Origin of the sequence: Peribacillus sp. YIM B13482 (assembly GCF_042787975.1) — a bacterium.
Lineage (GTDB): Bacteria > Bacillota > Bacilli > Bacillales > DSM-1321 > Peribacillus > Peribacillus simplex_A.
In genome coordinates this window covers 1-51,093 of the sequence record NZ_JBHZPF010000035.1, presented here as the reverse complement: position 1 = coordinate 51,093, position 51,093 = coordinate 1, and the positions used below count along the sequence as shown (strand labels likewise).

Below are 51,093 nucleotides of genomic sequence, written 5' to 3'. Positions count from 1 at the left end.
GGCAAAAATTCAAAGGGAATCTCAAAAAGGGGTTCGGAATTTTTTAATTCCGAACCCCTTTTGTCTACAAACTGAGGCGTTTCTACAAAAGTAGAACGCCTTTTTATTATTAACATTAACGAGGATTCAATAATTCTTACAGCGATAAAGAGTTGATTATCGGCATTAATTAGGTAATGATTGAAATAGTAAAGAATGGAAAAAGGGACTTGGGGGGAGGGGATTTGGATGGAAAAAGCATTTCCGCTTATTGAAACACGCCGATTGATTTTAAGGAAAGTTACAATAGAGGATGCTGGAGATATGTTTACATACCTATCTGATACAGATGTCGTGAAGCCAATGGGGTTGTATCCATGCCAATCAGAAAATGAAGTATGGGATGAAATTAAGTGGTACGAATCTATATTCAAAGAAGGTACAGGAATTAGATGGGGAATTACATTAAAAGAATCCGGTAAGGTTATAGGCAGTTGTGGTTTCCTGAATATGGTCACCAAACATCATCGAGCTGAAATTGGATATGAATTAAATAAAGATCATTGGGGAAAAGGCATTGCAAGTGAAGCATTGGAAGCCGTTGTAAAGTATGGTTATCGTCACTTTCACCTGGAAAGGATAGAAGCTTTAATTGAACCTGCTAATAGCCCATCCTATAAACTAGTGGAAAAACAAGGATTTAGAAGAGAAGGAATGCTGAGGCATTATGAATATACTTGTGGCAAATTCGATGATTTATATATGTACTCACTTATAAAAGAAGATCTTAATGACATTTTCTTATTACAGTGTGAAGACCGCTAAAAAGCGGTCTTTTTCTATAGCTGAAAATTCATAAACACAACATCTATGTACATGAAGTCTTAGTTTGCTTACTTGATTGAATAATCTCTTTCAACCTTGCAAATTCGGGTTGTGTATGACGAGTACCAATCTTTCATTCCTTTTTCTTGTGCTTTTTTGTGGGCAGCATTTTCTTTCCAAAGCTTAATGGCATCTAGGGATTTCCAATAGGATACTGTAATTCCTACTCCGTTTTGATCTCTTACGCTTTCGACTCCTAAATAGCCATCTTGTTGGGCGGCAAGTTCGTCCATGAAATCAGCGGTTGAATTGTAGCTTGTAGCATCTCTATCGTTTCTTTGAGAAGTGAAAATACAAGCGTAATAGGGTGGTTCAGGTGTATTTGCAAGAAACATGGAATGGCGCCTCCCTCTATCTTAATATTCAAAATAATATCACATAGGGAAGAACGTGGATAGGGGCTATTCCACAATATAGAAAACTGATTGTAAAATTGAAAATCGGTCCAGGAAAGAAAATATTTACAGACAGCCTGTGCAAGGTGAAGTGGGGCCTTGATCTCTGGCCAAGAAACTAATAAAAGCCTAAAAAGTTTTCGGAAGCTCTTAATTTCCTTAATAAGCCTGTTCAGCGGAAGGTTTTTTCTCCTGATGCACGAATATATTACATTTAAGGTTTTTACAAAAAAAGGAGATGGTTTCTGTGTGCGGGATTTGTCAGTAAACATAAAGAAAGAGATGTATTTTTACCGAAACAACGCGATATTCATTTGAAAAAGGCATTAAAGGATCTATCAGCAGATCCTGATGTTTTAGCTATTTACCTAGCCGGTTCATTAGCAAAAGGAAACTATGATCATTACTCTGATATAGATTTGCACACCATTGTTATTTCAGAAAGGAAAGCAGAATTTTTAAAGGAAAAAGGGATAGAGCCAATAACTGGGGAAATGTTTCATTTCACGAAGACTACAATCCTTCTTCACCGTATGTCGTAACTCATTATGATACCTTTGTGAAAGTGGATAGCTGGTATCACTCACCTGAGGAAATGGTACCTTCCATCTGGTTAAAAGAGGTTGAAGTCATTTATGATCCCTTTCATATTATGGGACATGTTATTGAGGAATCAGCAAAGCAAGTGTATAAACCTTCACCAGATGAAGTTGAACATTGGAGAGGAAAGCTGCTTGCTTTTGTCCATGAAACCTACAGAGCCGTTATGAGGAGAGAAATGTTATATGCACTATCCAATCTTGATAGGATACGGTGGCTGATTGTGTCTGGGTGGTATATGGAAATGGGAGAACATATAGATGGGCCCTATGGAGTTTGGTCGAAAATTGAGGGCAAAATAAGTAAATTAGATGAAAAACAATTATCCCTTTTAGAAAGTTGGAGTTGTGGACGTAATTCAAATGAAATTATTAAAACGTTGAGAGGTATGATCCCAGAATTCCTTAGACTAAATAAATATCTTTGTACTCAAGTGGGTGTCGAAATAAATGAAGATCATATCAAAAGAATAATAGATATGGTTATCTGATACCATTTACAAAAGGTGATGGGACACTCGTTGTTCATGTAAAATGTATAATCACTTTTGGAGGGATGACTAAGTGGCAGAATTGGTATATCATGTAGCGGTTTCACTGGACAATTTCATTGCCGACCAAGCTCTTTTGGATGGGAATATCGATCAAACACTTTTCTTATTTGAAGGTGATCATGTCCCAGACTTTTTATCCGATATCCAGCAATATGAAGCAGTGTTGATGGGAAGAAAAACGTATGAATTTGGATTTCAATTCGGAGCTAAACCGGGTGAACCAGGCTATAAGGGTTTGAAACATTATATTTTCTCGAACTCCCTTCAGTTTGAATCGAACGAGGAAGTAGAACTTATAAAAGGAAACGCCGTAGCTTTTATTGAAGACCTAAGGCAGAAAAGTGACGGTAAGTTATGGCTTTGCGGGGGCGGCGAATTGGCTGGAACGTTGTTGAAACATAAACTCATAGATCAATTGGTGCTGAAAGTGAATCCAATCATCATCGGTGAAGGTATCCCTCTTTTTGGCAGTGTTAAGCCAGGTCTGAAATTAGATTTAGTTGAAATGAAACAATATCAAAACGGAGTGATTAAATCCGCGTATAATATTATTTATACATAGGAATTAGGGACGGGCAGCTAAATAAGAACTTCATTCCCTAATTAGGGATGTTTTATTTCATGGTGGGGGTTGCGTTGGAGCAGCCCTTTTCTTTTGTAATAATTAAAGTTTACTAGTGAAGTGACTTTTTAATTCCCTGGTTATTGAAGATGAATTCTCCTCAAAATGAACAAATGATGGCTTATCTTAAGTGAAAAGCGAAAATATTCAATGAAAATTAATGAGAAGTTTATTTTTAAATCATATCCTTTCAATATAACTTGAAAGGAGAATACTATGAAAAGATTATTTAAAGTATTAAAGAATATATTTTTTATATTCATTGCCGTTATGGCTCCAAAGGTTATTTGATAACATTTTTCAAAACGCATTAAAGCACTCGAAGGCTGACAAACTTGAGATAACCATTGAAAAAAATGTGGTGATTATCAAGGATAATGGAATTGGTTTTGTTATCGATAGTAAAAGTAGAGGGCTTGGTTTAAAAATAATTGAGGACATAGCAAGGATCCTGCAAATAAAATATAATTTACAATCAAATGAAAGAGGAACTTTATTTTGTTTTACAGTCGAAAAAACGATTTAAATCTCACTTAGCTCGTTATTTTGCGGCGTGATGCAAGATTATTTCATGCTGGGCTTTTTGTCAAGTTTCCGTAAATATTATTCTTTTCAGATAGTTTACCGAATGCAACATAGTTATCTAGCACTTACTTATATAAAACGATACAAAAAGGTTGCTATAGACCCACCCATTTTTAAGTTGATATTATATTCATGTACTTAATTGTGGGGGGAAGTTGAATGGAAGAACAAAAATATAATGACCTCAAATTAGGCGAACGTGGTGCAATCATTAGTATCATTGCTTATATTTGTCTATCAATCATGAAATTGGCTATAGGATACATAAGTGACTCAGCTGCATTAAAGGCGGATGGTTTGAACAACACCACTGATATTATCGCCTCGATTGCTGTACTGATCGGATTAAGGCTGGCTCAAAGACCCCCCGATAAAGATCATGGTTATGGCCATTGGAAAAGTGAAACGATTGCTTCGATGGTTGCTTCATTTATTATGTTTGCTGTTGGTTTACAAGTTTTAATAGATGCAGTTGCTTCCATGCTAAAAGGTGGAAAAGAATCACCTGACATTATGGCAGGGTATGTAGGCGTTTTATCAGCAATAGCTATGTATTTTGTATATCGGTATAATAAAAAGCTTGCTATTAAGATTAACAGTAAAGCCGTTCTGGCAGCGTCAAAAGATAATATTTCCGATGCTTGGGTAAGTATCGGAACAGCTATAGGGATTTTCGGCTCCCAATTAAAAATGCCTTGGCTGGATTCCCTAACTGCCATCATTGTTGGACTATTAATATGCAAAACAGCCTGGGATATATTCATTCAAGCCTCCCATGAACTTTCTGACGGATTTGATGAAAATAAAATTCAACTTTATAAGGATGTAATTACAAATCTGAATGGAGTCAAGGGGATAAAAGAAATTAAAGGGAGGAATTACGGGAATAATGAAGTGATTGATGTTGTGATCCTTGTCAATTCTACGTTGGATATTAAAGAAGCTCATGATATTGCGACCCATGTAGAAAAAGTGATGATGAAGAATCATGGAGTATACGATGTTCATGTGCATGTAGAACCTAATTAATGAACTCTTTTTTTTTTGAGCATTAAGAAAAGCGGGTATATATTAGCTTTACAAACATATAATAATGTGCAATCATTAATTTATTACATTGGAAGGAAAAGGTACCTTATACAATGAAGCAGTAATCTTATCTAATAAACAGTAAATCTAAATCTATTTCAATGGGTGTAAACGGTTAGGTATGTTCAATGCAAGTGTGCGTCACTTTGTGTGCTTACCGATTTTATTGGTGAGTTCTAAGTGAGCGTCAATTTTTCATTTGAACAAGAATCTTTTTAGATACCCATGTGAGATTTTTAATGATTATGTTTAGAGATGGGATTCGTCTGTTCGTTTATAGGTACTAATTCATATACAAATACTTTTTCTGGTATCGAAATCAGGAGAGGTATATTTGGTTTATGTATATTAATTTAGTAACAGGCGATCTCTCTCTAGAAAAAATAGAGGGGGATTTTTCATGTTATTTTTAAAGGCGAATGATTTAAAGAAAAGCTACGGGAACCGTGAAGTTATTTCCGTTGATTCACTTCATCTATACAGTCATGACCGTGTTGGTTTAGTTGGTAGAAATGGAGAAGGCAAAACGACTCTGCTTTCTATATTAGCAGGCGTTAATGAACCAGATTCCGGTCATATAGAAAGCTATGGAACAGTCAGCTATATCCCACAGATAGAGGAAAATGAACAAGAAATAAGCGGAGTATTAACGAGTATATGGAAACTGCCAGATGAGGATCAAGAAATGATAAGCGGCGGCGAACGGACTCGAAGAAAAATCGCCGCTGCCCTGACCTCCAATGCGGATGTATTGATTGCGGATGAACCTACTAGCCATTTAGATGTATTCGGAATTGAACAATTGGAAAAGGATTTAAAGTCTTTTAATGGCGCTATATTGCTTACTTCACATGATAAGGCATTCTTAAATCATCTTTGTACAACAATATGGGAAGTTGAGCAAGGCAAGGTTACTGTATATGAAGGGAATTACGAAGCGTATACAAAGCAGAAGCAAGCAAAAACAGAAAAAGAAAAGAAGGAATTTGAAGAGTATACTCGCGAAAAGAATAGATTGAAACAGGCTGCACAAAACCTGCAAGGCAAATCTGATTCAATTAGGAAAGCCCCTAAACGAATGGGCAATTCAGAAGCAAGGCTGCATAAACGCAGCGCTGGGAAACAAAAAGCGAAACTGAACCGTTCTGCTGAAGCGATTGAAACTCGGATCGAAAAATTAGCAAAAAAAGAAAAACCGCGGGAAGATCCTCCTATCATTTTTGATATTTCAGAATTTCCATCACTGCACAGCAAAAGGGTCATTCGATTTAATGGCTGTTCCCTGAAGGTCGGTTCTAGAATGCTGAAACAACATATTTATGGCGATGTTCCCCTGGCATGCAGACTCGCCATCAATGGTCAAAATGGTTCAGGAAAATCGACATTACTGAAAAAGATAGTGAAACGTCACACAGATATATATGTCGCGAAGCCGGCAAAGATAGGATTTTTTGCACAACAACAAGAAAATTTGAATGAAAGTAAAACGGTACTTGAAAATATTTTGGAGGATAGTCCCTACAATCAAGCCTTCATTCGTACATTATTATCACGATTGGCTTTTAAAGAAAATGACGTTCACAAACAAGTATCACTCTTAAGCGGTGGGGAAAGAGTCAGGGCCTCGCTGGCAAAAGTTTTTTTGGGAAACTATAATGTATTGGTTTTGGATGAACCTACAAATTACCTGGATATAAATACGAAAGAGGCTTTAATCGAAGTGTTAAAAGCATATCCAGGAACAATCGTTTTTGTGAGTCATGATCGTTCATTGATCCAATCACTTGCAACGCATGTACTTTCACTCGAGGATGAACCTCTGAGAGTAAGAACTGTCAACCAGGAATCAACAAAATTGGATAAGGGCATGGATGGCCATCAAGTTAAACAGGATGAACTTCTTATGATTGAAGTGCAAATCATCGATACACTTGGGAAACTTTCAAGGGTTATGAATGAAGAGGAAAAGGAGGAATTGGATAGGGAATTCCTACAGCTTTTAAGTAAGAAAAAGCAGCTTGAAGGTTAAGTGTTAAGTGCAATCATAAAAGGCTCTTCTCCATCGAGAGGGGCCTTTTAATGGATAAAAAAATGTTTATAGTAAAGAATTAGTTTCTCAGAACATCGTATGAACATATTCCCTCTATTATCAAGTTAACTTATATGCTTAAAATAGAATTCTATAAAAATAAATTAGTAGTCATTAATAAAAAAGTGGATGATAAATGTTGAAATTAACCAGGAACATTAAGGAGGGACTTATTTTGATTGGAATTCAAATTGAAAAAATAAATGAAAATTTGATCATTAAATGGCAGTTTTCCAAAGTGACAATCCCAATCTCGGACATCATGGCAATAACTAACGATGATACCTATGGGGGAGAAGGGAAAAGTGCGATTAGAATATTTTAGCTTCTCTTTTAATAAACTTTTTAATTAACTTTAAAGAGCCTTTGTTACGGTAAGTACAAAGGCTCTTACTTTTTAGCATTAAAAATTAAAAACGACTTTATTACCGAGATGCATTAATCAAACTATTCTGCTTCTGAAGTATACCCTCTTCTCCACTGCTATGGGTGGATTTAGTAACCTATTTCTTCTTTTTTATGCAAAGTAGACCAAGAATTAAAGCCAATTGTTCCAATTATATCTTTGGCATCTTTACTTTCAATCCCTCAGCGAATGCGTCTTTTTTTCATTATAGTTTTTTTGAAAGAAAATCTATCAATCTCTCTGCTTGTCTATATTCTGTAATGTTTCTTGCTCATAAAAACGTGTTACATCTTCGTTAGAAATGCAAGTAAAATACCTTCTGCATCCTCTTTTGTCATTTCTCTTAGTAATAGTCTTTCTGTGCTAATTTTGGGAAAACATTTTATCTTCTTTCCCTCTTTTTAATAATTAACTATTCTTCTTTAACGGATGAAATATAATCCACATCCTTTTTAGATTAGTGGTATCAGTATGTCAAAGTTTCATAGATTTCTTGCACCAGAACCTCTACTCCTATTTTTTTTGTCTAAACCACACACATAAACATTTGTCCTGCGCAAATAGGTCAGACCTTTTGAACGGGAACTTGAATTTCAAAGGTAACCTCGTTTGGTTTATCTGTGATCGTAATATCAACATGCATAATTTGCAGCGCATCGCCGGTAATTTGATAACCACCTTCATCAAGATAATCCATTATTTTACTCAAGCTTTCACTTCGGTTCCATAATAATTCCCCATTATAACGGATACACGCAAACAACCCAGCCTGAATGATTCTTTGGTGCTGCTTTGGTATTTTTTCTTTATTTTTTGCCACAACAAAAATGACTGATGGTTCTTCAAAACGTTTAGATTTAAGATCTGCTTCCTGGATGAGAATTCCTAGTCTGTTACTGGCCAGAATTGGTGACTTCTCAGCAAGCATATTTTCTAGCCTTATAACTCCATAACAGAGCTCTAAATTATTATTGATTTTTTCATTCAATGTAATTAATTTCCTGGCTCCTATTTTGTGGAACATGACTGTTTGTAGTTCCTTTTCTCTTGATATTTGATCTAAATATTCAATTTTTTTCTGGATATTTTCTTCCAAGTCAGTTAATTCATTTAGCTTTGAAACAAGATCTGCGTGTTTGACTTTAAGAATGTCTAAAGACTTACTGAAATTACGTTCATTGAAATAATCCTTTATTTCGTCCGTACTCATTCCAAGTTGCCGTAATTCTTTAATGGTTCCTAAAACCTCGTACTGGAAAATAGAATAGTAGCGATATCCCGAATGTGAATCGATATATTGCGGCTTGAATAAGTTAATCCGATCATAATGGCGCAAGGTCTCCGTAGTCATCCCTCGTAACTTTGCCATCTCACCAATAGTTAATTTTTCTTTCAGTTTAATCGCCCCCTTAAAAAATATAATACAGGTGTTGACCTTTGTGTTACAACAACCTTTATAATCAAAATACACAATAATTCAAATCTTCTGAGTATTCTTTATAAATGTGGGGGAGCTGATTATGAAACGGAAAAAACTTGCTAGAACACTTACTTTGTCACAGGTTGTTTTTTTAGGGATTGCTTGGAATAACCCCATGGTATTTTTTAATACCTATGGAATAGCTACCGTAACCTCACATGGTGTAATTACGGGTGCGTATAGTATTGCATTTCTAGCAATATTTTTTACAGCACTCAGCTATGGAAAGATGGCAAAAGCATACCCTATCTCAGGTTCAGCTTATACATTTACTCAAAAATCTATTAATCCTAAAGTTGGGTTTATTGTTGGTTGGACAATTATGCTTGATTATATGTTAACACCTATGGTGACGTGTTTGATGTCCACTGTCTTTTTAAGTGCAGTGTTTCCAGGGATTCCACATTATGTGTGGATTATTCTTTTAACTTCTATCATAGTTGTACCGAGCATTCTAGGGGTAAAGACATCAGCATCTGCAAGTAAAATTTTCGTTATTGCTCAAATCATTTTCGTTAGTCTTTTCTGGATATTAACCGTCAAAAATTTATTAGATGGAGTAGGGACAGGCACTCTTTTCTCGAGTAAACCATTATTCAATTCAGAGGTTCCCTTGTCAGTAATCTTAGCAGGATCCTCAATTCTTTGTTTTAGTTTTCTTGGTTTTGACTCACTTACTACCTTGTCAGAGGAAACAATCAATCCTGAAAAAACCATCCCAAGAGCTATTATCATAATGTTGCTGTTAATAGGGGTTTTGTATATTGGCTCTTCCTACTTAGCACAATTGGTCTTTCCGGGTTTTTCATTTGAAAACACTGATTCAGCAGCCATGGAAATCGCTATACTTGTAGGAGGAAACCTATTCAAATCATTATTTATTACTGCGGTAATTATTGGTAACTTTTCTTCAGGAGTTGCTTCAATTACAAGCGCATCACGTGTGTTATATGCAATGGGCCGGGATTCAGTATTGCCTGAAAATCTATTTGGTTATATTCATCCCAAATTTAAAACACCGTCACACGGTATTATCGTGATAGGAATAATTTCTTTACTAGGCGTCGTGTTAACTTTGGAGCAAGTTATCAAGTTTATCAATTTTGGAGGGCTCATTGCTTTTGCATCTGTTAATCTATCTGTCATCGCCCATTATTTTATAAAAAATCAGAAACGATCTTTTAACGATTGCATAAGGTATTTATTTTTACCGTCCATGGGCGCAGTATTTACTATGTGGTTATGGTCACATTTAGAAATAGAGGCATTGATTCTTGGAGGCATTTGGGTGATATGTGGCTTAGCATATCTTCTTTATATGACAAACTTTTTTCGCAAGCCTCTTCCTGAGTTTCATTTTGATGAAGAGATCATTCCTCAAGAGGTAGAAGATGTGAATGAAAAAATTCTTTCCCAAAAGGTAGAAGACTTTTAATCAGTTTCTTACACTGAAGTAAGTAAATGTATCTAAAGGAGGTGTAATATTTTGAAAATAAAGAAAAATGAAAGCGCTACCTATTTTTAAAGCGAGATCGTTAAAGTAAGAATAACGAACAGGAGGTTTTTTCAAATTGTTGAAGCTGAAAAAGTTTATAAACGGTGAGTGGATGGATTCTTTGAGTAAAGAAAAGAGTAATGTTGTTAACCCCGCAAACGGTAAGATCATTGCGGAGTCTCCCAACGGAAATGCAGAAGATGCCCGGATGGCCATTGATGCGGCTCGAACCGCCTTTGATTCCGGCATTTGGTCAGACCTGCCGGCTTCGGAGCGGGCTACCTATTTATTTAAAATAGCAAAGAAAATTGAAGAACATGCATCTGAGCTTAGCCAACTTGAAACAGCCAATACCGGAAAACCTCTTAAAGAGTCAGAGTTTGACATTGCTGACGCAGCGGATTGTTTTCGCTACTATGCCGGTTTAGTCACAAAACCGGATGGCCAAACGTATCCTGTTTCTGGTCCTGTACAGGCTATGGCTGTTCGAGAGCCGGTAGGGGTATGTGGACTGATCGCTCCGTGGAATTTTCCTTTACTGACGGGAGCTTGGAAAATAGCCCCTGCCCTTGCTGCAGGAAATACGATTGTATTTAAAACATCCGAGGTCACTCCGATTACGACTACTAAATTATTTGAGATTATCGAAGAAGTTGGCATACCAGATGGCGTTGCCAATCTAGTTATGGGTGGTGGTGCAACAGTAGGAAATGAACTAGCGGAAAGCGATAAAGTTGATATGGTTTCGTTTACTGGCAGTACCTCAACGGGCAGAAGCATCATGAAAGCAGCAGCTGGAAATATTAAAAACATTGCACTCGAATTAGGCGGCAAGTCACCTAACATCGTTTTTGCCGACGCAGACTTTGAGACAGCCGTAGATTATGCTTTATATGGCATTTTTGTCAACGCCGGCCAAATTTGTAATGCAGGATCGCGTTTGCTGCTGGAAGAGAGCATTCACGACAAGTTTATCGATAGACTGTCAGAGAAAGCAAAAAAGATCCGGGTCGGCCCAGGTGATCAACCGTCTACACAAATGGGTGCCCTTGTCAGTGAAGCACATATGAATAAGGTACTCCAATATATTCAACTTGGCATAGAAGAAGGGGCGACATTAGCCTGCGGAGGCAAGCGTATAACAAGCAATGGACTTGAAATGGGCTATTTTGTTGAGCCGACGATATTTGTTGATACCAAACCGGACATGAGAATTGTTCAGGAAGAAATATTCGGGCCAGTACTTACCGTGCAAAAATTTAAAGATGAAGCGGAAGCCATCCAACTTGCCAATGATACTCCATACGGCCTCGCAGCAGGTGTATTTTCACAAGACGGTGCGAAGGCTTTAAGCGTGACTAAGAAAATAAGAGCCGGAATTACGTGGATTAATGCTTATAACCTAGCCTACAATGAAGCACCGTGGGGAGGCTACAAACAGAGCGGAATTGGCCGTGGATTAGGAACTTTTGGTTTAGATGAGTTTAGTGAGGTAAAACAAATCAACATTAATTTAGAAGTGGAGCCAACAAAGTGGTTTGATCATTAAAAATGGAGAAGTAGATATAAAAGAGGAAAAGAGAGTGAGTCACTTACTATTACACTGTTTGAAAAATTGAAAGGGGATATTAATGATGATCTGGGATTTTAATTTCAATCTACCTACATCTATAGAGTTCGGGAACGGAAAAGTTAAAAATATTGGGAAAAGAGCAAAAGAGCTAGGAGGAAAAAAGGCACTTCTTATTACCGATAAAGGACTGGCGCAAACTGGAATTTTACAAAAGGTTACCGATTCGTTAGACCAAGAAAGTGTCAATTATATTGTTTTTGATGAAATTACTCCTAATCCAAAAGATGTAGATTGCCATAGAGCCTATCAACAATTTAAAGACGAGGAAATAGATCTTTTGATAGGTCTTGGCGGCGGAAGTTCGATGGATACAGCAAAAGCAATTGGTACACTTTTAACCCATGGAGGAGAGCTTAGGGATCGTTACGGTTTAAATTTACTAGAGCGAGAAATAACTCCCCTTATTTGTATCCCTACAACTTCAGGTACCGGAAGTGAGGTTACAACAGGTTCTGTCATTACAGATACAGTTACAAAACAGAAAGAGGCTATACTTGACATTAAATTGGCTCCAAAACTAGCAATTTTGGACCCTGAATTAACTCTAACTCTGCCTAAATCTATTACTGCTGCTACCGGAATGGATGCACTTACACATGCTATCGAAGCTTATACCAGCAATATTGCTGAACCCATTTCCGATGCTCTCAGCCTTTATGCAATTGAATTAATTGCTAAGTACCTTCCGTTAGCTGTAGAAAATGGGACCGACTTAGAGGCAAGGAAAAATATGCTTGTAGCCAGTTTAATTGCAGGTATGGCATTTGATAACGCGGATCTTGGTGCTGTACATGCTATGGCTGAACCACTCGGCGGTCTTTATGATACTCCACATGGGGTAGCGAATTCTATCTTTCTTCCTCATGTTTTTGAATTTAATATTCCTTCAAACCTGGAAAAGCATGCAATTGTAGCTGAAAAACTTGGAGCAAATAAAGAAGGGAAAACAATAGAAGAAACTGCCTATGATGGTGTTGTATTGTTAAAAGAGCTTGCACGTAAAATTGGCATTCCTGATTTTCGAGATTTAAGTAATGTCAATCCCGAAGATTTCCCATTCCTCGCTGAAGGGGCATCCGTTCATTTGTGTACACAGGCTAATTCACGAAAAGTGACACCTGCAGATTATTTGGAATTATTTCAAAAGACTTATGAGGCGAAAAACACAACATTAATTTAAAAATTTAACTAGATTAATGTTGATCTAGAATTTTTGAATCGGCGGCCGGCTTGATGGGAGTTTTAATTGGGCGGCCGCCATGGTTTACAGAAAACATGCGTATGCCCACTTGCTGCGGGTACATAATTAGCTATTTATGGATATGAGATTGCTATAAAGTAAGAATAACGAACTGGAGGTTTTTCAAATTGCATAAGTTGAAAATGTTTATAAACGGTGAGTGGATGGATTCTTCAAGTAAACAGAAGAAAAATATTGTAAATCCGGCAAACGGCAAGATCATTGCAGAGGCTCCCAATGGAAATGCAGAAGATGCCAAGATGGCTATTGATGCAGCACGACTAGCATTTGATTCTGGGATTTGGTCGGACTTACCGGCTTCGGAACGGGCTTCCTATTTATATAAAATAGCGGAGAAGATTGAAGAAAATGTATCTGAGCTTAGCCAACTTGAAACAGCCAATACCGGAAAACCTCTTAAAGAGTCAGAGTTTGACATTGCTGACGCAGCGGATTGTTTTCGCTACTATGCCGGTTTAGTCACAAAACCGGATGGCCAAACGTATCCTGTTTCTGGTCCTGTACAGGCTATGGTTGTTCGAGAGCCGGTAGGGGTATGTGGACTGATCGCTCCGTGGAATTTTCCTTTACTGACGGGAGCTTGGAAAATAGCCCCTGCACTTGCTGCAGGAAATGCGGTCGTGTTTAAACCAGCCGGGATAACTCCGGTTACCACTACCAAATTGTTCGAGATTATCAAAGAAGTTGGCATTCCAGATGGCGTTGCCAATCTCGTGATGGGCGGTGGGGGAACCGTAGGAAATGAAATAGCGGAAAGCGATAAAGTCGATATGGTTTCATTCACTGGCAGCACCTCAACGGGGAGAAGCATCATGAAAACAGCTGCTGGAAATATTAAGAACATTGCCCTCGAACTAGGCGGCAAGTCGCCTAACATCGTTTTCGCCGACGCAGACTTTGAGACAGCAGTGGATTATGCTTTATATGGGATTTTTGTAAATGCAGGTCAAGTTTGTAATGCAGGATCGCGTTTGCTGCTTGAAGAGAGCATTCACGACAAGTTTATCAATAGACTGATAGAGAAAGCGAAAAAGATCCAAGTCGGTCCTGGTGATCATCCTTCTACAGAAATGGGTGCCCTTGTCAGTGAAGCACATATGAATGAGGTACTCCAATATATTCAACATGGCATAGAAGAAGGGGCGACATTAGCCTGCGGCGGCAAGCGTATAACAAGCAATGGGCTTGAAAAGGGCTATTTTGTTGAGCCGACAATATTTGTTAATACCAAACCGGACATGAGAATTGTTCAGGAAGAAATATTTGGGCCAGTACTGACTGTACAAAAGTTTAAAGATGAAGCGGAAGCCATCCAGCTTGCCAATGATACCCCATATGGCCTCGCAGCAGGTGTATTTTCCCAAGACGGTGCAAAGGCTTTAAGAGTGATTAAGAAAATAAGAGCCGGAATTACATGGATTAATGCCTATAATTTAGCCTACAATGAAGCCCCGTGGGGAGGCTATAAGCAGAGCGGAATTGGCCGCGGATTAGGAACTTTTGGTTTAGATGAGTTTAGTGAGGTAAAACAAATCAACATTAATTTAGAAGTGGAGCCAACCAAGTGGTTTGATCATTAAAAATGGAGAAGTAAAGATAATTGAGTAAAAGAGAGTGCTTACATCGAGAAATTTTTGACTTTTTTTAATAGAGGAAGCATTTTTTTGAATTACCATTATTTCAAATATTATATCTAAAGATGGCCTGGAACAGAAAGAAATCTGTGTCGGTTCCTGGTAGTCATTATTGACAACACAATTCCGTTTTGTCTAGTTTTATAGGTTGGCATGAAGCTTGCATATATATTAGGAGAACATTAGGAGACATTAGGAGAACGTAATACAAGTGGGAGGCAAAGTTCATGTCGAATAATAAAAAACAACATCTTAATTTACCTTTTACCGGAATCTGTACTTTCGGGAAATATCCCGTATGTCCTGATCTAGACCAGTTAGATGCAGATGTAGCTGTCATTGGAGTTCCAAATGATATGGGAACACAATGGAAGTCAGGAGCAAGAATGGGTCCAAGAGGAATTCGTGAAGGCTCTACATTATATAGTTTCGGGTTAGATGGCGCCTATGATATTGAAAATGATATCATGTATCTTGGCCCGAAATGGAAAGTAGTTGATTGCGGCGATGTAGACATGGTACATGGGGATATGATGCAATCCCATGATAATACGGAAGAAGCCATTCGAAAAATCGTTTCAAAAGGTGCAATGCCGGTTGTTTTAGGTGGAGATCATTCCATTACAATACCAGTAGGAAGGGGCTTGGGAGAACTCGGGCCATTTCATGTGATCCAGATTGATGCGCATTTAGACTGGGCAGATCACCGTTCAGGAATGCGGGTTGGACATGGAAGCTGCATCCGCCGCTTATCTGAAATGAATCATGTTCAAAAGATTTTCCAATTGGGCATTCGTGGAATCAGCAGCAGTAAAAAAGAAGATGTCGATGCTTCCAGAGAATACGGAAGTGTCATCTTGTCTCCACGTCAAATGAGAAAGATGGGATTTGAACAGGTGCTGGAACTTATTCCAGCAGGTGAAAAATATTATATTACCATGGACATTGATGGCCTCGATCCATCGATCGCCCCTGCGACAGGCACGCCTTCTCCTGGAGGCCTGCTTTATGATGAAGTCAACGAAATACTCCATGGAATTGCAAAAAGAGGAGAAGTAATCGGTTTTGATATGGTAGAAGTAGCTCCTCCTTACGATCATGCGGGAATAACTGGACAAGTGGCAGCACGTCTCTCATTAGACTTGCTTAGTTATGTTTTAAAAGAAAAAGAGAAAAACCAGGATACAATCAGCGATCAGCAAGAGCTGAACTTCATAAAAAAGCATTAGTCTATTAAATTTGAAGGCGTTTGCTGATATAAAGTGATTTTCCTTCGTTTTATCATTTCTTAGTTTTCTGAATATGTATAAATAAAGAGTGATACCATAAAAACCACTTATGCAAATAATTTACGGTCACAAATATTTACAGTGTTTCAAAAAAATATAGCGGATGACGATTGTGTGAGAGTGCAATGCACAGCCACCGAAGGATCAAGTTCCAAAAAAAAACTTGGAACAAATCTCTCAGGTAAAAGGACAGAGAAGGGAATGTTGCCATTACCCTTTTCTGTCCTTTTTTGCGAACAAAAAAGAGGGTGTTCATATGACGAAAACGAAAGAGGATCTATCTGAATTAACATTTCAATTAATTCTCCATAGCGGAAATGCCCGCAGTTGTGCAATGGAAGCCATCGCCTTGCAAAAACAGGGTAAATCAAGCGATGCCCAAGAAAAATTAAAGGAAGCGGAAGATGAGTTTGCTGCACATAAAATCCAAACCGGTTTGATTCAACAAGAAGTGAGTGGTGAGGTATTCGAAATTCCAATGCTCTTATCCATGCTCAAGATCACTTGATGACTTCCATGACAACAAAAGATTTAGCGATAGAAATCGTTGAATTACACAAGAAAACTTCAAAGAACTAACTAAGGATTTTGATATTTCATGCTAGCTAGATGGAAATGAATTCTTGATTATTCGATTAGGAGGTTGCTACGGCAGCCTTTTTCTTATGGATCTTACGTGGGATTCTGCATCCACAAGGGGGCGATATATAACTTATCTAAAGTTCATGAACCTAACGTTCTAAAAATGTGGCATGTGAGGGTCACTCAAGATTAGGATTCTTCGAAATTTTAAATTATACTAAGATTCATTGCAGGAGCCAAGGATACTAGCACAGAATTAACCAATATGTTATGAAGGATAATAAGGAAAGAAACCGCAACATAGGTAAGCCATGACAAACACCTAATTAGCAAGCCCAATCATGATATAAAAGGGGAGAAACAACATGCAAAGAGTCAATCTAACTGAAGATCTAAGTCTTTCACGCATTGTTCACGGTATGTGGAGATTGGCAGATTGGAAATTTTCCACCGAAGAAATCCTATCTCTTATTGAACATGGAATGGATCGGGGGGTCACTACATATGATCACGCTGATATATATGGTAGCTACACATGTGAGGAGATTTTTGGGAACGCCCTTTCATTAAAGCCATCTTTACGCGAAAAAATGGAGATCGTTACGAAATGTGGCATAGTCATACAATCAGAAAACCGCCCTTCTCATAAAAGCCACCATTATAACACTAATAAAACTCACATTATAAAGTCTGTTGAACAATCCCTTATGAATCTTAAAACGGATTATATTGATTTATTACTTATCCATCGTCCTGATCCCCTGATGGACCCATCGGAAACGGCTGAGGCGTTTAATCAATTAAAAGAATCAGGAAAGGTCCGTAACTTTGGGGTATCGAACTTCAAAAAACCGCAATGGGATATGCTTCAAGCGTACCTTGAATATCCTCTAGTAACAAATCAACTGGAACTTTCTACATACAATCTTGAAAACTTCGAAGACGGAACCATTAACTTATGTCAGGAAATGGGCGTGGCTCCTATGGCATGGTCACCACTCGCAGGAGGAAGCATCTTTGAAGAATCAAACGAAAAGGCTGTCCGCTTAAGAAAAACGTTAGAAATCGTAAAAGAAGAAATCGGTGCTAATGGAATAGATGAGGTTATGTATGCATGGCTGTTGAGACATCCTGCAAAAATCATTCCGATCGTTGGTTCCGGTAAGAAAGAACGACTGGATAGCGCCATTGATTCACTAAATCTAAGTATGAAAAAAGAACAATGGTTTAACATTTTAACTAGCTCGATGGGGCATGATATCCCGTAATGCATTTGTGCCCTTGAACAAGAATCCTTCCCCAGAAGCAATGGGACACCCGGATGGGGGGTCCCATTCTTAAATTGCAAAAATAACAACTGGAATCATCTCTCCATTTAAATTGGGAATCGTTTATACCAATCTTCTAATGACATCTCTCCAAAACTTCCCTCAAAGTCCAGCCTTAATGGAGCAATCAATTCAAGTACATTTCCGTCTGGATCATCAAAATAAATGGCCGCATGGGCTTGCGGGTTATTATCGAGAACCAAAGGCTGCTGTCCTTCAGTAAAATTAAAGAAAGGCCGAATGTCAATTCCTCTATTTTTCAGCCAATCTTTCGCCGATGGCATGTCACCTATATCAATTTGTAATGCCACATGACGGATGGAAGGATGATAGGGAATTTCCACTTGGTTCGTTTTCCAAAGACCAAGCCAACTTTTCCCTTTCTCAAGCCAGAAGAAAACGACCCTCTCGCTTTGATAGGCAAGTTCTAAATCAAGTTTGCGGTAAAAATCAATCGACCTTTGCATATCTGATACTGGTAAATGGGCTTCATAGAGACCTTTGATCATCTTGAACTCCTCTCAGAAAAAACGTTTTGTCAGTGATTTAGTTACTTTAAATGTGAAACTAAAAGTTGGTCATTCGAAATTAAAACCGGATAAATTCCATGGGAACGTAATACAACATGATTCTCCATTCCCTATTAATAAGATACAATAAAAAACAAATATGGGCGATGTTAGTTTGTCGTAAGGTGACATTTCCGAAATTTGATGATGAAACAGGCTTAAACTCAGATGCAGGATTTTGGTGAATATTTGTAGTTACTAATACGATTCTACCGTTATAATAAAAATAAAATTTCATTTTCGAGGTGAAGCAACATGAAAATCGGTGTAATAGGCTCAAAGTATTTTTTGGAATCCTTATCTGTCCACTTTCCTTTGTTTCCTGAGGTACAATTCATTTCCTTTCAATATGATCTGCCGGAAGAAACCAGTCTATTAATAGAAGATGCCGGTAAACAAACTGATCTAGTATTGTTTTCAGGTTCCATCCCTTTTTATTATGGATACGAACAAGTTAAAAGAAATTTAATAGAAGCTATATATGTCCCTTTTGATGAATTGACAGTTGCGCTTTCGTTGTTATCTATTTCTCATACGGAAAAGGTTACTATAAATGAAATCTCAATCGATTTACCGGATAAAAACCAGTTAATGAAGGTATTGGAAGAATCGGAAGTCGTAGTAAAATCCCTTTATGTGAAGGATTACCCGTGGGTTTACAAAAGGGAAGAAGGCACCCAGACACTAAATATTGCCGAATTCGTTCAATTCCATAGCAACAGGCATAAAGAAGGAAAAACCCATTTCGCACTAACGAGCATTCATGCTGTTTATCAGGAACTTCAAAGGCTATCCATTCCTTCCAGATTTATGGTTCAGCCCAAACATACCTTAATAGAAAGTCTTACAGGAGCTATATCTTTGCTGAAACTGAGGAAAACGGAAGAATCACAGATTGCTGTCATTTCCATTCAAGATTATCAACAAAAGCTTAATGAAAGTGATCTATTTTTAAATTTTTTACAGAAATTGAGTAAGAGATTACAGGCTCGCGTTTCTCTTGAATACTTTAATCCACATTTGATTTATACTACACGCGGAGCATTGCAGGCGTTTGAATCAGATATTTATGATGAAATCATCGGACAAATGGAACAAGAATTTAAAACCTTCTTCCAAATTGGCATTGGATATGGATATACGATTCAAGAGGCGGAAAAACATTCGGCACAAGCATTATTTTTTACCGATAAATTCCTAAAAAGAAAAACGGTAGCATGCTTGGTGGATGAAGATCAAAAACTTCAGGGACCATTATTTGAAGGGAATCACCAAGTGGAATTGAAAAATGAAGATGAAACCATTCAAATACTGGCCAGGGAACTAAAAATGAGTGCGAAAAATATAAAATTGATTCATCGGTTTATTTCGATAAATCATTTTCGGGCTTTTTCAGCAGCAGAGCTAGAGGAATACATGAGTTGTACCAGACGATCGGCAGAAAGATTCGTTAAAAGACTTACTGAAGGCGGCTGTCTCAGCAAAATTGGAGAGGAACATCCATATGGGCAAGGAAGACCTCGGAACTTATATGTACCAGCGGAGAAATTCAAGAAACTTACCGAAAATTAAATTTTCAGACTTTACAGGAAAAGGAGATTGGTATATATTGTTTTTATTAACGACATATAGCGACAGTGAAAGGGGAGGTTTATTTTGCTTATTGAACGTTGTGAAATTCATGCCACACATTTGCCATTAAAAGAGCCATTTGTCATTTCCTATGAAACATACAAGCATATGCCCTCTGTTATCGTAAAATTAATAGCCGATAACGGGCTGGTGGGATATGGGGAGGCAGTGCCTGATGAACATGTAACTGGGGAATCGTTTTATTCGACATTCGAAGTACTAAAGCATGTCCTGTTACCTGCTGTAAAGCAGGAAAACCCATTTAATATGGAAATGATTCACGATATCATGAATTCCGCCATCAGCGGAAATCCCTCGGCAAAAGCGGCCATTGATATAGCTTGCTATGACCTGATGGGGAAATACACCAAATTGCCGATTTATGATTTATTAGGTGGGAAGTTCCATGAATCCCTCTCTTTCGCTAAGGTTTTAAGTATAGACGAACCGGGCATGATGGCTGAAAAAGCACAGGAAGCTGTCGACCAAGGTTATAGTTCTTTAAAGCTTAAGGTTGGCTGGGATATTGAATCAGATGTAGATCGGATTGCTGCAGTTCGACAAAAAGTCGGGAAGAAGGTTCCAATTCGGGTTGATGCGAATCAAGGATGGGGCACCTATGCCAATGCACTTCAGGCAGTGAAGGCTCTGGAACCATTTAACCTTTCATGGTTGGAACAGCCGATTAGAATGGGGGATATTGACGGTCTTGCTGAGCTTAAGGAAAAAACGACGATACCACTAATGGCAGATGAAAGCATCCATAACGGAACCCATCTGCAGGAAATCATTAAAAAGAAAGCTGTAGATAAAATCAATATTAAACTAATGAAATGCGGCGGAATCTATCAGGCTATCCAATTGGCAAAGACAGCAGAGGTCGCAGGAATCAGCTGCCAAATCGGATCAATGGTAGAATCCTCGATCGGGTCTGCAGCAGGGTACCATACAGCCATTTCACGAAAAAACATTACCAGCACTGAATTGACTGGTCCGCTGCTATTCAGTCTCGATATTGGGAATCTTGATTATGAAATACCGTATGTCCATCTTACAAGGGAACCTGGGCTTGGAATCGTAATTAACGAGGAGGTTCTTGAGCAATTAACCATAAAAAAAGAGCTGGTTTAATTATAAGATTTACAGGATGAGGTGAATGGATGGAAACCGAAAAAAATATTGTGCCGGTCAAGAAAAAAGCTTGGTTAAAAGTACCGCATACATACACACTTATCTTCATCATAATCATCTTGGCAGGACTTGCTTCATATGTGATTCCGGCCGGTGAATTCGACCGGGTTAAGGATGAAGAATCGGGGAGAATGCTTGTAGTTGATGGAAGCTATCATGCTATTGAACAAGACCCTGTTAGCTTTTTTGACCTTTTCACCTCCATTCCATTGGGATTGGAAAAGGGAGCCCAAATTATTTTTTATATTTTTCTTGTAAGTGGTGTATTCGCAATCATACGAACTACCGGGGCCATTGAAGCAGGGGTATACAAAGGGGTCCGATCTCTTGCGGGGAGGGAAAAGCTTTTAATTCCTTTGAGTATGCTGCTTTTTTCCATTGGCGGTTTTAGCATGGGGATGGCAGAAGAGACCATTATCTTTGTACCGATCGGTATCGCTATAGCAAGGGCAATGGGCTTTGATGCAGTTACTGGAACGGCCATGATTACACTTGGTGCAGCCAGTGGGTTTTTCGGGGGCATGCTCAATCCATTTACGGTAGGGGTGGCGCAATCACTGGCTGAAGTACCTTTATTCTCTGGAATCGGTTTTCGATTCGTTATTTATATTTTTGTACTGTCATTTGCCATTTGGTATGTTAGCCGGTATGCGAATAAGGTTAAGCGAAATCCTGAAAATAGTGTAATCTATGATATTGAACTAAAAGAAAAACAAACGGCTGGTTTGGTCGATTTCCCCGAATTGACGGGCCGACACAAGCTGGTCTTCATAGCGATGACCTTTGGGCTGGCTTTTAACATTTATGGTGTGTTCAAATGGGATTGGTTTTTAACCGAGCTTACCGCTTCTTTTTTGATTATGGGCATCGTTAGCGGGCTTGTAGGGGGGCTTCAGCTTGGGAAAATTTTCGATTCATTTATCGATGGGGCCAAAGCAGTAACATTTGGGGCATTGATCGTCGGTTTTGCAAGGGCTATAACAGTAGTGCTGGAAGAAGGGAAAATCATAGATTCATTGGTCTTCATGGCGGCGTCCGGGATAAGCCACTTACCGCAAACGTTGAATGTGGTAGGCATGTTCTTCACTCAAGCAATCCTGAATTTATTCATTTCTTCGGGTAGCGGACAGGCTGCCGCAACAATGCCGATCATGGTTCCCATTACGGATATATTGGGTTTGGAAAGACAGCTTGCCGTTCTTGCCTTCCAATATGGGGATTCGGTTACGAATTCCATCATTCCAACGTCATCAGCGTTGATGGGATATTTGGCCATCGCTGGGATTCCCTATGAGCGATGGGTTAAATTCATTTGGAAATTAGTTCTCGGGTGGACTTTGATTGCTTGCATTGCACTCATGGTTGCAGTGGCCCTTGGTATTTCCTGAGAGAAAGGAGTGGTTTGATGAAGGAATTATTGAATGAAATAAAACCTCAAGTTTTGGAGATTTTCCACCATCTTCATGAGAATCCTGAAGTGAGCTGGAATGAATATGAGACTACATCTTATATTTCAAGGGTCCTCAAACAAAACGATCTTAAAGTGACCAGTTTTGTGGATATCCCTGGAATCGTGGGGACATGGTATCCAGAGGAAGGGCGAAATAAGTTAACGGTCGGATTGAGGGCTGATATGGATGCTCTCCTTCAGGAGGTGGATGGGACAATACGTGCCAACCACTCATGTGGGCATGATGCTCACATGACGATTGTATTGGGTGTGTTGTTGTTATTAAGAAAAATGAAGGCAATTCTTCCAGGTACGTTAAAGTTTATTTTTCAGCCTGCCGAAGAAGTTGGTGAGGGTGCTTTAAAGATGATTGAAAAACAGGTATTGGATGATGTTGACTTTCTCTTTGGTCTTCATTTGCGCCCTATTCATGAGATTAAGCATGGACAAGCTGCTTCAGGCATCATTCACGGGTCAGCCGATACAGTGTTTGGTGAGATTCACGGATTTGATGGACATGGTGCCAGGCCTCATTTGACTTTAAACGCCATTGAAGTGATCAGTGCCATCGTTGAACAGCTTAAAGGAATACGGCTAAACCCGCAATTATCTTATTCAGTCAAAATGACACAGGTTTCCGCAGGAGGGGAAAATGCAAATATTATACCTGGGTCCTCCAAGTTCAGTCTTGACTTACGCGCCCAAACGAATGAAGCGATGGACGAATTGATCGAGAAGGTGGACGATGTTTTGAAGAAAATGTCCATCTTCCATCAATGTCAAATTACCTTCAAGCACAAAGAAAGAGTTTATGCAGCATCCATTGATCAAGAAGCGGAACGATTGATGGGGAAGGCAATAGAAAAAACCTTGGGGGCTAAAGGGCTCGTTAAGCCCATCATCACTCCCGGCGGTGAGGATTTTCATTTTTATACAAAGGAAAGACCTGCAATTAAAGCCACGATGCTGGGTGTTGGCTGCAATTTAGAGCCAGGGTTGCACCATCCCAACATGGTATTCAATCAGGAAGCCATTTTCACTGGTATTGAGATATTAACCAGGGCAGTCATTGAAACTTTTTATAAGTATAACAAATAAAAAGGTACCACTTAATTTTTAGCCGGCTAAATTCTCCGAAAATGATTGCTAGGAATTAGACTTATTTTGTCTTTAATTATTCAAGTTAATGGTAAACAAGCGAGGCCACTAATTGATTAGTGGCCTTTGCTTGTTAAAGATTGGTCTTGGCAGAGAATTTTTTGTTATTTCCCCCAAAAAATCTTCCATTCCAACGATGAACCTGGAGTCGAACAGCGGGACATATGTCCTTTCCGGAATTTTATATGCTATTAAATAATATGTCTAACTTTATTGGGTCAGATCAAAGGAGTTCCATCTAACTGTTAAAACAAAGTTGATTGGAACGAGTGCGAGACTCCTGCGGGAAAGGTGCGTCAGAGGGAGACACCGCAGGGCAAAGAGCACTGGGGGACGGACCGCGAGTGCCTTACGTTCCACGCAAAGGTCAAATTTTAAAAACCTAAAAAAAACTGGTCTATAGGTCTGAGAGGAGCATCCTAGCTCCTCTTTTTATTATTTAAATATAAATAAGTACAGATTATTCATTTTTCTCCGATTTTAATACACTTCGTTAAATCGTTAATGAAAGTAAATGAAAATCAATCCTTTTAAAGTGAGGAAAAAATTCTTGACAGAACCTGTACGTACAGGATAATATGAAAGCGTATACAAAACCTATACGTATAGGTTGTAAAATAAACTATATTTTGCTTTCTAGGGAAAGGAAGTAGTGAAATGGGTAAATACACAGAACCAGCAATGGATTTGCTTCAACATGTCGGAGGGAAAGAAAATATTGCGACAGTTACGCATTGTGCGACAAGAATGCGTTTTGCTTTGAAAGTCCCCGCCAAGGCGGACGTAACGAATATTGAATCGATTAAACTTGTGAAGGGAACCTTTACACAAGCTGGCCAGTTCCAGGTCATAATCGGGAATGAAGTATCATCCTTTTATAATGAATTCGTTTCCATAGCTGGACTGCAGGAAGCGTCAAAAGAAGATGTGAAAACGGCAGCTAAACAGAATATGAGCTGGCTGCAGCGGATGATTTCCCATCTTGCGGATATTTTCACCCCGCTGATTCCTGCCATTGTCGTTGGCGGCCTTATTCTTGGATTCCGCAATATCATCGGGGATATAAAAATGTTCGATGATAGCACAAAGACACTTGTGGATATTTCACAATTTTGGTCAGGGGTCCACGCCTTCCTTTGGCTTATAGGTGAAGCTATTTTTCATTTCCTTCCTGTTGGGATTACATGGTCCATCTCGAAGAAAATGGGCACAACTCAAATTCTCGGCATCGTCCTTGGTCTGACCTTGGTTTCCCCACAACTACTTAATGCATATGCAGTGGCAGGAACGAAGGCAAGTGACATACCTTTTTGGGATTTCGGTTTTGCGCAAGTCGATATGATCGGCTACCAGGCCCAAGTCATTCCAGCTATACTTGCAGGGTTCGTTTTGGCGTATTTAGAACGGTACTTGAGAGATAAAGTGCACAATTCCATTTCCATGATCGTCGTTCCATTTTTTGCTTTACTTCCAACTGTGATCATTGCCCACACCATTTTGGGGCCTTTAGGTTGGAAAATCGGTTCAGTCATTTCTACGGTTGTATATTCCGGATTGAATTCATCAGTTGGCTGGCTATTTGCTGCCGTTTTCGGCTTTGCATATGCTCCGCTTGTCATCACAGGCCTGCATCACATGACGAACGCTATCGATCTGCAGCTTATGAGTGAACTGGGCGGAACGAATCTATGGCCAATGATCGCTTTATCCAATATTGCACAAGGTACAGCAGTTCTTGCGATGATTTACATCAACAGAAAGGATCAGGAGGAAAGACAAGTTTCCATTCCCGCCACGATCTCATGTTATCTCGGTGTAACCGAGCCAGCCATGTTCGGCATTAACCTTAAATACGGCTTTCCGTTCTTAGCCGGTATGATCGGTTCACTTTTCGCAGGCATCGTTTCAGTCGGATCGGGAGTAATGGCAAACTCTATCGGTGTTGGAGGGATCCCAGGTATCCTTTCCATCCAGCCACAGTATATGGGAATGTTTGCACTCGCGATGTTGGTCGCTTTCGTTGTGCCATTCATTTTGACTATAGCATTCTCCAAACGTCCTCAAATGAACTTGAAAACAAGAACGAAAACAACGAAATTAAATGCTTGATAATGCGGAGGGAGAGCATTCTCCCTCTTTTTTATCATACTGATAAATGATACACCCGGGACAGCAGAGGAGGAATTACAATGAATGATTTTAAAAAAAGCATCATATATCAAATTTATCCGAAGTCTTTTAAGGACTCGAATGGTGACGGCATCGGTGACATAAATGGTGTTATTGAAAAACTTGATTATTTGAACATACTGGGAGTGGATTATATTTGGCTGACCCCCTTTTATCGTTCACCTCAAAATGATAATGGATATGATGTAGCGGATTACACATCCATTGATCCTGCATTTGGGACAATGGATGATTTCGAGAGATTGGTGAAGGAAGCTAATTCGCGGGATATCCAGATCATGCTGGATATGGTATTCAACCATACATCAATAGAGCATGAATGGTTCCAAAAGGCATTGGCAGGAGAGAAAGAATATAAGGACTATTATATTTTCAAGAAATCGAAAGATGGAGAGCCCCCAACCAATTGGATTTCAAAATTCGGCGGCTCCGCATGGGAATATCTAGCGGAACATGATGAATACTACCTTCATTTGTTCGATCGGACACAAGCTGACCTTAACTGGGAAAATCCCAGAGTAAGGCGAGAAATCTTCAATGTAGTTAACTTCTGGCTGGATAAAGGTGTTAAAGGATTCCGATTGGATGTCATCAATCTCATTTCGAAACCTGATTCCTTTGAAAATGACAAAGAAGGGGATGGACGTTGCTTTTATACAGATGGTCCCAAAATTCATCAATTCCTTAAAGAGATGAATGAAGAAACTTTTGGGAAGGATGAAGAGGTGATGACAGTTGGGGAAATGTCATCGACGACCATTGATCATTGCGTCAAATATTCATCACCAGATGAAAAGGAGCTATCCATGGTATTCAATTTCCATCATCTAAAGGTGGATTACAAGGATGGGGAAAAGTGGTCCATTGCAGATTTTGACTTCAGGAAGTTAAAGGATATCCTAAGCAACTGGCAATATGGGATGCAAGAAGGGAATGGGTGGAATGCTCTGTTCTGGTGCAACCATGACCAGCCGAGGATCGTGTCCAGGTTTGGGGATGATCAAGAGTATCAAAAGGAATCTGCCAAGATGCTAGCAACATCCATTCACATGCTTAGGGGGACCCCTTATATTTATCAAGGCGAGGAAATAGGGATGACCAACCCGAAATTCAATGATATTGAACAATATCGGGACGTGGAGTCAATTAATTATTACAATATTTTAAAAGAGGAAGGCAAAGATGAGCAGGAAATAATCGAAATCCTTCAAGCTAAATCCCGCGATAACTCGCGAACTCCCATGCAGTGGGAAAATACGGAGCATGCAGGGTTTACAAAAGGGACTCCATGGATTTCAGTGCCTGATAATGGAAAGTTCATCAATGCTGAACATGCACTGATGGATAAGGATTCCATTTTTTATCATTACCAAAAACTTATATTTTTACGAAAGAAACATGATATCATTGCATATGGGGACTATCAGGAAATTCTTGGCGATCACGATCAATTGTTCGCCTATGTACGCAGTCATGAAGATGAGAAACTTTTGGTCATCAATAACTTTTATGCAAAAGAAGTGTCCTTCGAAATTCCAAAAGATGCAGACCTATCCGGATTCAAGTCAGAGCTCCTACTCTCGAACTATATCGATTCGAAAGACTTTGCAGATGACATTATCCTTCGTCCCTATGAATCGGTTGTCTATTTGTTGAAAAAGGACGAGTAGCAGACTAACAAAAATATATTGTGGTGATGAAATGAACAGCAAATACCTATCACTATATGGTGATATCGTTTCAAAAATTGAAGGAGGAACCTTTCCGACAAATTCAAAGCTTCCTTCCGAAAGCAGCTTCATGGAAGAGTATGACATCTCCAGGGATACTGTAAGAAAGTCCTTGCAATTGCTTGAACAAAATGGGTATATCCATAAAATCAAAGGCAAGGGTTCCTTTGTATTGGATTTCAGCAAATTTAATTTTCCTGTAGCAGGCTTGATTTCCTATAAAGAAATGGTGGAAAAGTTGAATCTGCATTCCAAAACGATCATCCATACCATGGAGCTTGAGTCCCCGGACACAAGCATGATCAAGCTTCTTGACTTAACTGAAGGTGAGGAAGTGTGGAAAGTGTTCCGGGTTCGGCAAATCAATGGAAATAAAATCATTCTGGACAAAGACTATTTCAATAGTGGGTTCGTAACTAATCTGACAAAGGAAATTTGTGAGGATTCGATCTATGGATATATCGAAAAGGAACTCGGGCTCCAGATTGGTTTTTCCAATAAGGAAATTACTGTGGAGCCATGCAGTGAAGAAGATAAACAATTATTGGACATAGAAGACTACGATATGGTGGCAGTGGTGAAAAGTACGGTTCATTTAATTGATGGAAGCTTGTTTCAGTATAGCGAATCCAGGCATAGACCCGATAAATTCAAGTTCACGGACTTTGCTCGACGGACTTGGTGAAACCCTGAGAAATATGCTGGCAAGCTAAGGAGGAAATGAAAAAACAAATAGGTTATCATGAAAAAAAGTCTGTAAAAATTAAATTCAAATGAAGGACTGATTCATGAAACTCAGCTCCATTCAAAAGAGAAGGTCGCGCAGGCGGCCTTTTCTAATGCAGTTCAGGGTATCGTGTTTTTCTTATAGACATAGGAGGAATCGCAAACCATTAGTTTGACGATCCTTCTGCTTGTTTGGGAGTATGGGAAGCATTTAGTAAAACCACTCCACCAATGATTAATACTAAGCCTCCTAATGTAGTGATGCTAAATGGCTCACTCCATAATAGTACGCCTATTAATGCAGTTAAAGCTGTGCCAATTCCTGCCCAAATGGCATATGCCAAGCTTAACGGAATTGTTTTAAGACATATGGATAAGCTATAAAATGCGATTCCGAATCCAATAATGACCCCAAATGAAGCGAATAAATGAGTGAATCCTTCAGATAACTTAAGCATGGTTGTGCCAAATATTTCACTTATGATTGATATTCCTAAAGCTATGTATCCTTTCATATAATTACCTCCGTTTCTCAAAATATTAATGAGCGTCGCCACTGGAGAGTTTCAAAACAACCACTCCGCCAATGATTAGGGCTAAACCTAAAATTTTTTTCAGGTTAAAGCTTTCTTTATAAACGATAACTCCCACTAATGCAGTTAAAGCAGTACCTATTCCGGACCATATAGCATAAGCCGTTCCAAGTGGAATTGTTTTAAGAGATAAAGACAGGCAATAAAAAGCCAAACCCATTCCAATTACAACACCAATTGAAGGGAATAACTTTTTGAATCCGTTTGATACTTTTAACATCGAGCTGCCAAACACTTCACTTATGATGGCTATTGCCAAATATGCATATGGATTCAAGATGAACTCCTCCAATATTTTCATTATTTCTTCACCAAGCATCTTAACATCCAAAGGCCCCATAATTAAACTAAAACCACCTATATCCAGTCTAATAATCCTTACCGTTTCAGGATATATCCTATCATGTTCCACAATATTAGGCTTATCCTATGATGGGCCATCTCGTATATCAGTAAGATTAAGAGAATCGGTTTGTACGCATTGCCTGCGAGACTTTTCTTTAAAACGAATGCTACTGGGCTGATCTTTCCTTTTGCAAGGCTCGCAATATAAGAAAGTCAAACAGGAACTTTTAGGGATTTTGCCGAATTAAGTTCATTAAATGCTTATGATAGGGTGAACTTCTTTCATGGAATTTATATTAAATAATGAATGTTTCATTGTATATACAGGGGGATTATTATGTATGTAAGTCAAACCCGGGATTATGAAGTAATTGCAAAATTAAATCAAAATGTCCACAGCCTGCATGCGAAACTATATCCTAAGTATTTTAAGGAATATAATTATAGTGCAATGAAAGAAACTTTCAAAAGTTTGGTTGAAAATAAAAGTTTTGTTTTTCTTCTTTTAAAAGAACATGAAGAACCGATCGGTTACGCATGGATTGAAATTAAAACCTATCCAGAAAGTGCTTTTAAAAATGAATATAAATCAGTATATGTGCATCAGCTTAGTATCGCTGAAAGTCAAACCCAAAAGGGCTACGGTAAGCAACTAATGAATGAGATATATGAAATTGCGAAAAAGAATGATATAGATTTAATTGAACTGGATTATTGGTTTGAAAACACTGATGCAAAAGAGTTTTATAAGAAACAACACTTTAAAAAATATAGGGAGTTTGCATTTAGACAGTTGTAAATCCTTTGAATGTCAAATTTCAAAGGTTGATGGAAGGAATTAATAAAAACCCCGAATCGGGGTTTTTTAAATTAATATCTTAGCATTCTCCTCGAAAAACAGGGGGATTGAGGAACTCCGCAAACAAAGCTTTGGGTATAACACTCTTTCACGATACTTCGGGTATGCGGTATATATGTGGTGAAATGTTTATTCACGGTAGTTGTATGTGTCGGGTGAAAAACCGGAATCACAGTGTTAATGACATTAGTTTTAACATATTGCTTTGTCGGCGAGATTTGAGGTGGATTATACTGAGTAGGGATTCTGTGAGGTGGGCAATATTGTAGTGGACATTGACCGCCTTTCGGATGCCCCCAGGGCTTATTATACATTTAAACACCTCCTGGATTTTTTTGGAATTCATTGTTAGTTTATGAAAAAAGTTGATAAAGGGACTGGTATAAATGCCTTTATCAAAAGTTCATAGGCATATCAGATCTGTCACTCCTTTTAAAAAAATTGAAGATACATTAATTTAAACGAATTTGGTTAATTGCTTGACGAACAAATGACTTGTGTCTTTTCTTCCAGCTATTTTCCTTGCTTTTTTCCAAGCCCCATTCAGGAAAATCAGATAACCGTAATGCGGCAAATAATTGCCAGAAGGGTAAGTTTGTAAAATTCAACTCCGGCATCATGGATTTATATTGAATGGTAAAGTCACTCATTGCATCCATTCCAAAATGAAATAAAATCTCGAGTTGACTATTGGCAAGGTCAGCCAAAGGGTCCCCTAAGCCTGAGTCTTCCCAATCAATTATAGAAACTAGTTTATCTTCTTTCCATAATATATTTCCTGGCCAATAATCACCGTGAAGGATCACTTCTTTATTCGTTGGGCGTAATGGCATGTATGATTTTAACAAATCTCTGATCAAGCTCAGATTTAAGGTTTCGTCCAGGATTGCCCCATCTTTACTATCTAACATTTCTCCATATGAATTTTCTAGTTTAGGGAGGAAAGATAAAGGTAGCTTCGCACAATCAACATGATGGATTTTTGCTAGATTGATTGCCAATTGTAAGATATGATCATTAAGATTTGAGGGGGTAAAATCTGGCTTGCCCTCAATAAACTCGATAAGTATACATGGCCTGGAAAAAACCTCACAGGATTGCTCGATGTAATAAGGCTTCGGTACAGGCAAACCTGCAGCCTTCAATATCCCTAAAAGCCTGTGTTCATCTGCCGCAATATTCGGATTCCGTTTCAAGTCATTATCACCATGCTGACGAAGGATCATCCTTATGATCCTCCCTGTAGATTGTAACATTTCAAGTCCTGTCACTTGAGCAGAAATTCCGCCTTTTAATTCCCATGCGCGAATGAGTTTGATGCCTGGATCCAACTTTTGAACCAATTGTTCAAACTTACCATATTCATTTTTCATACGTCTTCTCCTTTTAAAATCCCGGTCAATGTTCAGGCGTTTAAGTTCACATTATAGATGGGATATCAATATTAGCGTTCAAACACTTTTTTTCATGGCTCTTTTCGTAAAGATTGTTGTTTTTAAAACGAAACTATTTAAGGTTGATTGGAGCGGAAGTGCGAGACTCCTGCGGGAGCAGCGGGACAGGTGAGACCCCACAGGCGTTTACGCCGAGGAGGCTCACCGCCCGCCCCGCGGAAAGCGAGCATCTGAAGGGGGAATCAACCACAACTCACTACCTGGTAAATAGCAACATAGTATGTGAAAACAGCCTTTTTCATCTTTTAAGAAGTACCCACAATAAAAAGAGAAAAAATAGCACAATAGGGAAAGAAGAATCCATATTGTGCAGGATGCAATTGCGAAAAGGAATTTTCAGCTGCTGTTGGCCCAAAATCATTCTAATATAGATTATTAAGCAGCTTAAATGAGTGGAAAGATAGCCAATGGGAATAAAGGACAGTTTTACATTCGTTTAAAACATTCATCAATTTTTCTCCTGTAACGTTTAAAAAGTATTTTTATATCATCACTGTCTTCATCAGTTGCTTCAAAAGAGTTTTGTATAAGGTTAATCAACACCTGTTTCATTAGGTTTTGATCACATACTGCCTTAAGGGAGGTTGTTTGGATTCAAAAATAATCCGGATGCCTTAAATTTCACTGTGGTTCCATGAATTTAATGATATTCGATATGTTGGAGTAAATATTGTTTCTACTGATTTTAATAGTTTCATCAGGTTTTGCTATAAATATAAATTCATTAACGATGTTATTAATCCTATCCAGTTCCACCACTATGATCCCAAGATATTCTAGGATGCTTGCATCATGTATCCGCTCACTGATGATTTGGTTAAGGAAGTCAAAGGATTCGGATTTCATGGGCTATTCCAGCACCAATTCACCTGCAGCCGCTAATTTTTTCAATTCTCGAATTCTGCTTTCACTTCTTTTTTTCGGTGATATCGATTGCCGATCCGATAACCTCACATCAACCATCAAAGGATTCTATGGTGCAACAAAATGGTTATCATCGACTTCCCCTTCATTTAATTCACCGTTTCCCCACACCATGCCATTTTATAAAATCTTTGTTTTTGTGTTGCTTGTTCTATTGGTAAAAAGTCAGATGATTTTTTTCCAAATAACCATAGAAGTTGGAGTGATTGATTTTGTAATGAAATCCCCTTCAACGAAAGTATGAATGAAGTCGTTATCCTTTTTTATAAATTTGAATAAAGGTCCATTTCACGGGATTAAATCTCGGTCATAACATTATCCAAATCCTTAATTTCATTTGTTTCCATGTATCAGCATCCTTAAAAGAACCTGGTTAGTGAATTCCATATATTATGGAACCTCTATTTGATTTAAGTTATAGTTCAATTTTACCAAAGTAAAATAATAGAAGATAGCTTTTTCAAGAAGTCAAAAAGAGTCTCGTGCATTGTAGGGAATGTTTTAATCCTGCCATTTTAAAACAAAAAAGACTGAAGGCAAAAGAGATTTTATCTAAATTTTATAATAAAGTTGATTGGAACGGGTGTGTGAGACTCCTGCGGGAAAAGCGCGTCTATGGGAGACCCCGCAGGCGCAAGCAGAGGGCGGACCGCCCGCGGAAAGCGAGTTCCCTACATTCCAATCAACGTTCAAATTGTCTACAGACTGAAACACCAGGAGAGGTGTTTTTTTTTAGGGAAAAGGAAGAACGCATTTCATGTTAACCGTAGACCTAGTGAGGAAACCGAATCTAATATTATTATGAAATTTTCTTTAATCCGGTAGTTATGTGTACAGGCATTTGTTAATGTGCAACATAAGATTAATAGAGGTGAGTGAAATGGTAAAAATATTTATTGATCCCGGCCACGGCGGTACGGATTCAGGATCAGTGGGTAATGGATTGAGAGAAAAGGATTTAACTTTATCTATTGCAACTAGAATCAAAGACATATTATTAATAGAATATAATAACGTTTCTGTAAAAATGAGCAGGCCCCAAGATACGTACCCCTCTTTAGACGATCGGACGAATCAAGCGAACGCTTGGGGAGCTGACTTCTACCTCTCCATCCACATTAATGCTGGCGGAGGCACTGGGTATGAGGATTACGTTTATACGTCAACCAACCAGATAACGAAAACGTATCAAGATCATATTCATTCAGAGGTCATGAAGCTTATCAGCTTCCAAGACAGGGGACAAAAAACAGGCGATTTACATGTGCTCCGTGAAACGGACATGCCCGCACTCCTGACTGAAAATGGATTTATCGATAATGTCAATGACGCAGCCAAATTAAAAATGGCATCCTTTATTGAAACACTGGCTCGCGGACATGTAAACGGTATAGTTAAATGCTTCAATCTTACCAAGAAAATTACAGCGGTATACCATACTGTCGTTAGTGGGGACACTGTATACTCCTTAAGCGGGGCATATGGCAGTACAGTTCAGCAAATTAAGGATTGGAACGATCTTGACAGCCAGTTCACCATTACCGTAGAGCAGAAATTGCGGGTGAAATGAATAATTTATAGTTGACTGGTTAAATTATTTATAGCTTCCAGAAAGCACATCACGCAGATAGTCCTTCTCTAAAAAGAGAGGGACTTTTCCCGTTTCCGCCATTCTTTCAATAATGGCGGAAGCCTTTGTGAAAATATTGAATATATTTTTAACCTTAACTGTTTTTTTTGGAATTATAAAAAAGCAATTCTAAAACTGATAAACGGGGAAATTAAAGATTGAAAGACAGCGATGGCACAGCCTCTTCACAAATCATAAATTTGCACTGAAGGCAAATACAGAAGGTTTTTCTTATGAGGTTGAACATTTACTGGGAAAAATAAAGGAGCACCTTGGCTGGGTTGACAAAATGGTTTAGTCTGCATAAAAAGCAAGGAGATTGAAAAAAGCGTCCTGGGCGAAGTTAGTTGCCGAATGCATTCACTCATAAAAAATAATATTAAAAAGCACAAACCAAAATGGCTTGTACCTAATATGTATAAGTGGATAAATGTTTGACTTAACGAATTGAATTAATCTATGTATTTTAGCTTGTCACTAATTTGCAAATGAAACCCTAGAGTTGGGTATTAATCGTATATTTTAATGGCCTGTACCACTTTTCCTAAAATTCGGACTCTATCATTTTTGATATGATAGGTTTTTTCTTCATAAAAAGGATCCGTGCTGCAGGGGATGAGTGTGATGTTTTCTTCATTGATAATCACTTTTTTGACTGTACCATCGTGACCATTTACTAAGACCACACCAATTTTTCCGCTGTCGACGTAGGTTGTTTTTTCAACGAGGATCAATGAACCGTCACTGAATTCTTTGTTCATGCTGTTGCCTTTTACTCTAAGGAAAAAATATTCCTTGTTCGATTTTAGCATGGAATTTAACGTCGGCATATACGCTTCTATATATTCGTTGGTAAAGTTAGGCTCTCCGGCAGGTATATTTCCATAGACACCAATTAATCTAACATTCTTTTCATTTAAAAATTCCATTGCAGGATCATTTCTAATGATAGGTGCTCCTTCAATGAGGTGGGATAGCGGGATTTCGAAGCATGTGGATATCATGCTCAATTTATCCATTAAAGGTTTATTCCGTCCGGATTCCCATGCTGATACTGCCGTTGGGGCCACTTTTAATATGTTTGCCAAATCTTCTTGTGTCATTTTTCTTTCTTTTCTTAACATTTTAATCCTTTCACCAATGTGCATATTTCTTCACCTCTAACTTGAATATACACTATGAGTGAAAGTGAGTAAACTTAAAGTGCGTGAATTTTACAAAAAATCGTTGGTAACTATACTTCAAGTGTGATATCATTTTTTTAGATAGGTGGTGACAAGGTATGACAAACGTTAAGTTTACACTTAAACAAGCGAGGAAGTATAAAGGGTTAACCCAAGAGGAAATGGCTAAAGTGCTAAAAATGGCCAAGAGGACCTACATTGACTATGAGCAATATAAGATTCCTCTGCGAATCGATAAGGCGTATATGTTCGCTGAATGTGTAGGATTCTCCATCGACGATATCATTTTTTTTGACCCTCATCTACACTTCAAATGTAGTTGAAAGTTCAATCGATATTGTGTGTCTATACTAGAGAAGCCATTCCTGGAATGAAAAATCTAATCAATAGTAATCCTAACCTGCCAAGGGACAAAGTTCATGGTTATGATGATTCGAGTGAGAATGGAAAGAAGGTGAGAAAAGTGGAAAGAGAAATTAGGTCTATTGAAGTTGCAGTAGGAGTTGCTGTTAGCACCTTTGCGATTGGAAAGGAAATTCGTGGAGAAATCATTGAGGATATTATCCTACACAACGGTATATTCAAACTGTACAATCGAAAGGATGAGCTTATCACTGAAGTCAATTATCCAGTTCTCAGGGTGAAATACAGGTATGATGGGGGAGGGGTAAGTGCTTAACGGAGTTAATAATCCAAACTCCGAATCGGCATGCTGGTAGTGTTTTTATGGAAATGTACTTGATGGCGGACCCAATTGTTATGGACTCACCCACAGGGGGAAACATTTTGATGGAGTATCATGAGAGCTGTTTAAGTGAAATGTATCGATCATTTGTATAAAATAGCCGTTTGATACTGGAATTCTATTATGACAGCCAATTGCTGTGATTTATTTCTTACAAAGGACGGATTTAAAAACAACATGATTAGGGGCAATTGGACAGTGGCATATTCGACGGAAAAATTAATAATGTTGTTCATAAGAAAGTCAAGCCCTCTATCCTTTGAAGGAGAAGGGCTTGTTTTCTTTTTTTCTTCGTGTTTACTAGCAATCGCTATTAACATATCCTTCATAAGTTCTTCTGAAGCCAATCGTTCAGGAAGTGATGTGAACCAGATAAACTCATGTAGGCATCAAACTAACCCGAATTTTTTACAAGGCGCACTCTTTTTAACATCTTCATACTTTATCTCTATATTTATAATTTTCTTCTAGTTTTTTTTTCCCATCTTTTATGAAGTTAGCAGGTAATGGCAGGAAAAAGTACAAATATAAACTAATGAATGATATAGGAGACCCGTAAAGGAGGGCATTGATAATAGGTGAATTCGAAAAATAACATGGGAGGAGAATAACAATTGAAAAGGAATATAATCAATTATGTCGTTTTTCTTGTCCTCATACTAACCATATTAATTATGGCAAAGCCGAACTTTTCCTCAGCGGGAAAATTGAAGCCGCCATCCGAAACTTTCAACCCAGGGGATTGGTTTCTGGGAAGTACCCCTCCCAACCTTGACACAAATAAACCACCGATCGTATTTGTCCAAGGTAAAAATGGCAATTCAGCCAGCTGGTACGGTGAAACGGACTATCACGGTGTCAATGATATGTATACTAAGGCATATGAAGCGGGCTATCAAACGGTTTTTGTTCAGCTTTACGATTCTGCTGGAAATGGATCAGTTAGCCAATATGCTAATGGAAGGCTGCTAGCTCAAATGCTTGCAGAAATCAGTAACCATTTCGGGGGCGAAAAAGTAAATATTATAGCTCACAGCAAGGGGGGGCCAGACACCCAAGCGGCTCTAGTACACTTTGGAGCACACCAATATGTTGGAAGGGTCATCACTTTAGCTTCCCCTCATCACGGTTCCAACTTGGCTGATTTGGCATATAGCTGGTATGCGGGCTGGCTTGGTTCCCTATTGGGCCAAAAAGATGAAGGAACTTATTCTTTACAGGTTGGTAAAATGGCGGAGTTTCGTTCTGTCACGGATAACCATGTTAACGCCCGGAAAAATATGTATTTCACCGTGGCCGGTATGAATAGAGGGCCGGTTCTTTCCGCTTTATCAATGGGTGGACAATATTTATCTTCATATGGAGAAAATGATGGCTTAGTGAATGTATGGAGTACAAAAATACCCTACGCGTCACATTTATTTACGGATCCCAACTATGATCACGACAATATTCGAATAGGTTCAGCTGTATTTTCAAGGATTGAACCCTATTTAAGAAGCACTTCTATTGCTGGGATTCCTGGTTTAAATGTCAATTATAAAGAAAACGTTGAAGATGATGTCATCACAACCGCTCTTTCGCAAACCGTCCTGGGAGATGTCCTGCAACAAAATGTCTGGAACGAACAAAGTTTCCATGTAAATGAAGCAGCTCCAAGTGATATAACCATATACACTGCCACAAATGATGTCGAGGTTGAATTGATTTCTCCATCTAATAAAAAGTATAGACCTTCCTTAAAAGTTCAATCTGCAAAAAATCAAACTTCCTTTTTTAATGGTGCAACCATACAAACATTTAATAGGAATAAACTTGAAATTGGTGACTGGAGAGTGCGAATGAAGACTAAATCACCAAAAGATGCATACCTTTTCACGGCACAATTTAACGAAAAGAATCCGATTACATTAAGTATGGCTGGAAAAGTTAAGCAAAAAGATGCTAAATTTATCATTAAGAATCCGATGAATGATAAAAAAAGGCCAATCAGCACAACATTTCTGGTTCATCTAATAGATGAAAGCGGTAAAGAAATTAGTGGAAAAAGCACAATTCAGGAAATGGATACCGAAAATTTTTCGGGTACCCTTCCAGAAGTGCCTAAATCAGGTGTTTATAATGTAACAATTGACGTCAAGGAAAAAAGCGTGAATGGTCCTGAAAGAACCCGTACGCTGATTCGTTCGGTCTATATTGAAAAGTAGTGGAACTTACCAAAAAATCCCCTCTCTTAATTGAGAGGTTTTTTTAGGTTGAAATGTGAAGGTGTGAATTGGTTTTATTTACTTTTACTTTGGGCTATGTTGATTCAGCTAAGTAAAAAGCTATGCCGTAATTGCCATAAAGGAATGAATATTGGATTGTTCGATGGGAATATAAGCTAGTTTGGTATCCTGGCAAGAACAAGATTGATGACCCTAGGCGTGTGCTATCATGTATAGTTCAATCCTACTTTTGATAAGATTCTCTATAAGACAAAATACTAGTTTTGAGAGCAGCATAGTTGCCTATGCTTGCATAGCCATAAAACCAGCCCATGAAAATTCCTGCAACTAAATGGTGTCGATGGCTGATGAAAATGGAAATGAATAAGCCTAGAACCAAAGCGATGGCAGGGATGAATTTTGGAGGAATTGGAAACATGACCTTAATAAGTTGAGTAAGTGTCATGATGGTAGGGATGGCTATCACTGCATCCCAAAAGTTTGTATGGATAGTTGGGAAGTCCATAATGTCACCACCTTAGAAGTTTTCACAATTAATTTTTACCATTTACAAAGGATTTATACCATATTAATTAATGCAATATAAACGATTGATCAATGAAAGTTGATACAACAAGTTTCGAAGACTTTCAGAGTTCAATGTGAAGCCGCTCAGTGTATGCTTGCTCTTTTTTGATCATAGTGAAGACAATTAACCAAATATCAGTACCTTTTTTGCTGGACATGCTTGTAACCCTTTTCATGGTTTAGAATATGATATGAATGAAGATAACCAGTTAAGAAAGTGAGCCCTAATAATGGAGGTTCTAATGAGCAAGGAAACGTTTATTAAGGAAATTGCTCCATATGCCCTGAAAATTCAAAAGGAATTTAAAATTTTGCCTTCTGCGATCATTGCACAAGCTTGTTTGGAGAGTGGATATGGGACAAGCTTTTTAGCAAATCAAGGAAAGAATATATTCGGTACAAAAGGTGATTTTAAGGGCGAGTCAGTCATTATACAAACAATTGAATACGTCAACGGTGCACCCGTTCAAGTATGGAACAAATTCAGAAAATACCCAACATGGGAAGAAAGTCTAAGAGATCTTGCCAATCTATATGTAAAGGGAACTTCATGGAATAGAAGTTTGTATACAGCCGTCATTGGAGAACAAGATTACAAAAAAGCACTCAAAGCGATATTCGATGCGGGTTACGCCTCGGATCCGAAATATATAGAAAAACTGGCGAACCTAATCGAAACAAGCGATTTAACTAAATATGATGAAAGCATCGAAGAGGTCTATCATATCGTCAAAAAAGGGGATTCCGTATCTGCGCTTGCAAAAGCATATGGTTCTACGCAAATGCAGATTCAACAGTGGAATGGATTGGTCGATCTTAACCTTATTAAAGTGAACCAAAGATTAAGAGTGAAATGAACATTTACAGGGAGCGGGGTTTTATCTCGCTCTTTATTAATTTTATGGTTTCATATTTTTCCTAAAGTACATATATCCAGAAAGCGATACTTTGCCTATCAACCGCCATAAATGAATAATGTTTTAATACTCCATGAAAACACGCTTCTATTAAAAAAATATTTCAAACCTAGTCTTCCAAATGCATAATGAGAGAATTTCGGACATAAATTAAACAAACAAAAAAAAGCGCGTTTAGCGCTTTTAATGTATTTGTCTATATAAGCCTATTACTTTTCCAAGTATCGAAACATCTCTTAAAATAATTGGTTCCATATTTGAGTTCTCAGGCTGAAGCCTTATGTAATCCGGTTCCTTAAAGAATCGTTTTACAGTGGCTTCATCATCTTCCGTCATGGCCACGACGATATCTCCATTATTGGCACTGCTTTGTTGTTTCACGATGACATAATCTCCATCATGAATTCCTGCTTCAATCATACTTTCACCCATGATTTCTAGCATGAAAACATGGTCATCATGTGGAACCATGCTTTCGGGAAGCGGAAAGTATTCTTCTATGTTCTCAATTGCAGTTATCGGCATGCCCGCGGTTACTTTACCAAGTAACGGCACGTTCACGACACTAGCTTTGGGGATATTATTCGCTTCCTCCAAGTTTAGTATTTCAATGGCCCTCGGCTTGGTTGGGTCACGTCTTATCAGACCTTTACTTTCCAGGCGGGATAAATGTCCGTGTACTGTTGAACTTGATGCAAGTCCCACTGCTTCGCCAATCTCCCGGACGGAAGGTGGATACCCTTTTTGGCGGACCTCTTCTTTAATGAAATCAAGGATATCTTGCTGCCGTTTTGATAGTTTAGTCATATGTGCACCTCTTCTCCAATGTTCTTTGCCCCATTATAGCATGGCCCCCAATTCTATACAAACATAAGTTCGAATTTAGTTGTTGACTGAAACAAACGTTCGTATTATAATTTTGACATAACATACGAACGAACATTCGCTTTGGAGGGATATTTATGAAAAAAATATACAAAAATTATGTATATACGATTCTGTTAGCTGGATCAGTATTCATCTTTTCAATTTTATTCTCTTGTACATTGGACAATGATCAAAAAAAAGATTTCCTTTCTATAGAAGTAGGTGAAGGCGACACCCTATGGGGAATTGCCGAAAAATATGATGAAGCTGATTTGACAAAAAAAGAATTCATTGGTTGGATAGAAGAGCATAATGGAGTCAGGGCAGATTCGATTAAACCTGGTCAAGTCATTGTCATACCGGTTAAAGGGGAAGAACTTGTTCAGAATTTGGCAAGTCAGCAGTAAGCAGTGAAGGTAGGGTATTATGAAGGCAATAATCTATTGTAGGGTTAGCACAGAAAAAGAGTCACAGGAGACATCATTGGCAAGGCAGGAAGATGAATTAATCAAATTGGCCGAAAAGTTGGATATGGAAGTTGTTTCCATAATAAAGGAGCAGGAAAGTGGTTATGAGTTAAACCGGGATGGCATTTTTGACATGATCGAACTATTTAAAGCCAAAGAAGCCGAAGTTCTATTAATCCAGGACGAAACAAGACTAGGAAGAGGGAATGCCAAAATAGCCCTTTTCCATGTCATCCTTAAAGAAGACGTGAAAATTTATACGCTCTCACACGATGGGGAAATAGAGTTATCGGATTCGGATGCCATGGTCATCCAGATAGTCGGTATTGTAGAGGAATATCAAAGGAAATTACATAACCTAAAAATAAAACGCGGGATGATAAGAGCCGTTGAAAAAGGCTACCGCCCTCAAAACAATCTTCAGAACCAAAGGAATTCTACTGGAAGGGAACGTATGGAAATTCCCATTGAAGAGATTATTAAACTCCGGGCCAATGGATTGACATTTGCAGAAATCGCAGCCACTTTAAGGGGCTTTGGATACAATGTATCCAAAGCTACGGTGAACAGGCGTTTTCTCGAACATCAACTAAATATACAGGAATGTCAATCATAGAACTTGTAATTTCGCTTTTTTTTTAATACCATGACAATATCCGCAGATTACGAAGGAGCGAAATTATGCTATCAAAAGAAAAAATAGCCCGTATTAATGAACTTTCTAAAAAGGCAAAGGCTGAAGGTTTAACGGAAGTCGAGGCGAAAGAGCAAACCCAATTAAGAAGTGAGTATTTAGAAACATTCAGACGGTCCATGTCCGATACGTTGGAGCACGTGAAAGTCGTTGATCCAGAAGGAAATGACGTCACTCCTCAAAAGATAAAGAATATTAAAGAAAAAAGAAACTTACATTAATGCTTGGACTATTATCATGAAACACCCCATTTTAAGCTTTAAGGATTAAAAAGGGAGTGCATTCATGTATGTATTCTCCTATTTAGCTTAATCTAAATAGGGGACTTCTTTAATTTCCAGAAAATATTGTAATATCGGGGTTTTAAATAGTGTTTTTAGTTGTGATATTATGCTGGTCACTATAATATAAAGAGGTACATTACAGGAAGGGATGTTTTACGATATGTTAGATAAATTAGATGCACTTTCTATCAATACGATTCGTACATTATCGATTGATGCAATTGAAAAGGCTAATTCCGGCCATCCAGGCATGCCCATGGGTGCAGCGCCGATGGCGTACAAATTATGGACTGAATATATGAATCATAACCCGAAAAATCCAGATTGGTTTAATAGAGATCGCTTCGTTCTTTCAGCTGGTCATGGGTCAATGCTGTTATACAGCCTTCTTCATTTATCGGGCTATGGCTTATCTATCGATGATTTGAAAAGCTTCCGCCAATGGGGCAGTAAAACTCCAGGACATCCCGAATTCGGACATACCGCTGGGGTAGATGCAACGACAGGACCTCTTGGACAAGGTATTGCAATGGCAGTCGGAATGGCAATGGCAGAACGCCACTTGGCAGAAAGCTATAACCGTGAATCTTATAATGTGGTCGATCATTATACATATAGCATTTGTGGGGATGGAGATTTAATGGAAGGTGTTTCTGCAGAAGCGGCTTCATTAGCAGGACATCTGCAACTTGGAAGACTTGTCGTTTTATATGATTCTAATGATATATCCCTTGACGGCGACTTAAGTCAATCATTTAGTGAAAGTGTAGCAAACCGGTTCAAATCTTATGGATGGCAATATGTCCGCGTTGAGGACGGGAACGATCTTCAGGAAATTGCCAAAGCGATTGAAGAAGCGAAAACCGATGAGGCACGTCCAACATTAATCGAAGTGAAAACGGTTATTGGTTACGGTTCACCAAACCGTTCAGGTAAATCTGCTGTTCACGGCGCTCCGCTTGGTGCAGATGAGCTGAAGTTGACTAAGGAAGCTTATAAATGGACATTCGAAGAGGATTTCCATGTTCCAGAAGAAGTTTATTCTCACTTCAATGAATCTGTTGTAGAGGCAGGCGCCCAAAAAGAAGAAGCTTGGAATGAATTGTTCAAAAATTACAAAGAAGCACACCCTGAGTTAGCCAAGCAATTGGAGTTGGCAATCAAAGGTGAACTGCCTGCTGAGTGGGATCAGGAAATTCCGGTTTATGAAGAAGGAAAAACATTAGCTTCCCGTGCTTCAAGCGGAGAAGTATTGAATGCAATTGCCAAAAAGGTCCCTAGCTTCATTGGTGGTTCTGCAGATTTAGCAGGATCTAATAATACTGCCATCAAAGGTGAGACAGATCTATTACCTGGTAATTACAGTGGCCGTAATATATGGTTCGGTGTACGTGAATTCGCTATGGGTGCGGCTTTAAATGGAATGACCCTTCATGGTGGATTAAAAGTGTACGGAGGTACATTCTTCGTATTCTCTGATTATTTGCGTCCTGCCATAAGAATGGCAGCACTGATGGGACTACCTGTAACGTATGTTTTCACCCACGATAGCATTGCTGTAGGGGAAGACGGACCGACACATGAGCCAATCGAACAATTAGCATCATTGCGGGCAATGCCTAACCTAGGGGTAATCCGTCCAGCTGATGGCAATGAAACGGCAGCAGCTTGGAAAGTGGCTATGGAGTCTACAAATAAACCGACTGCCCTTGTACTGACTCGTCAAGGGTTGCCAACAATAAAAGATACTTCCGAAACTGCTTATGATGGTGTTTCAAAAGGGGCTTACATCATATCCGCTGCTAAGAAAGAAGAAGCGGATGCATTACTACTTGCGACTGGTTCTGAAGTGAACTTGGCTGTGGAAGCACAGAAAGCTTTAGCGAACGATGGAATTGATGTTTCGGTAATCAGCATGCCATCATGGGATCGATTTGAAACTCAATCTAAAGAATATAAACAAAGTGTAATCAATCCAGCAGTGAAAAAACGTCTAGCTATCGAAGTGGCTTCACCGTTTGGCTGGGATCGTTATGCAGGTGATGAGGGTGAAATATTGGCCATCAATCATTTTGGAGCTTCTGCACCAGGCGGTAAGATCATGGAGGAATTTGGTTTCACTGTAGAAAATGTAGTTGCTCGTGTTAAAGAAATGCTTAAATAATAGTAATGGGGAACTGACACCAACTAGTTTGGTGTCAGTTTTTTTATCGAACCTTCTAATTGTATGTTGAAAGTGCTCTTATTCTCTGGGATAGCATCCATTCGACAAAAAAAGAAAAAAATTTCTCCAGCAAACAACATATCTTTTTAGTTTGTCAATATATAATGAGAATAAATAATTTTCGTTTAAATGTGTCAGTTAAAGGGGAAAGTCATCAAGGGTAGGAAATAATGGAAGGTCCTGATGGTAAGTTGTTCTGGTGACCAAAATAGGAATGCTAGGAGGCGTTGGCTGATGAGAACCTATCAAATCTTTTTAATCGAAGATGAATTTGCCCATCATTATTATGGAAGAGAAAAGCTATTTTTCAATTTGTTTTTGGAGTATATTCAAGCAAGGGGCAGACTGAAGAGTATTTTGCAAAAACAAATCGAATTTGTCACCAAAACAGTCCCCATTATCCAGTTGCAGGTAGCAATTGAACAACGTTTACAAAAAAAGATGAATTTTTGGTCTCAAAATGGAAAATACTATTTAGAAAAAACAAACGGATCAAGTAAAGCCGTGTTAATCATCCAGGATGAGTCCATTACGCTTAAAGCTGAAGGAGACTATGAAGCGGAGACGGCTTTCTTTGAATGCATTCGAAAATATGAAGCGAGTTTTCTAGCCATTGATTTTGAACACGAAAAATACGGTTGGTTAAAACCGATAAAAGAAAGAAAATTTGTCTAAATGGGGGACTTTTCGGTAGCGGGTATTGTATAATAACCTTTGGTCTAGTACACTGATGTTAGACAACACGAAGGAGGAAATAGTATGTGGGTTTACATTCTAGTTGGCGTACTGGCATTGATTGCTGGAGTAGTGCTGGGATTTTTCATCGCTCGTAAATACATGATGGATTACTTAAAGAAAAATCCGCCAATTAACGAACAGATGCTGAAAATGATGATGATGCAAATGGGTATGAAACCATCCCAAAAGAAAATTAATCAAATGATGAGCGCCATGAATAAACAACAAACAAAATAATAAGCATGAAATACCGCTATTATAACCTTGTTTTTATAAAAAGATAGGATAAATGTAAAGTTATAACGATAAACCACGTAAGGATCGAACCTTCAATTGATTTAAGTGATAATTAAGTTTATCTTCCTTTTTAAACGTAAAGCCACTTTTCCTGGACGAGTTTCAGGAAAAGTGGCTTTTATTTTGGAGTTCGAATATCATTGGTAACAATTTATGAGAATGGGAAGCAATAAAGGTTTTGGAACTAGAAGAGAAGCAATAGTGGACTTGAACTTGTGAACTAAGCTAAATAGCTTGAACAATAGTACCTGGAGTCAATAAATTCAGTAACCTACAAAATATCACTGCTATGTCAGGGCTTCAGCACCACTTTAATGCATCCGTCTGTCCTTGTATCGAATACTTGATAACCATGTTTAGCTTGATCGATTGGAAGTACGTGGGTTACGACATCGCCAGGATCAACCTTTCCTTCAGATATAAGGTTATAGAGATATGGCATATAAGGGATAACAGGAGCTTGTCCGGTCTTGATATCCACGTTTCTTTGAAATATATCTCCTAACGGAAATCCGTTATAACGCCCTCCGTAAACACCTGTTATTTGAATGGTTCCAGCTTTACGCACGGCTTGGGAGGCAATTACAATACCACCCATGGCACCTCCATGCAGCTTAAGGCCAGTTGCAAGATATTCCATAGGAGTCATTTTACCGCTCATGCCAGAACAGTCAATAACGATGTCGGCTCCGCCTTTAGTTATTTCTTTGAGATATTCCCCTACGTTTTCATATTGTTCGAAATTAACAATTTCGACTTTATTTGTCCGTTTAGCATGTTCCAAACGATAGTTGAGATGATCGACGGCAATGACCCTTTTCGCTCCTTTGAACCAAGCGAATTTTTGAGCGAGTAATCCAACGGGACCGCAGCCTAAAATGATAACTGTATCACCAGGTTTAACTCCTGCATGGTCTACGCTCCAAAATGCAGTTGAAGCTGCATCTGCGAGTAATACCAATTTTTCATCTTCTACCTCACAGTCTTCTGGAATCTTAAAAGGTGTGAAATTTCCATAAGGAACCCGCATGTATTCTGCTTGTCCTCCCGCATACCCACCAGTTGTTTCTGAATATCCCAAAAAACCACCTATTTCGCCATGAGGGTTTGAGTTATCGCACTGACTTGTAAGGTCATTCTCGCAATACCAGCAGCTTCCGCAGCTAACGTTAAAGGGGATGATTACACGATCTCCCTTTTTTAACTTATTTACACCTGGACCGACTTCCTCGACAACTCCCATTGGCTCGTGGCCAATAACATAATCCGTTGGCATATTTGGAATCATTTGGTGAATCAAGTGCAAATCCGAACCGCAAATGGCTGAAGTTGTAACTTTTACGATAATATCATCTGAATTTTTGATATGGGGATCTTTAACATTTTTGACCTGCACGTTTTTATTGCCCTGGTAAGTTACGGCTTTCATAAAACTTCCTCCTCTATTTATTTGGCGTTGCGAACATTCCAAGTCTATCTGTATCGTTTGGGAATAACTTCATCCGAGCGATGCTAATTGCCATTTCAGCTGATTTCAAATCCAATTCAACTTGCTTTCCTAAATCATTTGGATAAAGCCAGTCTTTACTTATCATTAAATCGGATATTTCAGCATGTAAATCAATGGACTGCTCCATTTGCCGGTATAGGGCTTGTCTCAATTCTGGACTTATTGTTTCCGTTATAGCTATTGCATACGTATGAATCCCGCTTTTGATTGACAGTAGGAAATCCAGGGCAAAAGAAGAATCAGCCATTTCAGGCATATGTTCAGCGCCTTGGGGATCTAAATAATCCATTTCCATTAAAGCTCACCTCATTGTAAATAGTTTGTTCGGGCACCTTCGTAAAAACTCTTCAGTTCATTAATGGCTATTATGGATTGCTGTACGTCTTTTTCCATTAATGCCTTTAAATCATTATCGAAACAAATTCCTTGCATTAATTTGGATTTCATCAAGCTTATTGTTTTAAAATTTATTATTTCATGCGTCTCCATGGTTTCATGAAAGGCCAGCTTTTCATTTTCCATCCAATCACCCCCTAAGTCTATGTAACAAAAGTAATTTTCCCTATTCAACTCATTGGTATACAGGGGGGCTAGGTTTTACCTTCTTTAAAAACAATGAATAAGACCTTTTGATCAACGAAAGATAAGTAAGTGAATGTAAGTGAAAGGAGAGATACTTTTAATGGAAAAGTTAGGACTGCATGAAACGTTAGAATTGCATGAAATATTGAATTTCAAAAGCCTATGCTTATCCAAAAGTTCTATAATGAACGGATTAGTTCGAGATACGGAATTAAAAAACATTCTATTACAAGACATCAGCAGCGGCAGAGAGCAAATTCAAAGATTACAGGAAATTCTGGTTAATCAAGGAGAGGGGAAATAATGACCAACTTTTTGCAAAATATGGCGGGTATGAGTGGAATGACCGATCAGGTAATTGCAACTGACTTTCTGATTTCTGCCAAATCAGGAATTAGAAATGCGGCTTTCGCTGTAACTGAAACAGTTTCACCTGAACTGAGGGCTGCATTACGGGAACAGCTTAGGTCCGCTGTAGAAACACATGGGATCATAAGTGATTATATGGTTTCAAAAGGATATTATCATCCTCAGGATATAAGTGAGCAAGCGCAGGTGAATCTAAAAGCGGCTAATACAGCATTGAATCTTTCTCAACAATAAGATTTTGGCGAGTTTGTGAAAAATGGTTCCGCTTTCCAAAAGCTAACTGATGAAGTGCCCTCTATCCTTTGATAGGGGGAAATTTCATTGCAATAATAAACAGATCAACAAAGTTGAGTTTTTTGAGTTGACTTTATCAACTGTAAATATTAAGATTACAGTAATCTCCTTGAGGAGGATGCAAAAAGTGAATAGTGATTTTACAATAGCTGTGCATAGTTTGGTCTATTTAGCTTATCTACCAGATCATATGGCTAGCAGTGAGTCTATCGCAGAAAACGTTTGTACAAACTCGGCAAGGATTCGGAAAATGATGAGCTGCTTACGGAATAAAGGATTTGTTAAGACTAAAGAAGGTGTGGGCGGAGGTTATATTCTTGACTGTAACCCTGAAGAGGTGAGTTTGGCAGATATTTATATAACGGTCTCGCATGGAGCCTTGAAGCCAAAGTGGTGTACAGGTGATCCGGAGAAAAAATGTGTCATATCTTCCAATACCCAGGTAGTCATGGATCAAATCTTCGATGAAGCTGAGTTATATTTTGAAAAATATTTAGAAGATATTACTCTCAGCACTTTTTTGGAAAAAATTAAACAATGTCCGTGATATTGATTTAGTTTTTTCTTTTGCCTTTACTGTACATTTTATTTTTACAGTTAATAATTGATAACAATAGAATATAAAAGGGGTGTTAAAAATGGCCGGAAAAAATCAGTTAAATAATGGGGATTGGGTACAGGGAAGATCAAGAGATGGAGAACTTATCCATGGTTACATTGAAACGGTAAGCGCGAATCGAGAATTCGTTAAAGTGAATGTGGTGGAAAGTGACAATGAAAAAGCGGTAGGGAAATCGATTTCGATTCCGAGTAAATGGACTGAAAAGTTGCCTGATCTAGAAATCAGTAACGAAAGTCATCTTTTGGCATTAATTGATTTGGCTTTACTATCTAAGGATGAAACATGGTTTATGGAGTTATCCGGTAAATTGGAATCGATTAAAATCCATCCGAAAATAAATATCAGGAAATACGAGTTTCTTATCCCGGGAAATAGAATCGGGAAACTTGATTTAAATAGATGATGAGTCAAAACCATTTATACAAGGAGGACATGATCATGACAATTGAACATGTAACAGATGATAATTTTGCAAGTGAAATCAAGGAAGGTTTAGTACTGGTTGATTTTTGGGCACCGTGGTGCGGACCATGTAAAATGATTGCCCCAATGCTTAATGAAATAGATGTTGAAATGGGTGATCGGGTTAAGATCGTAAAACTGAATGTGGATGAAAATTCAGATACGACAAGCGAATATGGAGTGATGGGAATTCCAGCCCTTATTTTATTCAAAGATGGAGAAAAAGTAGATCAAGCAATTGGCTTACAGCCTAAAGAAGCCATTTCGGCATTCATTGCCAAACATGCATGATTAATATGTTTTAAACATGAGGTTGTGAGAATTTTAGGACTTATACCAACCAACACCTGTAAAGGGTTGGTAACAAAATGGAGGATTACTAAATGAATTCTAAATTTACACCATTATTTGAATCGTTCAATTTAGGAAAAGGGATAGAAGTAAAAAATCGATTGGTGATGGCGCCTTTGACAAATTTCTCTTCGAATCCTGACGGGACTGTAACCGATGCCGAAGTTAACTATTATGAACGTCGGTCTGGGGGGGTAGGCATGGTTATAACGGCTTGTACCTACGTGTCAGCAAATGGAAAAGGTTTCCACGGAGAATTTGGCGGTGATCAGGATGAAATGATTCCTAGTCTTAGCCGCTTAGCTTCAGCAATTAAAGCGAAAGGTGCTAAAGCAATCCTCCAAATTTTTCATGGCGGCCGCGAGGTTCCACCGGAATTAATCCCGAATGGCGATGTCGTCAGTGCAAGCAATATCCCATCGGAAGGCGAAGGTAAAACAGTACCTCGCCCACTTTCTGAAAAAGAAATTGAATCGATCATTCTAGACTTTGGTGAAGCAACTAGGCGTGCCATTGAAGCTGGTTTTGACGGTGTCGAAATTCACGGAGCAAATGGTTACTTGCTTCAGCAATTCTTTTCGCCCCATTCAAACCGTCGTGAAGACAAGTGGGGAGGGACCCTTGAAAAGCGCCTGACTTTTCCATTAGCGGTTGTGGATGCAGTGAAAAAGTCTGTTGCTGAACATGCAAATGATCCGTTCATCGTTGGTTATCGCTTTTCACCGGAGGAACCGGAAACACCGGGAATCACTATGGATGATACCCTTGCATTAATTGATGGATTAGTGAAAAAGGATCTGGATTATCTTCATGTTTCATTAATGGATTTTTGGTCAAAAGCAAGACGGGGAGCGGAGGTTGACCGACCTCGGATAGAAATTATAAAAGAACGTATCGGTGATCAAGTTCCTATCATCGGTGTTGGTTCCATCTATACAGCGGATGATGCAATCAAAGCACTGCAATCAGGGGTTCCGTTAATCGCATTAGGCCGTGAAATCATAATTGATCCTGAATGGGTACAAAAAGTGGAACAAGGCAGGGAAACTGAAATCGTGACAAAAATAAACAAGGATAATCAGCAGCAACTTGATATTCCAGACCCATTATGGCAAGCGATCATCCATTCTCCAGGCTGGTTTCCGGGGATTGAATAGGTAGGTCTCCATATTTAATAAAATTTAACGATACTATCTTGTCACAAGAATTCGATAGCACTGGAGAAAGTGAACAACAAAAAGAAGACCTAGTCATTATGTGAAGTGAACCCAAAAAGTTAGACACTTTATTTAATTAGGCAACCTTGAGGGCATGAACCCGGTAATCTACTGGGCT

51 protein-coding genes, 2 pseudogenes and 1 riboswitch are annotated in these 51,093 nt (G+C 38.6%); of the genes and pseudogenes, 40 read left to right on the top strand and 13 right to left on the bottom strand.

Annotated elements, in window-relative coordinates:
* Nucleotides 1–228 precede the first annotated feature (228 nt).
* Nucleotides 229–804, top strand: coding sequence for a GNAT family N-acetyltransferase (locus ACFX4L_RS16640; RefSeq protein WP_377385277.1), 576 nt, complete (start codon nt 229–231; stop codon nt 802–804).
* Nucleotides 805–872: 68 nt separating this feature from the next.
* Here the strand turns inward: ACFX4L_RS16640 and ACFX4L_RS16635 are convergent, their stop codons facing one another.
* Complete coding sequence (locus tag ACFX4L_RS16635) at nt 873–1,199, bottom strand: antibiotic biosynthesis monooxygenase family protein (protein ID WP_377385278.1); 327 nt, start codon at nt 1,197–1,199, stop codon at nt 873–875.
* 374 nt (nt 1,200–1,573) lie between these two features.
* On the opposite strand from ACFX4L_RS16635, the gene ACFX4L_RS16630 reads away from it, so the two are divergent.
* The 7 genes and pseudogenes from ACFX4L_RS16630 (at nt 1,574) to ACFX4L_RS16600 (ending at nt 7,122) form a co-directional block, all read left to right on the top strand.
* Nucleotides 1,574–1,801: a nucleotidyltransferase domain-containing protein gene (locus ACFX4L_RS16630; protein ID WP_377405684.1), complete on the top strand. Its 228-nt coding sequence runs from the start codon at nt 1,574–1,576 to the stop codon at nt 1,799–1,801.
* Nucleotides 1,802–1,818: 17 nt separating this feature from the next.
* On the top strand, nt 1,819–2,349 hold the full coding sequence (locus ACFX4L_RS16625) for a hypothetical protein (RefSeq protein ID WP_377405682.1): 531 nt from the start codon (nt 1,819–1,821) through the stop codon (nt 2,347–2,349).
* Nucleotides 2,350–2,422: 73 nt separating this feature from the next.
* Complete coding sequence (locus tag ACFX4L_RS16620; RefSeq protein WP_377385281.1) at nt 2,423–2,974, top strand: dihydrofolate reductase family protein; 552 nt, start codon at nt 2,423–2,425, stop codon at nt 2,972–2,974.
* A gap of 328 nt (nt 2,975–3,302) precedes the next feature.
* Nucleotides 3,303–3,560: pseudogene (locus tag ACFX4L_RS16615) on the top strand (ATP-binding protein); the annotation flags it as partial.
* A 218-nt stretch (nt 3,561–3,778) separates the two neighbouring features.
* Entirely contained in the window at nt 3,779–4,648 is an 870-nt protein-coding gene (locus tag ACFX4L_RS16610) for a cation diffusion facilitator family transporter (RefSeq protein WP_089365108.1), read from the top strand.
* A gap of 460 nt (nt 4,649–5,108) precedes the next feature.
* Nucleotides 5,109–6,737: a ribosomal protection-like ABC-F family protein gene (gene abc-f / locus ACFX4L_RS16605; protein WP_377385283.1), complete on the top strand. Its 1,629-nt coding sequence runs from the start codon at nt 5,109–5,111 to the stop codon at nt 6,735–6,737.
* Nucleotides 6,738–6,972: 235 nt separating this feature from the next.
* On the top strand, nt 6,973–7,122 hold the full coding sequence (locus tag ACFX4L_RS16600; RefSeq protein WP_155727281.1) for a SunI/YnzG family protein: 150 nt from the start codon (nt 6,973–6,975) through the stop codon (nt 7,120–7,122).
* Nucleotides 7,123–7,768: 646 nt separating this feature from the next.
* Here the strand turns inward: ACFX4L_RS16600 and ACFX4L_RS16595 are convergent.
* Nucleotides 7,769–8,674 (bottom strand): MerR family transcriptional regulator, encoded by a 906-nt coding sequence (locus ACFX4L_RS16595; RefSeq protein ID WP_377405680.1) that lies wholly within the window; start codon nt 8,672–8,674, stop codon nt 7,769–7,771.
* 49 nt (nt 8,675–8,723) lie between these two features.
* Between ACFX4L_RS16595 and ACFX4L_RS16590 the strand changes: the two genes are divergently transcribed.
* The 7 genes and pseudogenes from ACFX4L_RS16590 (at nt 8,724) to ACFX4L_RS16560 (ending at nt 17,845) form a co-directional block, all read left to right on the top strand.
* Nucleotides 8,724–10,118, top strand: coding sequence for an APC family permease (locus ACFX4L_RS16590; protein ID WP_377385286.1), 1,395 nt, complete (start codon nt 8,724–8,726; stop codon nt 10,116–10,118).
* A 136-nt stretch (nt 10,119–10,254) separates the two neighbouring features.
* Nucleotides 10,255–11,727 (top strand): aldehyde dehydrogenase family protein, encoded by a 1,473-nt coding sequence (locus ACFX4L_RS16585; RefSeq protein ID WP_377385288.1) that lies wholly within the window; start codon nt 10,255–10,257, stop codon nt 11,725–11,727.
* An 82-nt stretch (nt 11,728–11,809) separates the two neighbouring features.
* The gene (locus ACFX4L_RS16580) at nt 11,810–12,991 is read left to right on the top strand and encodes an iron-containing alcohol dehydrogenase (protein WP_286141139.1); all 1,182 of its coding nucleotides are present in this window, start codon (nt 11,810–11,812) and stop codon (nt 12,989–12,991) included.
* A gap of 188 nt (nt 12,992–13,179) precedes the next feature.
* Nucleotides 13,180–14,652, top strand: a complete 1,473-nt coding sequence (locus ACFX4L_RS16575) for an aldehyde dehydrogenase family protein (protein WP_377385291.1) — start codon at nt 13,180–13,182, stop codon at nt 14,650–14,652.
* A gap of 281 nt (nt 14,653–14,933) precedes the next feature.
* Nucleotides 14,934–15,935 carry an agmatinase gene (gene speB / locus ACFX4L_RS16570; RefSeq protein WP_061462658.1) on the top strand — a complete coding sequence of 334 codons (1,002 nt, stop codon included), beginning with the start codon at nt 14,934–14,936 and terminating at the stop codon, nt 15,933–15,935.
* A gap of 164 nt (nt 15,936–16,099) precedes the next feature.
* Nucleotides 16,100–16,198, top strand: a riboswitch (glycine riboswitch).
* 53 nt (nt 16,199–16,251) lie between these two features.
* Nucleotides 16,252–16,574 (top strand): annotated as a pseudogene (locus ACFX4L_RS16565) (PTS sugar transporter subunit IIA).
* Nucleotides 16,575–16,942: 368 nt separating this feature from the next.
* Complete coding sequence (locus ACFX4L_RS16560; protein ID WP_377385293.1) at nt 16,943–17,845, top strand: aldo/keto reductase; 903 nt, start codon at nt 16,943–16,945, stop codon at nt 17,843–17,845.
* A 107-nt stretch (nt 17,846–17,952) separates the two neighbouring features.
* Here ACFX4L_RS16560 and ACFX4L_RS16555 read toward each other — a convergent pair whose 3' ends face one another.
* Nucleotides 17,953–18,414, bottom strand: coding sequence for a VOC family protein (locus tag ACFX4L_RS16555; protein ID WP_061462662.1), 462 nt, complete (start codon nt 18,412–18,414; stop codon nt 17,953–17,955).
* A gap of 315 nt (nt 18,415–18,729) precedes the next feature.
* On the opposite strand from ACFX4L_RS16555, the gene ACFX4L_RS16550 reads away from it, so the two are divergent.
* The 7 genes from ACFX4L_RS16550 (at nt 18,730) to treR (ending at nt 28,510) form a co-directional block, all read left to right on the top strand.
* Nucleotides 18,730–20,046, top strand: coding sequence for a MarR family transcriptional regulator (locus tag ACFX4L_RS16550; protein WP_377385295.1), 1,317 nt, complete (start codon nt 18,730–18,732; stop codon nt 20,044–20,046).
* An 84-nt stretch (nt 20,047–20,130) separates the two neighbouring features.
* The gene (locus ACFX4L_RS16545; protein ID WP_377385297.1) at nt 20,131–21,237 is read left to right on the top strand and encodes a mandelate racemase/muconate lactonizing enzyme family protein; all 1,107 of its coding nucleotides are present in this window, start codon (nt 20,131–20,133) and stop codon (nt 21,235–21,237) included.
* Between the two features lie 29 nt (nt 21,238–21,266).
* Nucleotides 21,267–22,685: a YfcC family protein gene (locus ACFX4L_RS16540; protein ID WP_284471106.1), complete on the top strand. Its 1,419-nt coding sequence runs from the start codon at nt 21,267–21,269 to the stop codon at nt 22,683–22,685.
* A 17-nt stretch (nt 22,686–22,702) separates the two neighbouring features.
* A complete protein-coding gene (locus tag ACFX4L_RS16535; protein WP_284471105.1) occupies nt 22,703–23,845 on the top strand; it encodes a M20 peptidase aminoacylase family protein in 1,143 nt (380 codons plus the stop codon).
* A 717-nt stretch (nt 23,846–24,562) separates the two neighbouring features.
* On the top strand, nt 24,563–26,014 hold the full coding sequence (gene treP, locus ACFX4L_RS16530) for a PTS system trehalose-specific EIIBC component (RefSeq protein ID WP_377385300.1): 1,452 nt from the start codon (nt 24,563–24,565) through the stop codon (nt 26,012–26,014).
* Between the two features lie 80 nt (nt 26,015–26,094).
* The gene (gene treC, locus ACFX4L_RS16525; protein ID WP_377385302.1) at nt 26,095–27,765 is read left to right on the top strand and encodes an alpha,alpha-phosphotrehalase; all 1,671 of its coding nucleotides are present in this window, start codon (nt 26,095–26,097) and stop codon (nt 27,763–27,765) included.
* A gap of 31 nt (nt 27,766–27,796) precedes the next feature.
* Nucleotides 27,797–28,510 (top strand): trehalose operon repressor, encoded by a 714-nt coding sequence (gene treR, locus ACFX4L_RS16520; protein ID WP_284471103.1) that lies wholly within the window; start codon nt 27,797–27,799, stop codon nt 28,508–28,510.
* A 208-nt stretch (nt 28,511–28,718) separates the two neighbouring features.
* Here the strand turns inward: treR and ACFX4L_RS16515 are convergent, their stop codons facing one another.
* Both ACFX4L_RS16515 and ACFX4L_RS16510 read right to left on the bottom strand, forming a co-directional pair.
* Complete coding sequence (locus ACFX4L_RS16515; protein WP_089364980.1) at nt 28,719–29,066, bottom strand: DMT family transporter; 348 nt, start codon at nt 29,064–29,066, stop codon at nt 28,719–28,721.
* Nucleotides 29,067–29,091: 25 nt separating this feature from the next.
* The gene (locus tag ACFX4L_RS16510) at nt 29,092–29,421 is read right to left on the bottom strand and encodes a DMT family transporter (RefSeq protein WP_317777608.1); all 330 of its coding nucleotides are present in this window, start codon (nt 29,419–29,421) and stop codon (nt 29,092–29,094) included.
* 405 nt (nt 29,422–29,826) lie between these two features.
* On the opposite strand from ACFX4L_RS16510, the gene ACFX4L_RS16505 reads away from it, so the two are divergent.
* The gene (locus tag ACFX4L_RS16505; protein ID WP_377385308.1) at nt 29,827–30,288 is read left to right on the top strand and encodes a GNAT family N-acetyltransferase; all 462 of its coding nucleotides are present in this window, start codon (nt 29,827–29,829) and stop codon (nt 30,286–30,288) included.
* A gap of 71 nt (nt 30,289–30,359) precedes the next feature.
* Here ACFX4L_RS16505 and ACFX4L_RS16500 read toward each other — a convergent pair whose 3' ends face one another.
* Nucleotides 30,360–30,662, bottom strand: coding sequence for a CotD family spore coat protein (locus ACFX4L_RS16500; protein ID WP_284471101.1), 303 nt, complete (start codon nt 30,660–30,662; stop codon nt 30,360–30,362).
* A 138-nt stretch (nt 30,663–30,800) separates the two neighbouring features.
* Nucleotides 30,801–31,721 carry a phosphotransferase gene (locus tag ACFX4L_RS16495; protein WP_377385313.1) on the bottom strand — a complete coding sequence of 307 codons (921 nt, stop codon included), beginning with the start codon at nt 31,719–31,721 and terminating at the stop codon, nt 30,801–30,803.
* A 1,885-nt stretch (nt 31,722–33,606) separates the two neighbouring features.
* On the opposite strand from ACFX4L_RS16495, the gene ACFX4L_RS16490 reads away from it, so the two are divergent.
* The gene (locus ACFX4L_RS16490; RefSeq protein WP_318687255.1) at nt 33,607–34,296 is read left to right on the top strand and encodes an N-acetylmuramoyl-L-alanine amidase; all 690 of its coding nucleotides are present in this window, start codon (nt 33,607–33,609) and stop codon (nt 34,294–34,296) included.
* Between the two features lie 569 nt (nt 34,297–34,865).
* Here ACFX4L_RS16490 and ACFX4L_RS16485 read toward each other — a convergent pair.
* The gene (locus ACFX4L_RS16485) at nt 34,866–35,504 is read right to left on the bottom strand and encodes a LexA family protein (RefSeq protein WP_089364973.1); all 639 of its coding nucleotides are present in this window, start codon (nt 35,502–35,504) and stop codon (nt 34,866–34,868) included.
* A gap of 134 nt (nt 35,505–35,638) precedes the next feature.
* On the opposite strand from ACFX4L_RS16485, the gene ACFX4L_RS16480 reads away from it, so the two are divergent.
* The 3 genes from ACFX4L_RS16480 to ACFX4L_RS16470 all read left to right on the top strand — a co-directional run bounded on the left by ACFX4L_RS16480 (nt 35,639) and on the right by ACFX4L_RS16470 (nt 38,492).
* Nucleotides 35,639–35,863 carry a helix-turn-helix transcriptional regulator gene (locus ACFX4L_RS16480; protein WP_061462697.1) on the top strand — a complete coding sequence of 75 codons (225 nt, stop codon included), beginning with the start codon at nt 35,639–35,641 and terminating at the stop codon, nt 35,861–35,863.
* Between the two features lie 47 nt (nt 35,864–35,910).
* Nucleotides 35,911–36,219 (top strand): hypothetical protein, encoded by a 309-nt coding sequence (locus ACFX4L_RS16475; protein WP_377385318.1) that lies wholly within the window; start codon nt 35,911–35,913, stop codon nt 36,217–36,219.
* Nucleotides 36,220–36,959: 740 nt separating this feature from the next.
* On the top strand, nt 36,960–38,492 hold the full coding sequence (locus tag ACFX4L_RS16470; RefSeq protein WP_377385355.1) for an esterase/lipase family protein: 1,533 nt from the start codon (nt 36,960–36,962) through the stop codon (nt 38,490–38,492).
* 244 nt (nt 38,493–38,736) lie between these two features.
* On the opposite strand, the gene ACFX4L_RS16465 is transcribed toward ACFX4L_RS16470, so the two are convergent.
* Nucleotides 38,737–39,018 (bottom strand): hypothetical protein, encoded by a 282-nt coding sequence (locus tag ACFX4L_RS16465; RefSeq protein WP_061462701.1) that lies wholly within the window; start codon nt 39,016–39,018, stop codon nt 38,737–38,739.
* A 304-nt stretch (nt 39,019–39,322) separates the two neighbouring features.
* Here ACFX4L_RS16465 and ACFX4L_RS16460 point away from each other — a divergent pair, with 304 nt between their 5' ends.
* Entirely contained in the window at nt 39,323–39,937 is a 615-nt protein-coding gene (locus tag ACFX4L_RS16460) for a glucosaminidase domain-containing protein (protein ID WP_377405678.1), read from the top strand.
* A 243-nt stretch (nt 39,938–40,180) separates the two neighbouring features.
* Here the strand turns inward: ACFX4L_RS16460 and lexA are convergent, their stop codons facing one another.
* On the bottom strand, nt 40,181–40,804 hold the full coding sequence (gene lexA / locus ACFX4L_RS16455; RefSeq protein ID WP_061462705.1) for a transcriptional repressor LexA: 624 nt from the start codon (nt 40,802–40,804) through the stop codon (nt 40,181–40,183).
* Nucleotides 40,805–40,959: 155 nt separating this feature from the next.
* Here lexA and yneA point away from each other — a divergent pair, with 155 nt between their 5' ends.
* The 6 genes from yneA to ACFX4L_RS16425 all read left to right on the top strand — a co-directional run bounded on the left by yneA (nt 40,960) and on the right by ACFX4L_RS16425 (nt 45,508).
* Nucleotides 40,960–41,271, top strand: coding sequence for a cell division suppressor protein YneA (gene yneA / locus ACFX4L_RS16450; RefSeq protein WP_061462707.1), 312 nt, complete (start codon nt 40,960–40,962; stop codon nt 41,269–41,271).
* A gap of 19 nt (nt 41,272–41,290) precedes the next feature.
* Nucleotides 41,291–41,947 carry a YneB family resolvase-like protein gene (locus ACFX4L_RS16445; RefSeq protein ID WP_377405676.1) on the top strand — a complete coding sequence of 219 codons (657 nt, stop codon included), beginning with the start codon at nt 41,291–41,293 and terminating at the stop codon, nt 41,945–41,947.
* 65 nt (nt 41,948–42,012) lie between these two features.
* Nucleotides 42,013–42,246 carry a DUF896 domain-containing protein gene (locus tag ACFX4L_RS16440; RefSeq protein ID WP_061462711.1) on the top strand — a complete coding sequence of 78 codons (234 nt, stop codon included), beginning with the start codon at nt 42,013–42,015 and terminating at the stop codon, nt 42,244–42,246.
* 223 nt (nt 42,247–42,469) lie between these two features.
* Nucleotides 42,470–44,473: a transketolase gene (gene tkt, locus ACFX4L_RS16435; RefSeq protein WP_377385330.1), complete on the top strand. Its 2,004-nt coding sequence runs from the start codon at nt 42,470–42,472 to the stop codon at nt 44,471–44,473.
* Between the two features lie 294 nt (nt 44,474–44,767).
* A complete protein-coding gene (sirA, locus tag ACFX4L_RS16430) occupies nt 44,768–45,208 on the top strand; it encodes a sporulation inhibitor of replication protein SirA (protein ID WP_061462713.1) in 441 nt (146 codons plus the stop codon).
* 84 nt (nt 45,209–45,292) lie between these two features.
* Nucleotides 45,293–45,508: a YneF family protein gene (locus ACFX4L_RS16425; RefSeq protein ID WP_034312934.1), complete on the top strand. Its 216-nt coding sequence runs from the start codon at nt 45,293–45,295 to the stop codon at nt 45,506–45,508.
* Between the two features lie 352 nt (nt 45,509–45,860).
* On the opposite strand, the gene ACFX4L_RS16420 is transcribed toward ACFX4L_RS16425, so the two are convergent.
* The 3 genes from ACFX4L_RS16420 to ACFX4L_RS16410 are packed head-to-tail and all read right to left on the bottom strand — an operon-like array spanning nt 45,861 to nt 47,600.
* Complete coding sequence (locus ACFX4L_RS16420; protein WP_377385333.1) at nt 45,861–46,997, bottom strand: zinc-dependent alcohol dehydrogenase; 1,137 nt, start codon at nt 46,995–46,997, stop codon at nt 45,861–45,863.
* A 13-nt stretch (nt 46,998–47,010) separates the two neighbouring features.
* Nucleotides 47,011–47,373, bottom strand: coding sequence for a spore coat protein (locus ACFX4L_RS16415; protein WP_377385336.1), 363 nt, complete (start codon nt 47,371–47,373; stop codon nt 47,011–47,013).
* Nucleotides 47,374–47,384: 11 nt separating this feature from the next.
* Complete coding sequence (locus tag ACFX4L_RS16410; protein WP_377385339.1) at nt 47,385–47,600, bottom strand: spore coat protein; 216 nt, start codon at nt 47,598–47,600, stop codon at nt 47,385–47,387.
* Nucleotides 47,601–47,760: 160 nt separating this feature from the next.
* Here ACFX4L_RS16410 and ACFX4L_RS16405 point away from each other — a divergent pair, with 160 nt between their 5' ends.
* The 6 genes from ACFX4L_RS16405 (at nt 47,761) to ACFX4L_RS16380 (ending at nt 50,915) form a co-directional block, all read left to right on the top strand.
* Nucleotides 47,761–47,964 (top strand): hypothetical protein, encoded by a 204-nt coding sequence (locus tag ACFX4L_RS16405; RefSeq protein ID WP_377385342.1) that lies wholly within the window; start codon nt 47,761–47,763, stop codon nt 47,962–47,964.
* Nucleotides 47,964–48,263: a spore coat protein gene (locus ACFX4L_RS16400; RefSeq protein WP_377385345.1), complete on the top strand. Its 300-nt coding sequence runs from the start codon at nt 47,964–47,966 to the stop codon at nt 48,261–48,263. The genes ACFX4L_RS16405 and ACFX4L_RS16400 overlap by 1 nt, the downstream gene beginning before the upstream one ends.
* Nucleotides 48,264–48,450: 187 nt before the next feature.
* Nucleotides 48,451–48,870 carry an RrF2 family transcriptional regulator gene (locus ACFX4L_RS16395; protein ID WP_125161999.1) on the top strand — a complete coding sequence of 140 codons (420 nt, stop codon included), beginning with the start codon at nt 48,451–48,453 and terminating at the stop codon, nt 48,868–48,870.
* 91 nt (nt 48,871–48,961) lie between these two features.
* Complete coding sequence (locus tag ACFX4L_RS16390) at nt 48,962–49,348, top strand: IDEAL domain-containing protein (protein WP_377405674.1); 387 nt, start codon at nt 48,962–48,964, stop codon at nt 49,346–49,348.
* A 35-nt stretch (nt 49,349–49,383) separates the two neighbouring features.
* Entirely contained in the window at nt 49,384–49,698 is a 315-nt protein-coding gene (gene trxA, locus ACFX4L_RS16385; RefSeq protein WP_377385349.1) for a thioredoxin, read from the top strand.
* 92 nt (nt 49,699–49,790) lie between these two features.
* Nucleotides 49,791–50,915 (top strand): NADH-dependent flavin oxidoreductase, encoded by a 1,125-nt coding sequence (locus tag ACFX4L_RS16380; protein WP_377385352.1) that lies wholly within the window; start codon nt 49,791–49,793, stop codon nt 50,913–50,915.
* The last annotated feature ends 178 nt before the right edge of the window (nt 50,916–51,093 follow it).

Bases quoted from the DNA above. Each gene is read 5' to 3' on its own strand.
- ACFX4L_RS16555 (WP_061462662.1), bottom strand. From the start codon at position 18,414: ATGATCAAAGGTCTCTATGAAGCCCATTTACCAGTATCAGATATGCAA.
- ACFX4L_RS16515 (WP_089364980.1), bottom strand. From the start codon at position 29,066: ATGAAAGGATACATAGCTTTAGGAATATCAATCATAAGTGAAATATTT.
- ACFX4L_RS16640 (WP_377385277.1), top strand. From the start codon at position 229: ATGGAAAAAGCATTTCCGCTTATTGAAACACGCCGATTGATTTTAAGG.
- ACFX4L_RS16500 (WP_284471101.1), bottom strand. From the start codon at position 30,662: ATGTATAATAAGCCCTGGGGGCATCCGAAAGGCGGTCAATGTCCACTA.
- ACFX4L_RS16460 (WP_377405678.1), top strand. From the start codon at position 39,323: ATGAGCAAGGAAACGTTTATTAAGGAAATTGCTCCATATGCCCTGAAA.
- ACFX4L_RS16420 (WP_377385333.1), bottom strand. From the start codon at position 46,997: ATGAAAGCCGTAACTTACCAGGGCAATAAAAACGTGCAGGTCAAAAAT.
- ACFX4L_RS16535 (WP_284471105.1), top strand. From the start codon at position 22,703: ATGAAGGAATTATTGAATGAAATAAAACCTCAAGTTTTGGAGATTTTC.
- ACFX4L_RS16390 (WP_377405674.1), top strand. From the start codon at position 48,962: ATGGCCGGAAAAAATCAGTTAAATAATGGGGATTGGGTACAGGGAAGA.
- ACFX4L_RS16465 (WP_061462701.1), bottom strand. From the start codon at position 39,018: ATGGACTTCCCAACTATCCATACAAACTTTTGGGATGCAGTGATAGCC.
- yneA (WP_061462707.1), top strand. From the start codon at position 40,960: ATGAAAAAAATATACAAAAATTATGTATATACGATTCTGTTAGCTGGA.
- ACFX4L_RS16405 (WP_377385342.1), top strand. From the start codon at position 47,761: ATGGAAAAGTTAGGACTGCATGAAACGTTAGAATTGCATGAAATATTG.
- ACFX4L_RS16495 (WP_377385313.1), bottom strand. From the start codon at position 31,721: ATGAAAAATGAATATGGTAAGTTTGAACAATTGGTTCAAAAGTTGGAT.
- ACFX4L_RS16590 (WP_377385286.1), top strand. From the start codon at position 8,724: ATGAAACGGAAAAAACTTGCTAGAACACTTACTTTGTCACAGGTTGTT.
- ACFX4L_RS16425 (WP_034312934.1), top strand. From the start codon at position 45,293: ATGTGGGTTTACATTCTAGTTGGCGTACTGGCATTGATTGCTGGAGTA.
- ACFX4L_RS16540 (WP_284471106.1), top strand. From the start codon at position 21,267: ATGGAAACCGAAAAAAATATTGTGCCGGTCAAGAAAAAAGCTTGGTTA.
- treC (WP_377385302.1), top strand. From the start codon at position 26,095: ATGAATGATTTTAAAAAAAGCATCATATATCAAATTTATCCGAAGTCT.
- ACFX4L_RS16560 (WP_377385293.1), top strand. From the start codon at position 16,943: ATGCAAAGAGTCAATCTAACTGAAGATCTAAGTCTTTCACGCATTGTT.
- treP (WP_377385300.1), top strand. From the start codon at position 24,563: ATGGGTAAATACACAGAACCAGCAATGGATTTGCTTCAACATGTCGGA.
- ACFX4L_RS16490 (WP_318687255.1), top strand. From the start codon at position 33,607: ATGGTAAAAATATTTATTGATCCCGGCCACGGCGGTACGGATTCAGGA.
- ACFX4L_RS16380 (WP_377385352.1), top strand. From the start codon at position 49,791: ATGAATTCTAAATTTACACCATTATTTGAATCGTTCAATTTAGGAAAA.
- ACFX4L_RS16485 (WP_089364973.1), bottom strand. From the start codon at position 35,504: ATGCACATTGGTGAAAGGATTAAAATGTTAAGAAAAGAAAGAAAAATG.
- treR (WP_284471103.1), top strand. From the start codon at position 27,797: ATGAACAGCAAATACCTATCACTATATGGTGATATCGTTTCAAAAATT.
- ACFX4L_RS16415 (WP_377385336.1), bottom strand. From the start codon at position 47,373: ATGGAAATGGATTATTTAGATCCCCAAGGCGCTGAACATATGCCTGAA.
- ACFX4L_RS16470 (WP_377385355.1), top strand. From the start codon at position 36,960: ATGGCAAAGCCGAACTTTTCCTCAGCGGGAAAATTGAAGCCGCCATCC.
- tkt (WP_377385330.1), top strand. From the start codon at position 42,470: ATGTTAGATAAATTAGATGCACTTTCTATCAATACGATTCGTACATTA.
- ACFX4L_RS16410 (WP_377385339.1), bottom strand. From the start codon at position 47,600: ATGGAAAATGAAAAGCTGGCCTTTCATGAAACCATGGAGACGCATGAA.
- ACFX4L_RS16445 (WP_377405676.1), top strand. From the start codon at position 41,291: ATGAAGGCAATAATCTATTGTAGGGTTAGCACAGAAAAAGAGTCACAG.
- lexA (WP_061462705.1), bottom strand. From the start codon at position 40,804: ATGACTAAACTATCAAAACGGCAGCAAGATATCCTTGATTTCATTAAA.
- ACFX4L_RS16475 (WP_377385318.1), top strand. From the start codon at position 35,911: ATGAAAAATCTAATCAATAGTAATCCTAACCTGCCAAGGGACAAAGTT.
- trxA (WP_377385349.1), top strand. From the start codon at position 49,384: ATGACAATTGAACATGTAACAGATGATAATTTTGCAAGTGAAATCAAG.
- speB (WP_061462658.1), top strand. From the start codon at position 14,934: ATGTCGAATAATAAAAAACAACATCTTAATTTACCTTTTACCGGAATC.
- ACFX4L_RS16610 (WP_089365108.1), top strand. From the start codon at position 3,779: ATGGAAGAACAAAAATATAATGACCTCAAATTAGGCGAACGTGGTGCA.
- ACFX4L_RS16635 (WP_377385278.1), bottom strand. From the start codon at position 1,199: ATGTTTCTTGCAAATACACCTGAACCACCCTATTACGCTTGTATTTTC.
- ACFX4L_RS16580 (WP_286141139.1), top strand. From the start codon at position 11,810: ATGATGATCTGGGATTTTAATTTCAATCTACCTACATCTATAGAGTTC.
- ACFX4L_RS16400 (WP_377385345.1), top strand. From the start codon at position 47,964: ATGACCAACTTTTTGCAAAATATGGCGGGTATGAGTGGAATGACCGAT.
- ACFX4L_RS16505 (WP_377385308.1), top strand. From the start codon at position 29,827: ATGTATGTAAGTCAAACCCGGGATTATGAAGTAATTGCAAAATTAAAT.
- ACFX4L_RS16440 (WP_061462711.1), top strand. From the start codon at position 42,013: ATGCTATCAAAAGAAAAAATAGCCCGTATTAATGAACTTTCTAAAAAG.
- abc-f (WP_377385283.1), top strand. From the start codon at position 5,109: ATGTTATTTTTAAAGGCGAATGATTTAAAGAAAAGCTACGGGAACCGT.
- ACFX4L_RS16480 (WP_061462697.1), top strand. From the start codon at position 35,639: ATGACAAACGTTAAGTTTACACTTAAACAAGCGAGGAAGTATAAAGGG.
- ACFX4L_RS16550 (WP_377385295.1), top strand. From the start codon at position 18,730: ATGAAAATCGGTGTAATAGGCTCAAAGTATTTTTTGGAATCCTTATCT.
- sirA (WP_061462713.1), top strand. From the start codon at position 44,768: ATGAGAACCTATCAAATCTTTTTAATCGAAGATGAATTTGCCCATCAT.